Source organism: Mesorhizobium denitrificans, from assembly GCF_003403035.1.
In the GTDB taxonomy this organism is placed as follows: domain Bacteria; phylum Pseudomonadota; class Alphaproteobacteria; order Rhizobiales; family Rhizobiaceae; genus Mesorhizobium_G; species Mesorhizobium_G denitrificans.
Window position 1 is genome coordinate 1 of sequence record NZ_QURN01000016.1, and the last position, 55,229, is coordinate 55,229.

General features: G+C 56.7%; 60 protein-coding genes and 1 pseudogene (1 of these 61 running past the window's edge). 34 read left to right on the forward strand and 27 right to left on the reverse strand.

Annotation, left to right across the window (positions count from 1 at the left end):
- Positions 1-93 (forward strand): EF-Tu C-terminal domain-related protein (locus tag DY251_RS17805; protein WP_147307443.1); only part of this gene is annotated, 93 nt, incomplete at its 5' end.
- 212 nt (positions 94-305) lie between these two features.
- Entirely contained in the window at positions 306-1,091 is a 786-nt protein-coding gene (locus DY251_RS17810) for a COG3904 family protein (protein ID WP_137113835.1), read from the forward strand.
- Here the strand turns inward: DY251_RS17810 and DY251_RS17815 are convergent, their stop codons facing one another.
- Complete coding sequence (locus DY251_RS17815) at positions 1,092-1,766, reverse strand: flagellar biosynthetic protein FliO (protein ID WP_116625269.1); 675 nt, start codon at positions 1,764-1,766, stop codon at positions 1,092-1,094.
- 220 nt (positions 1,767-1,986) lie between these two features.
- On the opposite strand from DY251_RS17815, the gene cckA reads away from it, so the two are divergent.
- The 3 genes from cckA to DY251_RS17830 are packed head-to-tail and all read left to right on the forward strand — an operon-like array spanning position 1,987 to position 5,525.
- A complete protein-coding gene (gene cckA, locus DY251_RS17820) occupies positions 1,987-4,575 on the forward strand; it encodes a cell cycle histidine kinase CckA (protein WP_116625270.1) in 2,589 nt (862 codons plus the stop codon).
- Positions 4,562-5,287 (forward strand): HAD family hydrolase, encoded by a 726-nt coding sequence (locus tag DY251_RS17825; protein WP_116625271.1) that lies wholly within the window; start codon positions 4,562-4,564, stop codon positions 5,285-5,287. The genes cckA and DY251_RS17825 overlap by 14 nt, the downstream gene beginning before the upstream one ends.
- A 31-nt stretch (positions 5,288-5,318) precedes the next feature.
- Positions 5,319-5,525, forward strand: a complete 207-nt coding sequence (locus DY251_RS17830; RefSeq protein WP_137113836.1) for a hypothetical protein — start codon at positions 5,319-5,321, stop codon at positions 5,523-5,525.
- 51 nt (positions 5,526-5,576) lie between these two features.
- Here DY251_RS17830 and DY251_RS17835 read toward each other — a convergent pair whose 3' ends face one another.
- Positions 5,577-7,109 carry an acyl-CoA carboxylase subunit beta gene (locus DY251_RS17835; protein WP_116625273.1) on the reverse strand — a complete coding sequence of 511 codons (1,533 nt, stop codon included), beginning with the start codon at positions 7,107-7,109 and terminating at the stop codon, positions 5,577-5,579.
- A 106-nt stretch (positions 7,110-7,215) separates the two neighbouring features.
- Positions 7,216-7,656: a lactoylglutathione lyase gene (gene gloA / locus DY251_RS17840; RefSeq protein ID WP_116625274.1), complete on the reverse strand. Its 441-nt coding sequence runs from the start codon at positions 7,654-7,656 to the stop codon at positions 7,216-7,218.
- Between the two features lie 203 nt (positions 7,657-7,859).
- Here gloA and DY251_RS17845 point away from each other — a divergent pair, with 203 nt between their 5' ends.
- Genes DY251_RS17845 through DY251_RS17855 form a run of 3 tightly spaced genes read left to right on the forward strand, consistent with a single transcriptional unit; the run spans position 7,860 to position 9,735 of the window.
- Positions 7,860-8,456, forward strand: coding sequence for a cold-shock protein (locus tag DY251_RS17845; protein ID WP_116625275.1), 597 nt, complete (start codon positions 7,860-7,862; stop codon positions 8,454-8,456).
- 18 nt (positions 8,457-8,474) lie between these two features.
- Complete coding sequence (locus DY251_RS17850) at positions 8,475-8,960, forward strand: DUF192 domain-containing protein (RefSeq protein ID WP_116625276.1); 486 nt, start codon at positions 8,475-8,477, stop codon at positions 8,958-8,960.
- Positions 8,961-8,964: 4 nt separating this feature from the next.
- A complete protein-coding gene (locus DY251_RS17855) occupies positions 8,965-9,735 on the forward strand; it encodes an alpha/beta fold hydrolase (RefSeq protein WP_116625277.1) in 771 nt (256 codons plus the stop codon).
- Positions 9,736-9,739: 4 nt separating this feature from the next.
- On the opposite strand, the gene DY251_RS17860 is transcribed toward DY251_RS17855, so the two are convergent.
- The gene (locus tag DY251_RS17860; protein ID WP_116625359.1) at positions 9,740-10,519 is read right to left on the reverse strand and encodes an enoyl-CoA hydratase-related protein; all 780 of its coding nucleotides are present in this window, start codon (positions 10,517-10,519) and stop codon (positions 9,740-9,742) included.
- Between the two features lie 140 nt (positions 10,520-10,659).
- On the opposite strand from DY251_RS17860, the gene cysE reads away from it, so the two are divergent.
- Positions 10,660-11,505, forward strand: a complete 846-nt coding sequence (cysE, locus tag DY251_RS17865) for a serine O-acetyltransferase (RefSeq protein ID WP_116625360.1) — start codon at positions 10,660-10,662, stop codon at positions 11,503-11,505.
- 116 nt (positions 11,506-11,621) lie between these two features.
- Positions 11,622-11,825, forward strand: a complete 204-nt coding sequence (locus DY251_RS17870; protein WP_116625278.1) for a DUF3126 family protein — start codon at positions 11,622-11,624, stop codon at positions 11,823-11,825.
- A gap of 2 nt (positions 11,826-11,827) precedes the next feature.
- On the opposite strand, the gene DY251_RS17875 is transcribed toward DY251_RS17870, so the two are convergent.
- Positions 11,828-12,574 carry a hypothetical protein gene (locus tag DY251_RS17875; RefSeq protein ID WP_137113837.1) on the reverse strand — a complete coding sequence of 249 codons (747 nt, stop codon included), beginning with the start codon at positions 12,572-12,574 and terminating at the stop codon, positions 11,828-11,830.
- 109 nt (positions 12,575-12,683) lie between these two features.
- Here DY251_RS17875 and DY251_RS17880 point away from each other — a divergent pair, with 109 nt between their 5' ends.
- Positions 12,684-12,977 (forward strand): hypothetical protein, encoded by a 294-nt coding sequence (locus DY251_RS17880; RefSeq protein ID WP_137113838.1) that lies wholly within the window; start codon positions 12,684-12,686, stop codon positions 12,975-12,977.
- 13 nt (positions 12,978-12,990) lie between these two features.
- On the forward strand, positions 12,991-13,512 hold the full coding sequence (locus DY251_RS17885) for a gamma carbonic anhydrase family protein (RefSeq protein ID WP_116625281.1): 522 nt from the start codon (positions 12,991-12,993) through the stop codon (positions 13,510-13,512).
- 107 nt (positions 13,513-13,619) lie between these two features.
- Here the strand turns inward: DY251_RS17885 and DY251_RS17890 are convergent, their stop codons facing one another.
- The 3 genes from DY251_RS17890 to DY251_RS17900 form a co-directional block, all read right to left on the reverse strand.
- Positions 13,620-14,222, reverse strand: a complete 603-nt coding sequence (locus DY251_RS17890; RefSeq protein ID WP_116625282.1) for a transglutaminase-like cysteine peptidase — start codon at positions 14,220-14,222, stop codon at positions 13,620-13,622.
- A 227-nt stretch (positions 14,223-14,449) separates the two neighbouring features.
- Positions 14,450-15,073 carry a PilZ domain-containing protein gene (locus DY251_RS17895; protein ID WP_116625283.1) on the reverse strand — a complete coding sequence of 208 codons (624 nt, stop codon included), beginning with the start codon at positions 15,071-15,073 and terminating at the stop codon, positions 14,450-14,452.
- A gap of 123 nt (positions 15,074-15,196) precedes the next feature.
- On the reverse strand, positions 15,197-15,847 hold the full coding sequence (locus DY251_RS17900) for a PAS domain-containing protein (RefSeq protein WP_116625284.1): 651 nt from the start codon (positions 15,845-15,847) through the stop codon (positions 15,197-15,199).
- A gap of 348 nt (positions 15,848-16,195) precedes the next feature.
- On the opposite strand from DY251_RS17900, the gene DY251_RS17905 reads away from it, so the two are divergent.
- The 3 genes from DY251_RS17905 to gatB all read left to right on the forward strand — a co-directional run bounded on the left by DY251_RS17905 (position 16,196) and on the right by gatB (position 19,005).
- Positions 16,196-16,912 carry a rhomboid family intramembrane serine protease gene (locus DY251_RS17905; RefSeq protein ID WP_116625285.1) on the forward strand — a complete coding sequence of 239 codons (717 nt, stop codon included), beginning with the start codon at positions 16,196-16,198 and terminating at the stop codon, positions 16,910-16,912.
- Positions 16,913-16,987: 75 nt separating this feature from the next.
- A complete protein-coding gene (locus tag DY251_RS17910; protein WP_116625286.1) occupies positions 16,988-17,419 on the forward strand; it encodes a CBS domain-containing protein in 432 nt (143 codons plus the stop codon).
- Positions 17,420-17,505: 86 nt separating this feature from the next.
- Complete coding sequence (gene gatB, locus DY251_RS17915) at positions 17,506-19,005, forward strand: Asp-tRNA(Asn)/Glu-tRNA(Gln) amidotransferase subunit GatB (protein ID WP_116625287.1); 1,500 nt, start codon at positions 17,506-17,508, stop codon at positions 19,003-19,005.
- A gap of 46 nt (positions 19,006-19,051) precedes the next feature.
- Here gatB and DY251_RS17920 read toward each other — a convergent pair whose 3' ends face one another.
- Positions 19,052-19,495, reverse strand: coding sequence for a CAP domain-containing protein (locus DY251_RS17920; protein WP_158553276.1), 444 nt, complete (start codon positions 19,493-19,495; stop codon positions 19,052-19,054).
- Positions 19,496-19,665: 170 nt separating this feature from the next.
- Between DY251_RS17920 and DY251_RS17925 the strand changes: the two genes are divergently transcribed.
- Both DY251_RS17925 and DY251_RS17930 read left to right on the forward strand, forming a co-directional pair.
- A complete protein-coding gene (locus DY251_RS17925; protein WP_116625289.1) occupies positions 19,666-20,064 on the forward strand; it encodes an NADH:ubiquinone oxidoreductase subunit NDUFA12 in 399 nt (132 codons plus the stop codon).
- Between the two features lie 457 nt (positions 20,065-20,521).
- Positions 20,522-20,866: pseudogene (locus DY251_RS17930) on the forward strand (DUF2155 domain-containing protein); the annotation flags it as partial.
- Here DY251_RS17930 and DY251_RS17935 read toward each other — a convergent pair.
- Complete coding sequence (locus tag DY251_RS17935) at positions 20,863-22,191, reverse strand: DNA polymerase IV (RefSeq protein ID WP_116625361.1); 1,329 nt, start codon at positions 22,189-22,191, stop codon at positions 20,863-20,865. The pseudogene DY251_RS17930 and the gene DY251_RS17935 overlap by 4 nt on opposite strands.
- Positions 22,192-22,277: 86 nt before the next feature.
- On the reverse strand, positions 22,278-22,577 hold the full coding sequence (locus DY251_RS17940; protein ID WP_116625290.1) for a DUF3572 domain-containing protein: 300 nt from the start codon (positions 22,575-22,577) through the stop codon (positions 22,278-22,280).
- 165 nt (positions 22,578-22,742) lie between these two features.
- Here DY251_RS17940 and DY251_RS17945 point away from each other — a divergent pair, with 165 nt between their 5' ends.
- Entirely contained in the window at positions 22,743-23,114 is a 372-nt protein-coding gene (locus DY251_RS17945) for a response regulator (RefSeq protein WP_116625363.1), read from the forward strand.
- A 24-nt stretch (positions 23,115-23,138) separates the two neighbouring features.
- Positions 23,139-24,506 (forward strand): PleD family two-component system response regulator, encoded by a 1,368-nt coding sequence (locus DY251_RS17950; RefSeq protein ID WP_116625291.1) that lies wholly within the window; start codon positions 23,139-23,141, stop codon positions 24,504-24,506.
- A gap of 234 nt (positions 24,507-24,740) precedes the next feature.
- On the opposite strand, the gene DY251_RS17955 is transcribed toward DY251_RS17950, so the two are convergent.
- From DY251_RS17955 to purC, 10 genes are all read right to left on the reverse strand, one after another.
- The gene (locus DY251_RS17955) at positions 24,741-26,729 is read right to left on the reverse strand and encodes an O-linked N-acetylglucosamine transferase, SPINDLY family protein (RefSeq protein ID WP_116625292.1); all 1,989 of its coding nucleotides are present in this window, start codon (positions 26,727-26,729) and stop codon (positions 24,741-24,743) included.
- A 13-nt stretch (positions 26,730-26,742) separates the two neighbouring features.
- The gene (locus tag DY251_RS17960; RefSeq protein ID WP_116625293.1) at positions 26,743-28,725 is read right to left on the reverse strand and encodes an O-linked N-acetylglucosamine transferase, SPINDLY family protein; all 1,983 of its coding nucleotides are present in this window, start codon (positions 28,723-28,725) and stop codon (positions 26,743-26,745) included.
- Positions 28,726-28,742: 17 nt separating this feature from the next.
- Entirely contained in the window at positions 28,743-30,731 is a 1,989-nt protein-coding gene (locus DY251_RS17965) for an O-linked N-acetylglucosamine transferase, SPINDLY family protein (protein WP_116625294.1), read from the reverse strand.
- A gap of 81 nt (positions 30,732-30,812) precedes the next feature.
- Positions 30,813-32,648, reverse strand: coding sequence for an O-linked N-acetylglucosamine transferase, SPINDLY family protein (locus DY251_RS17970; RefSeq protein WP_158553278.1), 1,836 nt, complete (start codon positions 32,646-32,648; stop codon positions 30,813-30,815).
- A gap of 164 nt (positions 32,649-32,812) precedes the next feature.
- Positions 32,813-34,693 carry an O-linked N-acetylglucosamine transferase, SPINDLY family protein gene (locus DY251_RS17975; RefSeq protein WP_158553279.1) on the reverse strand — a complete coding sequence of 627 codons (1,881 nt, stop codon included), beginning with the start codon at positions 34,691-34,693 and terminating at the stop codon, positions 32,813-32,815.
- 217 nt (positions 34,694-34,910) lie between these two features.
- Positions 34,911-35,078, reverse strand: coding sequence for a 50S ribosomal protein L33 (gene rpmG / locus DY251_RS17980; RefSeq protein ID WP_116625297.1), 168 nt, complete (start codon positions 35,076-35,078; stop codon positions 34,911-34,913).
- Positions 35,079-35,206: 128 nt separating this feature from the next.
- Positions 35,207-35,620, reverse strand: coding sequence for a hypothetical protein (locus DY251_RS17985; protein ID WP_116625298.1), 414 nt, complete (start codon positions 35,618-35,620; stop codon positions 35,207-35,209).
- A complete protein-coding gene (gene purQ / locus DY251_RS17990; RefSeq protein ID WP_116625364.1) occupies positions 35,621-36,289 on the reverse strand; it encodes a phosphoribosylformylglycinamidine synthase subunit PurQ in 669 nt (222 codons plus the stop codon). It abuts the gene before it with no gap.
- Positions 36,289-36,531, reverse strand: a complete 243-nt coding sequence (gene purS, locus DY251_RS17995; RefSeq protein ID WP_116625365.1) for a phosphoribosylformylglycinamidine synthase subunit PurS — start codon at positions 36,529-36,531, stop codon at positions 36,289-36,291. Before purS ends, purQ begins: the two co-directional genes overlap by 1 nt.
- A gap of 41 nt (positions 36,532-36,572) precedes the next feature.
- Entirely contained in the window at positions 36,573-37,367 is a 795-nt protein-coding gene (gene purC, locus DY251_RS18000; RefSeq protein WP_116625299.1) for a phosphoribosylaminoimidazolesuccinocarboxamide synthase, read from the reverse strand.
- A 260-nt stretch (positions 37,368-37,627) separates the two neighbouring features.
- On the opposite strand from purC, the gene DY251_RS18005 reads away from it, so the two are divergent.
- Positions 37,628-37,945 carry a DUF1476 domain-containing protein gene (locus DY251_RS18005; protein WP_116625300.1) on the forward strand — a complete coding sequence of 106 codons (318 nt, stop codon included), beginning with the start codon at positions 37,628-37,630 and terminating at the stop codon, positions 37,943-37,945.
- A gap of 110 nt (positions 37,946-38,055) precedes the next feature.
- Complete coding sequence (locus DY251_RS18010) at positions 38,056-38,829, forward strand: HpcH/HpaI aldolase family protein (protein ID WP_116625301.1); 774 nt, start codon at positions 38,056-38,058, stop codon at positions 38,827-38,829.
- A gap of 206 nt (positions 38,830-39,035) precedes the next feature.
- Here the strand turns inward: DY251_RS18010 and DY251_RS18015 are convergent, their stop codons facing one another.
- The gene (locus tag DY251_RS18015) at positions 39,036-39,584 is read right to left on the reverse strand and encodes an RBBP9/YdeN family alpha/beta hydrolase (protein ID WP_116625302.1); all 549 of its coding nucleotides are present in this window, start codon (positions 39,582-39,584) and stop codon (positions 39,036-39,038) included.
- 142 nt (positions 39,585-39,726) lie between these two features.
- Here DY251_RS18015 and DY251_RS18020 point away from each other — a divergent pair, with 142 nt between their 5' ends.
- Complete coding sequence (locus DY251_RS18020; RefSeq protein WP_425373318.1) at positions 39,727-40,632, forward strand: VOC family protein; 906 nt, start codon at positions 39,727-39,729, stop codon at positions 40,630-40,632.
- Between the two features lie 21 nt (positions 40,633-40,653).
- On the opposite strand, the gene rirA is transcribed toward DY251_RS18020, so the two are convergent.
- Positions 40,654-41,115 carry an iron-responsive transcriptional regulator RirA gene (gene rirA, locus DY251_RS18025; RefSeq protein ID WP_116625303.1) on the reverse strand — a complete coding sequence of 154 codons (462 nt, stop codon included), beginning with the start codon at positions 41,113-41,115 and terminating at the stop codon, positions 40,654-40,656.
- A 210-nt stretch (positions 41,116-41,325) separates the two neighbouring features.
- On the opposite strand from rirA, the gene DY251_RS18030 reads away from it, so the two are divergent.
- Entirely contained in the window at positions 41,326-41,883 is a 558-nt protein-coding gene (locus DY251_RS18030; RefSeq protein WP_116625304.1) for a GNAT family N-acetyltransferase, read from the forward strand.
- Between the two features lie 31 nt (positions 41,884-41,914).
- On the forward strand, positions 41,915-42,403 hold the full coding sequence (locus DY251_RS18035) for a MaoC family dehydratase (protein ID WP_116625305.1): 489 nt from the start codon (positions 41,915-41,917) through the stop codon (positions 42,401-42,403).
- A gap of 9 nt (positions 42,404-42,412) precedes the next feature.
- Here the strand turns inward: DY251_RS18035 and tyrS are convergent, their stop codons facing one another.
- Positions 42,413-43,666 (reverse strand): tyrosine--tRNA ligase, encoded by a 1,254-nt coding sequence (gene tyrS / locus DY251_RS18040; protein WP_116625306.1) that lies wholly within the window; start codon positions 43,664-43,666, stop codon positions 42,413-42,415.
- A 105-nt stretch (positions 43,667-43,771) separates the two neighbouring features.
- Between tyrS and DY251_RS18045 the strand changes: the two genes are divergently transcribed.
- Positions 43,772-44,887, forward strand: a complete 1,116-nt coding sequence (locus tag DY251_RS18045) for an anhydro-N-acetylmuramic acid kinase (protein WP_116625307.1) — start codon at positions 43,772-43,774, stop codon at positions 44,885-44,887.
- Here the strand turns inward: DY251_RS18045 and DY251_RS18050 are convergent.
- Both DY251_RS18050 and DY251_RS18055 read right to left on the reverse strand, forming a co-directional pair.
- Entirely contained in the window at positions 44,884-45,525 is a 642-nt protein-coding gene (locus tag DY251_RS18050; protein ID WP_116625308.1) for an FMN-binding negative transcriptional regulator, read from the reverse strand. The two genes, DY251_RS18045 and DY251_RS18050, sit on opposite strands and share 4 nt — an antisense overlap.
- Positions 45,526-45,608: 83 nt before the next feature.
- Complete coding sequence (locus tag DY251_RS18055; protein WP_116625367.1) at positions 45,609-46,283, reverse strand: alpha/beta hydrolase; 675 nt, start codon at positions 46,281-46,283, stop codon at positions 45,609-45,611.
- Between the two features lie 224 nt (positions 46,284-46,507).
- Here DY251_RS18055 and DY251_RS18060 point away from each other — a divergent pair, with 224 nt between their 5' ends.
- The 9 genes from DY251_RS18060 (at position 46,508) to dusA (ending at position 54,832) form a co-directional block, all read left to right on the forward strand.
- Entirely contained in the window at positions 46,508-47,671 is a 1,164-nt protein-coding gene (locus tag DY251_RS18060) for a cysteine desulfurase family protein (protein WP_116625309.1), read from the forward strand.
- Positions 47,672-47,781: 110 nt separating this feature from the next.
- Positions 47,782-49,293 carry a Fe-S cluster assembly protein SufB gene (sufB, locus tag DY251_RS18065; RefSeq protein ID WP_116625310.1) on the forward strand — a complete coding sequence of 504 codons (1,512 nt, stop codon included), beginning with the start codon at positions 47,782-47,784 and terminating at the stop codon, positions 49,291-49,293.
- Between the two features lie 27 nt (positions 49,294-49,320).
- Complete coding sequence (gene sufC / locus DY251_RS18070; protein ID WP_116625311.1) at positions 49,321-50,076, forward strand: Fe-S cluster assembly ATPase SufC; 756 nt, start codon at positions 49,321-49,323, stop codon at positions 50,074-50,076.
- Positions 50,077-50,085: 9 nt separating this feature from the next.
- Positions 50,086-51,351 carry a Fe-S cluster assembly protein SufD gene (gene sufD, locus DY251_RS18075; protein ID WP_116625368.1) on the forward strand — a complete coding sequence of 422 codons (1,266 nt, stop codon included), beginning with the start codon at positions 50,086-50,088 and terminating at the stop codon, positions 51,349-51,351.
- Between the two features lie 4 nt (positions 51,352-51,355).
- On the forward strand, positions 51,356-52,597 hold the full coding sequence (locus DY251_RS18080; protein WP_116625312.1) for a cysteine desulfurase: 1,242 nt from the start codon (positions 51,356-51,358) through the stop codon (positions 52,595-52,597).
- A 29-nt stretch (positions 52,598-52,626) separates the two neighbouring features.
- Complete coding sequence (locus DY251_RS18085; protein WP_170971406.1) at positions 52,627-53,001, forward strand: SUF system Fe-S cluster assembly protein; 375 nt, start codon at positions 52,627-52,629, stop codon at positions 52,999-53,001.
- Positions 53,002-53,088: 87 nt separating this feature from the next.
- Complete coding sequence (sufA, locus tag DY251_RS18090; RefSeq protein ID WP_116625313.1) at positions 53,089-53,469, forward strand: Fe-S cluster assembly scaffold SufA; 381 nt, start codon at positions 53,089-53,091, stop codon at positions 53,467-53,469.
- A complete protein-coding gene (locus DY251_RS18095; protein ID WP_116625314.1) occupies positions 53,469-53,789 on the forward strand; it encodes a TfoX/Sxy family protein in 321 nt (106 codons plus the stop codon). Before sufA ends, DY251_RS18095 begins: the two co-directional genes overlap by 1 nt.
- Before the next feature lie 86 nt (positions 53,790-53,875).
- Entirely contained in the window at positions 53,876-54,832 is a 957-nt protein-coding gene (gene dusA / locus DY251_RS18100; protein ID WP_116625370.1) for a tRNA dihydrouridine(20/20a) synthase DusA, read from the forward strand.
- Here the strand turns inward: dusA and purB are convergent, their stop codons facing one another.
- Positions 54,833-55,229: the 3' end of an adenylosuccinate lyase gene (gene purB / locus DY251_RS18105; protein WP_116625315.1), read on the reverse strand. 911 nt of this gene lie beyond the right edge of the window; only the last 397 of its 1,308 coding nucleotides appear in the window; its start codon lies beyond the right edge, outside the window — the gene reads right to left on this strand; the stop codon is at positions 54,833-54,835.

The following is a 55,229-nucleotide window of genomic DNA, read 5'->3' on the forward strand; positions in this document are numbered from 1 at the left end:
GTGCCGGTCGCCATGGAAGAGAAGCTGCGCTTCGCTATCCGCGAAGGCGGTCGCACCGTCGGCGCTGGCGTCGTCGCAAGCATCATCGAGTAACCTTCTTTCAAAGAAGCACCGAAAAGGCGGCTGAAAAGCCGCCTTTTTTGTTTGACCGCCGCATACTTTTCCCTCTTTGCTCATAAGCGGGGTTAGTGTGGCGACAGTGTTATAGGGGCGTTTTCTTGTTCTCGTGTTTGCGCGCATTGCCATGCGCTTCCATTGTCGGACTGGTGCTCGGTTCCTCGCCTGCATTCGCGCAATTCGATGAAATGAGATTTGTTGTCGTTCGGTCGGTGGAAGCAGGCTGTGAGCCACTCTGCACTGAATGGATCTCCGCCGAGGGCGAAATCACAAGCACCTCGGATGACAAGTTCCGCGAAACGCTCAAAGGGCTGGGCAAGCGCAGGCTCCCCGTCGTGATCAACTCGCCCGGTGGCGATATAAATGCGGCGATGGCTATCGGTCGTGCGATCCGCAAGCGCGGGATCGATGTGCTGGTAGGCACGACCGAATTTATCGGCTGCCAACCTTCCGAAAAGAATTGTCAGACAAATCGCGGTCGCGGCGCCAAATATTTTGGTCGCCCGCTTATCAATGCTTTTTGCAATTCTGCCTGTCCGCTTGTTCTGGCCGGCGGCGCACATCGTTATGCTGCGCCGAGCGCTTTCATCGGCGTCCATCAGGTGACGACGACGATTACATCCACGGACATCGTCTACAAAACCAAATACAAGATGGTCGGCGGCAAGAAGAAAATCCTCTCCAAGAAAATCGTCTCGCGCAAAAAGGGAAAAACCCAGATTGTGACGCAGATGAATCAGGCCATTGAGAAAAATCTGAGATCCTATCTGCAGGAAATGGGCGTAAGCGGGATAATAGTCGACAGGATGAAAGCGACTGACGCCAGCGATATCTCATGGGTTGACATCGGCACGCGCAAATTCACCAAGCTCGTCGAAAACCTCGATAATTCAGACATGGTGCTAAGCAGCGCTGCGTGCCAGTCGGTTCCTGCCGCGAGTCACTGCCGCCTCATAACTACGGATGACCTCTGATCACCGTTTATGGCTTGAAAGCTCGCCCAGCAGTTTCGCCATTTCTTCGTCGAGCGAAGATTTGCCTTTGCTTGGTTGCGGCTGAGGTTGAACATCCTCATTGTCGAGCGCTGTTTCCAGCTCTTTGAGCAGATCGCTATCAAGTTCATCGGCGTTGCGAGCGGGCGGCGGTGCCGGTACTGGACGCTGCTGAATTTGCACGGTTTGCCTTGGCGCTGCTGGTCGCGCGGGCGGCAAAGGCTCGCGGTGCGGCACCGGCGGGTGCGCTACAGGCGCATGTACCGGCTCTGTGCGAACATTCTGCGTGCGTGGCGGTGCGACGGGTGCCTCTGCGCTGTGTGCAGCTTCGCCCACCATCGTTGGTCGCTTCGCTGTGCCGTGAACTCGTATGTCGCGCTCAACAACAATGTCGCTATGACCACCAATCAGCAGCAGATGCTCCACATCATCGCGACGTACCAGCACCAGCCGGCGGTGTGTGTCGACTGCGGTCGCATCCATAATTGCGAGGCGTGCTTTGCGGTTGCGTCCACCGGCCACATAGGTGCCGGAGCGAAAACGTTTGATGAGTAAATAAATTAGATAAAGCGCAATCAGAACGGCGCAGGCGACAATCACCCAAAACGCCACGGGAGCATTTTCGGCGCCGACGATTCTGTCGATCCACACAGACATTTGCAAACCCCAACACAAAAGAACCCGCACGCCGCATTTCGGACACTAGAGCAAACATGCCGGGCCTCGCAAGTTCGGATAGAAGAAGCGGGAGAAGGAAAAGCCGGGAAAGAGGTGCGGCAATTGCAAAGCCGTGATTTATTCACTGGCTTTTTTCATATAGGCATGGGCCTGCAAAATAATATGTGATTCAACTTATTCGCACGACCAATTGAGCCGCATGCCGAGCGAAACACGCACTGATGCCAATCCAGCACCCTTGGTAGACCGCAGCGGTCGACCGAGCGCGATCACGCGCCTCATCATTTTGATGATCGTGCTGACCGGCGCTGCAGTCTTCTTTTCGCTCTTCCGCAGGCAGCTCGGCGACCCGTTCCTGCTTGGTTTGCTTGGCGTTTTGGCGATGATCGGCGTTGGCTTTCTCTTCGCCGCAGCCATCGGATTCGTGCATTTTCTGCCGCGCACAGCCAGCGATGATCTGTCCAAAGCGTTTCTGGATTCGCTTGAGCAGGGCGTGGTCGTCACCGACCAGAAGGGCCGAATCGTTTACGTCAACAGCGCCTATGCAGAAATGACCGGCGCTTCGACCGCAGCCGATGCCAAGACCATCGAAAGCTTGCTCATAGACATACCGGAGGCGTCTGCCACCGTCGTAAGATTGGCAAACGGCATCAGCGATGGCAAACCGGGAGAGGGCGAGGTGCGGCTGTCGCAAGCGGTTCGTCCGGGCAGTGACCCCGGCGCGCATTGGTACCGCATAAAGGCGCGAAATCTGAAAGTCCCCGGCCATCGTGCGCCGCAAGCGGTGTGGGAGCTGGCCGATATTTCTCGTGAGCGTGAGGAGCAGGAACGCTTCTTCCTCGACCTTCAAAAAGCAATTGATCATCTGGACCAGGCGCCTGCCGGGTTCTTCTCGACTGATCAGGCTGGCCGCATTTCCTATATGAACGCCACTCTGGCGGGCTGGCTCGGCATCGACCTTGCCGGTTTTTCGCCGGGGTCGATCCGCCTACAGGATATTGTCGCTGGCGATGGCATGGCTCTGGTCCGGTCCGTCAAGGCAGAACCCGGTTCAACGCGTAATGCCGTGTTTGATCTTGATCTGCTTACCTCTACCGGCAAGGGCTTGCCCGTGCGCTTCATGCATCGCGTTTCGGCGAGCAAGGGCGGCGTTGGCGGCCCATCGCGCACCATTGTGCTTAACCGCACGCAGGGCGAAGATGCCTCAGCCGAGTTGCGCGCCGCCGAAGTTCGATTCACGCGCTTCTTCAATTCAACACCAATGGCAATCGCCGGCGTTGACAAGGAAGGCCGAATCCTTCGCACCAACGCGCCATTCCTCTCTCTGTTCTCGTCGCTGGTGGACAGCGACGCGCTGGAGCGCCGCGTTCGACTTGAAAATATCGTACACGTGCGCGACCGTCCGGCGCTTGCCGATGCACTCGCAAAGGCGCGCGAACGGCAGGCCAAAATCGCGCCAATCGACACGGTTTTCCCGAACGACGAAGAGCGTCACGTTCGCGTTTATGTAAACGCGATTGCCGACGAAGGCTCAGGTGACGGCGCGGAAGAAGCGGCCATTGTCTACGCCGTCGATACGACGGAGCAAAAAGCGCTCGAAAATCAGATGGCGCAGACGCAAAAGATGCAGGCCGTCGGTCGCTTTGCTGGCGGCATAGCGCACGACTTCAACAACGTTCTGACCGTCATCATGATGGCGTCGGACCAGTTGTTGATGAACCACAAGCCGTCGGACCCTTCATTCCCCGACATCATGCAGATCAAGCAAAACGCCAATCGCGCCGCCTCGCTTGTCCGACAATTGCTGGCCTACTCGCGCAAGCAGACCTTGCGCGCTGAAGTGTTGAACCTGACAGATGTGCTGGCAGATCTTCGGATGTTGCTGACGCGTCTCGTGGGCAACGAGGTCAAGCTGTCCATCGATCATGGCCGCGACCTATGGCAGATCAACGCCGACATCGGGCAGCTTGAGCAGGTGATCGTGAACCTTGCCGCAAACGCGCGTGACGCGATGCCGGATGGCGGCGAAATCTTGATCCGCACGCGCAACGTGCCCGCCGAAGAAACCCCGGCATTCGGCTATCGTGAATTGCCATCCATCGATTATGCACTGATCGAATTTGAGGACACCGGTTCTGGCATTCCGCAAGATGTCAAAGAGAAGATTTTCGAGCCGTTCTTCACAACGAAAGACGTGGGCAAGGGTACCGGCCTCGGCCTGTCCACAGTTTACGGCATCATCAAACAATCCGGTGGTTCGATCTTCTGCGACTCCGAGGTTGGCAAGGGAACGGTGTTCCGCATTTTCCTGCCTCGCTATGTGCCGAAGGTCGAGCCCGTTGCGGAGCAGTCAGGCGCCACCGAAGGCCAGGCGTCGATCCAGCGTTTGCCGGAAGCCGCGCGGGATCTGTCAGGTTCCGAAACAGTCCTTTTGGTCGAGGATGAAGACGGCGTCCGCATGAGCGGCGTCCGCTTGCTTACCTCGCGTGGCTACACCGTCCATGAGGCGTCTTCCGGTGTGGAGGCGCTGGACATATTCAGGGAGCTGGGCAACTCGGTCGATATAATCGTGTCGGACGTGGTTATGCCCGAAATGGACGGCCCGACGCTGCTCGGTGAAGTTCGCAAGATTCGGCCTGATGTGAAATTCGTGTTCGTGTCCGGCTATGCGGAAGACGCATTCGCAAAGAACTTGCCCGAAGACGCGCAATTCGGCTTCCTGCCCAAGCCCTTTACACTGAAGCAGCTTGCGACTGTCGTTCGCGAAACGCTGGATGGCGTTCGGTAAATTGGCGCGTCGCATCACAACGGTCGGCTTTGATGCGGACGACACGCTCTGGGAAAACTTTACCTTTTATCGCTCGACAGAAGACCGTCTTGCGGAATTACTGGCCGACTATGTCGAGCCGGGAGATTTGCGCCGCCGCCTGCTCGAAGCGGAGCGCCGAAATCTCGGACATTATGGCTTCGGCATCAAAGGCTTCACCTTGTCGATGATCGAAACCGCCGTCGATGTCAGTGAGGGTAGGGTGCAAGCCAGTGTCATCGCGGACATTGTCGCGATGGGCCGCGACATGCTCTCCCATCCAATCGAACCCTTGCCTTATGCACGTGAAGCGGTCGAAGCGCTCGCCGGCCGCTATAGACTGGTGCTCATCACGAAAGGCGATCTCTTCCATCAGGAGCGCAAGCTCGCTCAATCGGGTTTGGGCGAACTGTTCGATGGCGTCGAAATCGTCAGCGACAAGAACCGGCAAACCTACGAGCGGATATTCCGGTTGCATGGCGATGGCGCGGAGCGCGCGCTGATGGTGGGCAATTCCTTGAAGTCCGATGTCGTGCCGGCAATCGAAGCTGGTGGGTTTGGCGTGCTGGTTCCTCACGAAATCAGTTGGGAACTGGAGCACGCTGACGAGCCAAGCGACAACCCGCACTATCATCGTATTGCGGATCTGGGCGAGCTTGCTGAAATCGTAGACTTATTGGCTGAAGAGCATTAGAATATATAAAATTATATTCATGGATTCGGCAATGTCGGTCAACGACGAGCAGCTTAAAACGCGGTTGACATCGAAAGCTCAGATCGCGCAGGCGGTTCTGAAGCTCGCGGAAAGTGGCACTCCGTTTGACGAATGGCTAACCGCGCTCACCAACAGCTTTTATGTCGACCTCGATGCGTTTTCCGAGATCATGGGCCTGCCTACAATCGACTTCGAGCACCTGGTTCCGGAACTATAGACGCCCAGAACCTCAGGCGTTCAGGGCGCTGACGACCAGCGCCCGCAAATATCACAACGGGATATTGTCGTGCTTCTTCCAGGGATTTGTCAGATCCTTGTTGCGGAGCATCCGGAGCGCGCGCGCAATCCGCCTGCGGGTCGAGTGCGGCATGATCACCTCGTCAATAAAGCCGCGCTCGGCTGCCACGAATGGCGACAGGAAACGATCTTCATAGGCCTTGGTGTGGGCGGCAATCTTTTCCGCATCACCAATGTCTTTGCGGTAGATGATCTCGACGGCGCCCTTCGCGCCCATAACCGCGATTTGTGCGCTCGGCCATGCATAGTTCACGTCACCGCGCAGGTGCTTGGACGCCATGACGTCATAAGCGCCGCCATAAGCTTTGCGGGTAATAACCGTGACTTTCGGCACTGTTGCCTCGGCATAGGCGAACAACAGCTTGGCGCCGTGCTTGATCAGCCCGCCATATTCCTGCGCCGTGCCGGGCAGGAAGCCGGGGACGTCAACGAAGGTGACAATCGGAATGTTGAAGCAGTCGCAGAAACGCACGAAACGTGCCGCTTTGCGCGACGCATCCGAATCCAGCACGCCTGCCAGCACCATCGGCTGATTGGCAACGAAGCCAACCGTGCGCCCCTCAACGCGGCCAAAGCCCGTAACAATATTTCGCGCAAACGATTCCTGAATCTCGAAGAAGTCGCCTTCATCGATAGTCTTCAGGATAAGTTCTTTAATATCGTAGGGCTTGTTCGCATTGTCGGGCACCAGTCGATCCAGCGAAAGGTCATGCTCGGAAACAGTCTGGAAACACTCGATTTCGGGAATTTCGGCAGTGTTTGAGGACGGCAGCAGGTCGATCAGCCTGCGCATTTGCAGCAGCGTCTCGACGTCGTTGTCATAGGCGCCGTCCGCGATGGAAGACTTCGTCGTGTGCACCTTTGCGCCGCCAAGCTCCTCGGAGGTCACGGTTTCGTTGGTCACGGTTTTCACGACATCCGGGCCGGTCACGAACATGTAGGACGTGTCGCGCACCATAAAGATAAAGTCAGTCATGGCAGGCGAATAGACATCGCCGCCCGCGCACGGTCCCATAATCACGGAAATCTGCGGAATCACGCCGGACGCCAGAACGTTGCGCTGGAAAATCTCGGCATACCCACCGAGCGCTGCCACGCCTTCCTGAATGCGCGCGCCGCCCGCATCATAAATGCCGATGATCGGCGCGCGGTTGCGCAGCGCCATTTCCTGTATCTTTACGACCTTTTCGGCGTGCGCTTCGGAAAGCGAACCCCCAAAAACGGTGAAATCCTTCGCGAACACGAAAACCGTGCGCCCGTTGACGGTTCCCCAGCCGGTCACAACGCCGTCGCCCGGCACCTTCGACTTTTCCATGCCGAAATCGGTTGAGCGGTGTTCGACATACATGTCGAATTCTTCGAATGAGTTTTCGTCGAGGAATATGTCGATGCGTTCGCGCGCCGTCAGCTTGCCACGCTTGTGCTGTGCGTCGATTCTTGCTGCTCCGCCGCCAGCGCGTGCCTCGTCGCGACGGCGTTCGAGTTCCTTCAGCACGTCCCTCATCTAATAGTCTCCCGGCTGGCTGCGCTGGCTAATAGATCGCGCCTGTCATATTTCGCAGCAGCCCTATTCGTTGCGCTGCTGCTTGGCAATAATACCTTTATCGCAATCACCAGCTTCCGGTGTTGGGCATGGATGCCCAAGGCTCGGCGGCACTCAGCGCTTGCCCCTTTTGCAGCAGTTCAATCGAGATGCCGTCAGGGCTGCGGACGAACGCCATGTGACCGTCACGCGGCGACCGATTGATGGTGACGCCGGAATCCATCAGGCGCTGGCAGGTGTCATAAATATTGTCTACCTCATAGGCTAGGTGGCCGAAATTGCGCCCGCCTTGATAATCTTCGGTATCCCAATTGTAGGTTAGCTCCAAAAGAGGGGCTTTTGCGTCGCGCCCGCTCTGTTCATCGTCGGGTGCCGCCAGAAAAATGAGCGTAAAACGCCCTTTTTCGCTTTCTGTTCGCCGAACCTCCGTCATACCGAGATTGCCGCAATAAAAGTCGAGCGATTGGTCAATATCGCGCACGCGAACCATTGTATGCAGATAGCGCATTTGTGTTCCTTCAATTGTGTGCGGGACTTTAGGTGAGCGGAACTGTTGCTGCAACGTCACGCTCGGTCGCCACGTTAACCATAGCGTGTGGGTTCGGCGTGCAAACAACTGGAAACATGCCCTGCGCCACTTGCGCAAGGCGGGCTACGCTGCGTTTAATTGACGTTAAGAATCAGTCACGCGTTTCGGAAAGGTGCTGCGAGATGGGGGACAAAACCTCGCCGCCGGGGCAAGGTGAGTCTGCGCAAGACGGCTTGTGGCAGGACAGCGAAGACCAGAGTGTAGACCTTCAGGAAGTTTCTGGCGTCATCAAATGGTTTGACGTTGCGAAGGGTTATGGCTTCATCATGCCGGACGAGCGCGCCTTGGGCGATGTCTTGTTGCATGTCACCTGTTTGCGCCGGGATGGCTTCCAGACTGCGCTGGAAGGCGCGCGCATTGTTTGCCTCGTAAAGCGCGGCGAGCGTGGCCTGCAGGCATTTCGCGTTATATCGATGGACAACAGCACTGCCGCACATCCGGCGGAGCAAGCTGAGCCGCGCCTGCACGTTTCGGTAACGCCGGAAAGCGGCTTGGAGCGTGCATTGGTCAAGTGGTTCAACCGCACCAAGGGCTTCGGTTTCCTGACGCGCGGCGAAGGAACGGAAGACATTTTCGTGCACATGGAAACGCTGCGCCGCTATGGCGTGGCCGAGCTGCGGCCTGGTCAGGTCGTGCTTGTCCGCTTTGGGCGCGGCGATAAAGGCCTTATGGCAGCCGAAATTCATCCTGATATAGGAACCTTGCCGGTCTCGCACTGATCGGCAGGGAGATTGAGAATGCCTTTCAGGAAAATTCGGTCGTATTCAAGCGCGCTTGTCTTTTCTCTGTTGCTTCTGCCGTTCGCTGCTGCATGGGCGCAGGAGGCAATGGTTTTGCCAGTCGATCCCGCGCCGCTCGTCATCGAAACCGGTGCCACAGAGGCCAAGTTCGCTATTGAGGTAGCGGATGAAGGCGCCGAACGATCCCGCGGCCTGATGTTTCGCAAGGAAATGGCGGCAGATCACGGCATGCTGTTCGTATTTCAGCAACAGCAGCCGCTCGCTTTCTGGATGAAGAACACGATCCTGCCGCTTGATCTCGTCTTTATCGATGAACGCGGCAAGGTTCGTGCCGTGTTGCCCGGCACGCCGTTTTCCGAAGCTCCAATTTCGCCCAGCGAGCCCGTAAAATATGTGCTCGAATTGAATCAAGGCACGGCAAAGCGTCTGGGCATCGACCCCGGCGATCAGGTCGCGCATCCTCTTATCGGTATGGTTCAATAAGTAAATGCAGCATTTTCAGCATGATGGCTTCGATTTTGCCTATGTAGACCGCAAGCCGGAGCGCGGCGCTGCCGAGCCCGTCCTGCTGATTCACGGCTTTGCTTCCAACCATTTCACCAACTGGATTTCTCCTGGCTGGATGAAAACGCTTGCCGAGGCGGGTTACAGACCGATCGCCTTTGACAATCGCGGTCACGGCGAAACATCGAAGAGCTATGATCCTGCGGTCTACACGCCTGAGAAAATGGCGAGCGATGCCGTAGCGCTGCTGGATCATCTGGGAATCGAAACAGCGCATGTCATGGGTTATTCGATGGGTTCGCGCATTTCCGCCTTCATGGCGCTTGCAGAACCTCAACGAGTGGCAACGTTGGTTTTTGGCGGTCTTGGCATTGGAATGGTAGATGGCGTCGGCGATTGGGATCCGATCGCCACCGCCTTGTTGGCGGAAGACCCGTCGCAGACGAAGCACGGACGTGCCCGGTCTTTCCGTGCCTTTGCGGACCAAACCAAGAGTGACCGCCGCGCGCTCGCGGCATGTATCACCACCTCGCGCGCGTTGCTGACTGAAGATCAGGTGGCACGTATCACTCAGCCGACATTGATCGCCGTTGGCACGAAAGATGATATTGCGGGATCAGGTGAAGAACTGGCCGCAATCATGCCGAATGCCGTGGCTTTCGACATTGAGGGCAGGGATCATATGCTGGCCGTCGGCGATAAGACGTTCAAGACGCGCGTGCTGGATTTTCTGGCCGAACATCCGCTGATTTAGAGCGCTATCTCCCTGCAAAACGCGGCGCGCGCTTCTCCTTGAACGCCGCGCGACCCTCGGCATAGTCCGCACTTAAAAATGTCTCGTCGCCGGCGTCCTGCGCGCGGCTGCGCAATTCCTTGTCGCCTCGCAACGCTGCCCGAATGGCCAGCCGCGAAGCTTTGATCGAAAGCGGCGCGTTCTCCGCAATGCGTTGCGCCATTTCCCGAACGCGCCCGTCGAAATTCTCGGCCTCTACGATTTCGAGCAGAAATCCATGCGTAAGCGCTTCGTTCGCGTCGATCGTCGCGCCGGACATAGTCAGATAGCGCGCCGCTTGCGGTCCGCAACTGTCGACGATGTCGTGCATCGCTTCCGTCGGATACGCCAACCCAAGGCGCGCCGCAGGCACCGCGAAGCGTGCACCGGGCGTTGCGATGCGCAAATCGGCAGCGGCGGCCAGCCCAAAACCTCCGCCGAAACAAATTCCGCGTATCGCAGCTATAATCGGCACGGGGGAATTGCGAATGGCCGCAAATGCGCGCGCATTGGCATTCTCATAGTTTCGGGCGCTTCGCGCATCGCCCCGCTCGGTGTCAAACTCACTTATGTCTGCACCTGCCGAGAAGTCAGGCTTTGCGCCACTCAGCACGATTACACGCGCATTTGCGCTCAATTGCTCAATCAATTCGGGAATTTTCTGCCACATAGCCAGCGTGATGGCGTTCTTGCGGGTAGGGCGGTCGATGCGAATTTCACCGATCACACCTTCAACGCCCGCTATCAAGCCTTCACCATTCTGCATTCGCGCGCTCCCGGCATGTTGCATTCGCTTAAACCTGGATTCAGAAGAATTGTGTTCTATATCCAGCGTAATCGCCATATTGTGCGCGACTACCCCGCGCAATATAAGTTGCAGCGCAATCAGACGAGCGGAAAATGGAAATGTCTAAAGCAGCGGCGAGAGCGAACAAGCTCCAACCCGTCGATCCGATTTGGCAGGCAATCCGCGAAGAAGCGGTGGTGGCCGTTGATAACGATCCGCTGTTGGCCGCGTTCCTGTATTCGACCGTTCTCAATCAGGACAGTCTGGAGCAGGCCGTCATTCATCGCGTTGCGCAGCGTCTCGACCATTCGGACCTGAGCGCCGATCTTATCGCGCAGGCATATAACGAGATGGTGCGCGCCTGGCCGGAGTGGAGCGACATCGTTCGTGTGGACATTCAGGCCTATTACGACCGTGACCCCGCCTGCGACCGTTTCATAATGCCGGTCCTTTATTTTAAGGGCTTTCATGCAATCCAGACGCATCGGCTGGCGCATTGGCTATGGAATGAAGGTCGCAAGGACTTTGCGCTTTATCTGCAGAGCCGTTCGTCATCGGTTTTCCAGACCGACATCAATCCGGCTGCACGTGTCGGCAAAGGTATTTTCGTGGACCACGCGACCGGCCTTGTGGTGGGCGAAACTGCGGTTATCGAAGACAATGTTTCGATCCTGCATGGCGTCACGCTTGGCGGCACGGGCAAGGCGGGCGGCGACCGCCACCCCAAGATTCGCAACGGCGTGCTGATCGGCGCTGGCGCGAAAATTTTGGGCAATATCGAAGTTGGCTATTGTTCCAAAATCGCCGCAGGCTCCGTCGTGCTGGCGTCCGTTCCGCACAACAAGACCGTGGCCGGTGTCCCCGCGCGCATTGTGGGCGAATCCGGTTGCGAGCAGCCATCGCGGCAGATGGACCAGACGCTGCCCGCGCAGGTGCTCGACCATCTCATAACGTACGAAATCTAAGCCTCATCGCGACATCCGCGTCCGGTTGATGCGAGGCACACCGACTTGTGCCTTTACTCGACCGGAATCGCGTGCCAGAAGCAGCGTCCAATACGAATCCGACCCGGAGGTTATCCTTGAAACCGGAAGAAATCAGGAAGCTGGAAGCCTACTTCAAGCGTGTGTTCCAGAACCCGCACCTGCAGGTTAAAGCGCGCCCCCGCAAGGACGACTCGGCCGAAGTTTACATGGGCGATGAGTTTCTTGGCCTTGTCTACAAGGATGAGGAAGAGGGCGACTACAACTTCTCGATGGCGATTCTCGACATCGACCTCAACTAGGGTCAGGACCCGTTAATTGAGGCTGGTGCGCCCGTTTTCAACATGAAGCGGGCGCGCTCCAACACCGCACTTTCCATTGCCTGCCAGTTGGCAAGAAGTGTTTTCGGAAAGCGGTACGACAGGCTCAGCCCGTCCGTTAGAAGAACGTCTCTCTGACATTGCGCAAGCGACTGCCGCGATTCATCGTCAGTCAGGCAGCGTGCCACAAAAGGCGTTTGGCCAGTCCGTCCGGCAACGGCCAGTTCTTCATCCATATAGCCCGATTTCGCCGTGAATTTGTAAAGCGTCGTGTCGCCGGGGCCAGGCAGGCCGGGTTGCTCGATCAGTTGGCGATAAATCGGCTCGAAGCGCCCGCTCATGTCACGAGACATCATCCGCGGCTCAAAGGTGAGAAAGATCAGACTCCCATCCTTGCCGGTGTGGTTGAACAGATCGCTCTTTTCCTTGGAATATCCCTCAAGATCGGGCCAGCTCAGATAAACATCGAGCCGCTCCGCTGTGCCGCTGTGTCGATCCTTCTCGAATCGGATCGCATTGGCCGGCACCGCAACCACGTCATTTCCGATAACGATTTCATGCACGGTCTGGTCGTCGGAGTGGCCGCCGAGCGCTATCGTGTGGCCCAGCCATTTTCCTGCCCCGCTGATTGCAGCAGACAAAGCGACCACACCCACGCAGAGAATAGCTGAGGCGCGCAGCACGCCCATGGAGCTACGCCGTGTTTCCCCGGCTAAAACCGCTGACGCCATTTGCCACTCCGTGCATTCTTCGTGTGCCATGACGATACAGTCAAAACTGGCACGGCAATTGCCACAACACCCATAACAGTTGCGCCTTCATGGTAAATGGATCGTAAAGATGCAGTCCCTAACGAACATCTCTTTTGCATCGCAGGCGATCATCGCTGTCGGAAAGGTGAGGCGCGTTCTCTCAATGCGCACTGTGCTGTTGCGTTCGTTCGCCGCACAATCCGACGCTCAACTTCGTAAGTTATCCGGACCCTGCACGCTGGCTATTGAGGCCATGAAGGCGTGGAGCGAGCGCAATGTTTCAACCGGTTTTCTGATCGCGTGCATTTCCACTGCATTGGTGTGGACATGCTCTCTCGCGATTGCGATGCTCCATCTGGTTGCCTTGGCGGTGCGACCGTAAGATTGGAGGAAGCATGACTGCATATAATCTGGGCGCGCGGTCGCCGAGCTTTGGCGATTCTGTTTGGATTGCGCCTGACGCAACCGTCATCGGCACGGTTACGCTCGGTATAAATGTCGGCGTCTGGTTCGGCGCAGTGCTGCGTGGTGATAACGAGCTTATCGAAATTGGCGACGACACCAATCTTCAGGAACATGCCATAGTCCACACTGATCCGGGTTTTCCGGTCACTGTGGGCCAGGGCTGCACCATCGGCCATCGCGCTTTGCTGCATGGTTGCACCATCGGCAACAATACGCTGATTGGAATGGGCGCGATTGTTCTCAACGGCGCGCGCATCGGCAATAACTGTCTCGTCGGCGCGGGCGCGCTGGTCACTGAAGGCAAAAGCTTCCCCGATGGCTCCCTCATCATAGGGTCACCTGCGAAAGCGGTTCGCGAGCTTGATGAAAAGGCGATCGAAGGTTTGCGAGCTTCCGCAAGAAACTACGCGGCCAACGCAAAGCGCTTCCGAGACGAGTTGAGGCGTATTTAGCCCCCTCAAATGAGTGGAGCCGGCCCTGGGACATGGGCCGGCTCCTTGAGCCCGGTCGTTTGGGGGACGGGGAGGGTGGGGATTCGACCGGGTTTCTCGCTCCTGCTCTAGCGGACGCTGGCCACGGCATCCGCGCGGCCGTCCGTTATGGACAGCCATTGGCCGGGATTCTTTTCAGATTGACGCTTCAGATACGTGTAGACCGTCTCGTCCCAGCGGCGCACGCCGGATTCGAGATTGTCGAGGACATAGTCGCCCGCGGTGGTTCGCACGGTTAGCACGGCATGTCCTTCGCCATTCGGTTGGCGCACCACTGTGATCAGCGTATTGGACGGCGAAACGCCCGCCGCGATCAGCAGTTTGCGCTTTTCAAGCACATAGTCTTCGCAATCGCCTACACCATTTGGGAATGACCAAACCTCGTCCTTGCCCCAAACTTCCATGTCGGTCTTTGGCGTAATGGCGGCGTTCACTGCGGAATTGACAGCATCGATCTTCAGCAGCAAAGACCGGTTCATCTTGGCTGGGCCTGCGGGAATTCCACGCGGCGTGCATTCAGCGGGAAGCTTTTTGCAGAATTCATAGTGGCCGATTGGCTGCGTGGTGCGGCCACCAGTCGTCATCGAGAGTTGCATCGCAAAAGCGTGCGACGGCATCCCCGCGACAGCATTCGTCAGGATGGCAATCGCCATCCAACAACTTGTCCGCATTGCTTCGTCTCCCCAATGCGAGAGACGATTGCACGATTAAATTTATCCACAGCAAAATATATCGAAGCAATTTTAAATGTATCTGGAGCGGTGAAAGAACAGAAAAAATAAAGAGAAACAAAAGAAATTATAATTGGATTCAAATGATGGGGAATATTTAACCATAAGATTGCAGGTCGATCTGCTTGGCTCGAGCCAAACCGAATATCTACAATGATAAGGGGTGTTTAAGCTGCGGGTTGTTCCGCATCGGCAAACTGCGAGTCGAGCGTATCCTGCTCCTGCACGGCGGAGAACTCGATTGCGATGCCTTCTTCGAAATGGCGCACGACCGTTCCACGCATTGTGCCGAGCACAACTTGCGAGCCTAGTGCCGGACGAACGTCGATTTCGATACCCGCACCGGAAAGCGACAGATCGATGATCCGGCACTCATAGGTGCGACCGTCTTCCATGTGCAGAGCACTGAAAGGATTGCGGGGCGCAACGCGCTCATGCCGGCGGTCCTCCGGCAAGCCCAGATCCTGGCGGTTCGCCAGCCATGTAAGTTGAGCGGAAAGCTTTTCGCGTTTTCGCTCACTTGCAATTACGGTCATTGCAAAACCGTCTTCAAAGGTGCGCGTAACCACGCCCTCGATACGACCAACATGATCCAGATAAGCGATAACTTTTTCGCCTGGCTCACCTATGCGGCTAGCAAGCAACGCGATATTGCCAGGGGACATATCGTAGACATAGCAATTATGTTCCGAGCGATCTTCCAGCATGAACCGGCCATGCAACTTCACACGTACACGCTCGAAGGCGCGTCGCTCATATGGGGCATATGTTCCCAACGATGTGGACGACATTACAACCTGCCAACACGCCGCATAACCCGCCCGGTCTCAATCGCGCACGCAGCTTCACAGTACGGTTAAATACGTTAATAACGCGTAATTGTAACCAATACAGCTTGGTTTAATGCTTGGCAGTTATTCGGTGCGCCCGCCGTCCAGGACGAGCAAATGGCGAACACGTTTTGCTATTGCGCTAGGCGCTTTTTCTTCGATTTTAACCTCATGCTCCAACGCGGCATCTGAAGATCTGTCATCAAGTACGATTTGATGTTCCGACTTCAGTGCCAGCGGTTCCCGCGAGGGATCAAAAACCTGCACGGAAGTCACATTTGCGTCGATAATCGGGTCAGCGCCCAACCAGTAGGCCCGTTCGCAGGCCGTTATCAGCCCCAAACCGCGCGCACTCTCATTGCTGCTGTCGAGCGGTAGAATAACCAGTTCAAACGCCAGCGAGCGGTTTGAAGCGCTGATGCCGTCATACGAAACAACAACGACCGTGTTTTCCGTGAAGATCGTATCGAGGATACGCTTGAGCAGCCGCTGGTCGCGTGTGCGCCACAGTGACGCGAATGAAAATCCCTTCAGTTCGCGGCCGTAAGCTGCGCAAAGGCGCGTTCCTGCCAGACGAAATACGGCTTCACCTCTGGTGTCCCTCTCCAGAATGAACGTATCGGCCAGCAAGCTCTTTATTTCCGCAGGTTCGACCTCCGTGCGCTTTGGCGCGGGTCTGCCCTCGCGTAAGCGGTTCCAATAGTGAAACAGCTCTACTGATGCGTCTTGTTTCATTTCGTCACACTCCGCCGCGTATTTGCTACGCTTGTCCCAGAATCAGCGGTACGTGCCCCTTTCTACCTTCCCGGAGCATGTTGCGTGCCAGCAGCAAACTTTCTTGTTCACCGAAGGGGATTATTAGGGTTAACAGATGGTTTATATTGCGTACCCGGACGCCAATCGGCATCATGGCGGCAACTGATTTTTGTATGCAGCTTTCCAGTCACTTTCTGGGAATTCTTCTCGGAAGCCGTTCAAGCAAAGTCTTGAGCGGCTTTATTTTTTTCATGCGGCCTTGATCGTTCCCTGTGCCGTCAGCAATGTGACACCGATTGCCATTTGGATTCGGCGGAAAGATTAAACATGAGCGAACAGCGCGTGCGACCGGCCCCGGCAGTTCGAGAGCCGATCCTTAATCTGCCTACGATCATCATCGTTTTGATAGCGATCTGCGTCGCGGTCCAACTCGTCCAGTCTTACGTGCTGACTCCTGAGCAGGATAATGCGTTCCTCATCGCTACGGCATTCATCCCGATGCGCTATTCAGGGCAGTATATGATTGACATCTATGCGTTCACGACACCGATCACCTACGCCTTTCTCCATGGCGGTTTCGCGCATCTGGCGGTCAATATGGTGTGGTTGGCGGCTGTTGGAACCCCTCTGGCAAACCGCATCGGCTGGGTTCGCTTCCTGCTTTTCTGGCTCGTCTGCGGCGCTGCTGCTGCGGGTTTGCATTACCTCGTTCATTCAACCGAATATGTGCCGCTTGTCGGCGCATCGGGCGCTATTGCGGGCATGATGGCCGCAACGGCGCGCTATATGTTCAGGGTCAACCGCTTTTCCAGTGCGCCGGCCTATGCCGGGCCCTTACTGCCGCTTTTCATATCTTTGCGCTCTCCGCCGGTTTTGGTCTTCATTGTCATCTGGATGGGCGGCAATCTGCTGGTGGGATTGCTCGGCGCACCCGGCGTGTCCGGCAGCATTGCATGGGAAGCGCATATCGGCGGCTTTTTAGCCGGATTTCTGCTGCTGGGTCTTTTTGATCGACCTGTTGAGAGGCAATTGCCAAGCACTTGAAAAACCATCATTCACGGCGCACCATGTGTAATGCCGGGCGATCGTCCCGCCCGAGTACCGGATAGGGAGGAAGGGATGACGGTCAAATCGATTCTGGAGGAAAAAGGCCACCAGGTTTTGACGCTTGGGCCGAACGACAAACTGTCTGAAGCCGTGCGCGTTCTTGCCGAACATCGCGTTGGTGCGCTGGTCATAACCAATGGCGATCGCAAAATCGTAGGCATACTTTCCGAGCGTGATATCGTGCGCTCCATTGCGAAATCGGGGGCGGCCGCCCTTAATCAAACGGTTCGCGAAGTGATGACCCCGAAGGTCAATATCTGCAATGAAAACCATACGATAAACGACGTTATGGAGATCATGACACGCGGTCGATTCCGGCATCTTCCCGTCGAGAAAAACGGCATGCTGGATGGCATTGTTTCAATCGGAGACGTTGTGAAACGCCGTATCGAAGACGTGGAGCGCGAAGCCGAGCAGATTCGGAACTACATCGCGACCGCATAACGTGACGGCAAAGGTTGCAACGGAGCGGCGATTGTTCTAGCGAAATCTGGGATTTTTCCCGACAGATATTCGCGAACTGGACTGACATGAGCATCGTCGATACCCGCACGCCCGATCCGAAGCGATTCATCTCCGGCGCCACTGGCGATTGGGAGGTTGTCATTGGCATGGAGGTTCATGCTCAAATCACATCCAATTCCAAGCTGTTTTCGGGGGCCTCTACCGAGTTCGGTGCTGCGCCGAACAACAATGTGAGCCTTGTCGATGCGGCTATGCCGGGCATGTTGCCGGTCATCAATGAGGAATGCGTTCGTCAGGCTATCCGCACGGGTTTGGGCCTGCGCGCTCAGATCAATCTGAAATCCGTTTTCGACCGGAAGAACTATTTTTATCCCGATTTGCCGCAGGGCTATCAGATTTCGCAGTTCAAGCAGCCAATCGTCGGCGAGGGCACCGTAACCGTGTCTGTAGGACCCGATTCCAAGGGCAACTTTGAGGATATCGAGGTTGGCGTGGAGCGTCTGCATCTCGAACAGGACGCGGGCAAGTCGATGCACGACCAGCATCCGACCATGTCCTACGTTGACCTCAACCGTTCCGGCGTGGCGTTGATGGAAATCGTATCCAAGCCGGATATGCGCTCGTCCGACGAAGCAAAAGCCTATCTCACGAAGCTGCGCACCATCGTGCGCTATCTCGGCACCTGCGACGGCAATATGGACGAGGGCTCCATGCGCGCAGACGTCAACGTCTCCGTGCGCAAGCCGGGCGGTGCATTCGGAACGCGCTGCGAAATCAAGAATGTCAATTCTATTCGTTTTGTCGGTCAGGCTATCGAATATGAGGCCCGTCGCCAGATTGGCATTCTGGAAGATGGCGGCTCCATCGATCAGGAAACCCGGCTTTTTGACCCAAACAAGGGCGAAACGCGGTCGATGCGCTCAAAGGAAGAAGCACACGACTACCGTTATTTCCCCGACCCCGACCTTCTGCCGCTTGAATTTGATCAGGCTTACGTCGATGCGCTGGGCAAGGATCTGCCGGAGCTTCCAGACGACAAGAAGTCTCGCCTCGTCAGTGATCTTGGTCTGTCTGCTTATGACGCCTCGGTGCTTGTTTCCGAAAAGGCGATTGCCGACTATTTCGAGAAGGTTGCCGTTAGCCGTGATGGTAAGCTGGCCGCAAACTGGGTTATAAATGATCTGATGGGTGGCTTGAACAAGGCAGGCAAACCCATTGAGGAATCACCGATTTCCCCTGATCAGCTCGGCGCGATTGTCGATCTGATCAAGGAGGGAACAATATCCGGCAAGATCGCGAAAGACCTCTTCGAGATCGTGTGGAATGAAGGTGGCGATCCGAAAGAGTTGGTCGAATCGCGCGGCATGAAGCAGGTCACTGATACCGGCGCGATTGAGAAGGCCGTTGATGAGGTCATCGCTGCCAATCCTGACAAGGTCGAGCAGGCGCGCGCCAAGCCAACGCTTGCTGGCTGGTTCGTCGGTCAGGTCATGAAGGCGACCGGCGGAAAAGCCAATCCGCAGGCGGTCAACGATCTGGTCAAGGCCAGGCTCGGGCTGGAGTAGACCCTTTAGCGTTGGGGATTATTACCCCTCATCCGCCTGGCGGTGTTTATCGCGCGAGCACGAGCGCCCAATAGCGGCGCTTTCCATCCGCTGCGGGCGCTGAGGCCAGCCCATATCGTGTGTATGTCGCGTTGAGGATGTTGCGCCGGTGTGGTGGCGAATTCATCCAGCGGCGAAACAATTCGTCCGTACCAAGTGCGCCGTAAGCGATGTTCTCCGCTGCGCCGCCACCAGTCTCAACACCCGCCATCCGTTTGCCAAATGACCCGCCCGCTCTGGTCGTGTGGTTCATAGCGCCGGATTTCGCCATGCTCGCAGCCTGATACGCTGCCGCCTTGGTCAGTTCGGCATCGCTGCTAAGTGGCGACAATCCGTTTTGCGCACGGATCTCGGGCAGGGAGGTTGGGCCGCTATAGCTTTCACCCGCCGGACCGCCCGCGCATCCCGCCAGTGCCGCTGTCAGCGCAAGACCCGCTAGAGCATTAGCCAAAGATGCTGGAAATATTTGATTCTGAGCCATTTGCCGCCCTTGGCTGGAAAACATGGCAATTTGCTGGTCAACTGCGGCGAGATGGGAGTGCTGAATCTGCGCTAAGCGCTTGCAAGAACGTGCGCGCAAAGTCATAAGGCGGAGAGGCTTATAATAGGCCGGGGAAAGCGATGAAAACCTTCTTCACCCAGTTCTTCACATGGTGGAACGGACAGACCTTGAACACACGTTTCCACACTTGGCGCTTCGGCACCAAGGTGGGTGAGGATTCTCAAGGCAATGTCTACTACGAAGGCGGCAAGGATTCCGAAGGTCGTACGCGTCGTTGGGTGATCTATAACGGCGTTTCCGAAGCATCGCGCATTCCTCCCGGTTGGCATGGCTGGATTCATCACCGCGTTGATATTCCGCCCGTCGATGAAACCTACACGCCACGCGAGTGGCAAAAGCCGCATTTGCCGAACCTGACCGGAACGCCGGAGGCATATCGCCCGAAAGGCTCGATTCTGGGCACCGGCCATCGTCCACAAGTCACAGGCGATTACGACGCCTGGACGCCCGGCGGATGAAGCATTCGGCTGTCATGCGTTTTCCGCCACAATTGAAAGCTAGTCCGTTGCGCGATTGTTTGCTTCGGGCGAGCTTATTCGCATGATCGTGAAACTACGAAAGAGCGCCCTCGTGGGTGCGGCTTCCGCCATCGCCATTGCAATTTTGGCGAGTGGCTTTGCGCGCGCTCAGGATGGTGTGGACCAGCTTCCGCCCATCGATGCGTTTCCGCCTATCGACGCGCAGGACTTGCCGCCTGTTCCGACGGAGGAATTGCCGCCGCCCTCGCCACCGCAGGAATTGCCCCTGCCGGGACAGGAGCCTATGCCCGCACAGGCCGAGCCGGATTGGCTTAACCCCGATGTGCAGGGTGAACCTTTGCCGCCGCCGGAGCAGCCAGCGGAGGCCCTTCCTCAGCCGCGATCTAAACCCAATAAGGCGGTCGAAGAGATCGTTGCTGAACAGGAAAAGAAGGTTGAGCGCGTGACCAATCCCGTGGCCGAGTTTGCCGGTCTGGACAAAATCACGGGCCGAATCACAAGCTTTGATGTCTACATCAATGAAACCGTGCAGTTCGGCGCGCTACAGGTTACGCCAAAGGTCTGCTATTCGCGGCCCGATGCGGAAGAGCCAAAGACCGACTCATTCGTTGAGGTCGATGAGATCACGCTGGACAGAAAAATCCGGCGGATTTTCACTGGCTGGATGTTTGCGGAAAGCCCCGGCATCAGCGCGGTTGAGCACGCCGTTTATGACGTGTGGCTCAAAGCCTGCAAGCAGAAGTCGAATGTTCCGCCGCCGGAGCAGGCCAAGTCGAACTAGAAATCGTCTTCGCGATCTGACGGCTGCTGCGGCTCGAAACGGCTGGATTGCCCAAACGTATAGCCAGTCTCAACAGCCTTCTTCCCGAACTTTTCGCGCAGAATGTCGATTGCTTCTTCCGCTTTCGCGCGCCGAGTGGCTTTCGTGTCGATCAGGTCCGGCGGATCGGCTTTTTCCGGCGTCGTCAGATCGTGTACGCCCACACCCAGCAACCTGAACCGCGTTCCATCCAGTTCTTTTTCCAGAAGCGGCATTGCCGTTTCAAAAATGCGGTCGGCCAGTCGGGTGGGGGCCGCAAGCTGCCTGTTGCGCGTCTTGATTTTGAAATCGCGTGTCTTAAGTTTCAGCACGACCGTGCGCCCGGCAATTTCGGCCTTTTTCAGCCGCGCTGAAACTTTTTCCGAAAGCGCACGCAATATGGGCGCGAGTTGGTCGCGCGTTGAAAGATCAGAATTGAACGTCGTTTCCGCCGAAACATTCTTTGCCGCGTGATCCGGGTGAACAGTTCGCTCATCCACTCCGCGCGCAAGGTGATAGAGCCTGTTGCCCATTGAGCTATAGCGGCGCAGCAGATCGTTCAGTTCCATGCGCTGGATCTGCCCGATTGTTTTGATTCCATCCTGCTCCAGCGTGGCCGCAAACACGCGCCCAACCCCCCAGATCAGCGAAACCGGTTGGTCCTTGAGAAACTCTACGGCCTCAGCTTCGCCGATCACCGAAAATCCGCGCGGCTTGCGAAAATCCGACGCGACCTTCGCCAGGAACTTGCAGTAGGAAAGCCCCGCCGAAACGCTGACACCAATCTCTCGTTCAACAGCCAGCGCGAATCTCGCAAGCACAAGCGCGGGCGGTTCTCCGTGCAAGCGCTCCGTGCCCGACAAATCGAGAAACGCCTCATCGATGGAAATCGGCTCCACCAGCGGCGTCAAAGCCTGCATCATGGATCGAATCTCTCGCCCAACGCGAACATATTTCTCCATGTCCGGCTTCAGCACCACTGCGTCCGGGCAGGCTTCCAGCGCCTTGAACATCGGCATGGCTGAGCGCACGCCACGAATGCGCGCGATATAGCAAGCCGTCGAAACGACGCCGCGCTTTCCGCCGCCGATTATCAGCGGCTTGTCTTTCAATTCCGGATGGTCTCGCTTTTCAACCGAGGCATAAAACGCATCGCAATCAATGTGTGCCAAATGCAGCTGAAATAGTTCCGGGTGCCTCGTCGCGCGCGGACTTCCGCAATGATAACAACGGCCTGTCTCCCGCTTTTGAAGCGTCAGGCAATCTCGGCAGAAGCCGCGTTCCGAATCGGCAGTGGTGGTAGGCATCTTCGCCGCGCTCGCATCGTGAGAAATCATAGAGCAGGGCGCCATGGCCAACAAGACGCCGCCTTAGCCCTCCTGCCAGATCGCTGTCAGGTGGAGCGCTCATAGTCATCATTGCCGAGCGGCAGGGACCGCAACGCCTTCACGACTTCGGTCGGTGGCACGGATGCATTTACGGAAAATGCGATCAACGTTGGTTCATGCGCGGCAATGAATTGCAGCACTCCGGCCAGAAATCCCGGCTGCGCGGCCGCATGCCTTATGTCGGAAGCTTCAATTCCGGTGATGGCCAGAAATCGGTTCAGCAAAACGGGGTCGCTTGCAATAAAGCCCAGCGCATTAATAGCGATTTGCTCGGCGGTTTCTGTGCTTCGGGGCGAAAAAGACATGAATCATCCAGATTCGAAAAAAGAATTCAGCCCTATATTGGCAGATTTCAATGGGCAATTACCTATTCGTCAATGTTCTCAAGCTAGCGTCCGACCGGGTTGTGCCAAGGGGCCGGACAATTATGATTGGATGGATTCCCGCAACTGGCAATGGGCGAAACGGCAATGCCTAAGAAAGTTATGATCGTCGAGGATAACGAGCTGAACATGAAGCTCTTCCGCGACCTGATCGAAGCGAGCGGCTATGAAACGGTGCGCACCCGCAATGGGTTGGATGCGCTCGATCTCGCGCGCCGGCACAGTCCCGATCTTATCTTGATGGACATTCAGCTTCCGGAGGTTTCGGGGTTGGACGTAATCCGCTGGCTGAAGGAAGATGAGAATCTTCTGCATATTCCAATCATCGCGGTCACGGCCTTTGCCATGAAGGGCGATGAGGAACGGATAAGGCAGGGCGGCTGCGAAGCCTATATTTCCAAGCCAATATCGGTTCCGCGGTTCATTGAAACGATCAAATCCTATTTGGGTGATGCCTGATGTTGTGTCCGCGAGAGTGACCATATGAGCGCACGCGTTCTTGTTGTTGATGATGTTCCGGCCAATGTGAAACTGCTCGAAGCTCGGCTGACGGCTGAATATTTCGAGGTTTTGACGGCTGCCGATGGTTTTGAGGCATTGGAAATCTGTGACCGGGACGCAATCGACATTGTCCTGCTCGATGTAATGATGCCCGGCATGGATGGCCTTGAGGTCTGCCGTCGTCTCAAGAGTGATCCTGGCACGTCCCACATCCCAATCGTGATGGTGACGGCCTTGGATCGAGCGTCGGACCGAGTTGCCGGGTTGGAAGCCGGCGCTGATGATTTTCTGACCAAGCCGGTTAAGGATTTGCAGTTGCTTTCGCGCGTCCGCAGTCTGGTGCGCCTCAAGTCGCTGACCGATGAACTGCGATTGCGCGCTGCGACCACGCGAAGCATCGGCATTCAGGAGATGCTTGGCCGTAGGCTGCCCGAAATCGAGGAGTTGCCGCACGTACTGCTGATCGATGAAAATCCCGCATCCGCAGAGCGTACCGCGACGATGCTGAACAAGGTCTGCGAAATGGATACCGCGAGCGGCGCCAATGAGGGCGTTTTTCTCGCCATGGATCGCACGCCAGATTGCGTTCTGATTTCCACGCGAGCGAGCGAGTTTGACCCGCTCCGACTTTGTTCGCAGTTGCAGTCGTTCGACCGCACGCGTTACGTGCCTATCATCCTGATCGCCGATGAGGGGGAAGAAGCTCGCGTTATGCGCGCCTTCGAGCTCGGCGTGAATGATTACGTAACGCGTCCGATCGACAGGCAGGAGCTAACCGCGCGCATCCGCACCCAGGTCCGGCGCAAGCTTTACAACGATCATCTTCGCATGAGCGTGGCGGAAACGATCGAGATGGCCGTCATTGACGGCCTCACCGGTTTGCACAATCGCAGGTATCTGGACAGCCACATTGAAACGCTTTTTCAGCGTGCAGTCACGCGGCGTCGGCCCTTGTCCATCATGATAACGGACCTTGACCGCTTCAAGGGTATCAACGACACCCACGGGCATGACGGCGGCGATCAGGTGCTCAAGGAGTTTGCCCGGCGCATTCGCGCAAATGTTCGCGGCATCGATCTTGTCTGCAGGTTTGGCGGCGAGGAATTCGTCGTCATTATGCCGGACACCGAGTCGGCGCTCGCGCAACGAGTCGCCGAGCGTGTCCGGCACGACATCGAGAAAGAGCCGTTTCAGGTTGCGGGCAATGCGGTGCCGGTAACGGTCAGCATCGGGGTCGCCTCTGTTGACTACGGCGCGGACAGCGTATCGGCGCTCATGCGTCGTGCTGATGCAGCTCTCTACCAGGCCAAAAACAGCGGCCGAAATCGCGTCGTCGCGCCCGCCGCCTGAGCGGGTAACTTTGTTCATTTACGTTAATGAGCGATCACGCTGGCGTGTGGTTAAGAAATCGTTGATTTCTAATGCGGATTAAACAAGGATAATTTCCGCAAGGACAATATAATTTAATATCCTTGCACCCCATGGCTCAGGTCCGCCGCATCTCCTGACGAGTGGGGTTTGCCGGTCGGCGCTGGCGAAAGTGGCCTCCTCGTTCCGCTGTCAGCACCGGCCGGCACCCTCTGATCAGTCAAGCTGAAGAACGGGTGCCCGTAAATGTTCGGGCAAATTGTGGTTGCGGGCAATTTGACGATAGAGCCGCTCAATATCGCGCGTGAACTGCTGCGTATTGAACAAAGGCGAATCTGCACGTGCCTGATCCAGCAGTGCTTTCAAAGTCGAATGACGCTTGGCATCCGTCGCCAGTTCGAATGCCAGTTTGAAATAGTCCTCATAATTATCCGTGATGAGTTCCGGGAAGCCATGCGTGGTAAGCAGGCTTGCCGCTACCCGGCTGGCGAATGTTTCGCCCTTGCGCGTGATCAGCGGAACACCCGCCCACAGTGCATCACTGCCGGTTGTATGAGATGTATATGGAAACGTATCCAGTGCGAGATCGGCAAGGCGCATGCGCGCCAGATGCTTGGCGTGTGGCGTTGCTGGCGAGAAAATAACCCTGTCGCGACTAGTGCCTCGCTTTTCGAGTTCCTTGACGATGTTGTCGCGCACCAGATCAATGCGCTGATCCAGCAGCCAAAGTACGCTTCCTGGAACGCAGTTTATCAGTCGCGCCCAAACATCGAATGTTTCCGGATTAAATTTGAATGGCTGGTTGAAACTGCAGAACACGAAGCCTTCGTCAGGCAAACCAGCTTCCGCTCTGCTTGGCGGTGCCGGTAACGCGAATCTGCGGTCATTTGGCTGATAGCAATGGGGCATCAGCGCGAGACGCTCGCTGAAATGAGGCGCACATTCCGGCGGCGTGATCGTCGGATCCGAGATCACATAGTCCGCAAGCCGCGGATGCCCAAGCGTACCCGGATAGCCGAGCCAGCTAATAATTACGGGCGCTGGCCTTCTGCCGGTTATCCCGAGCCGCGCCCCATCGGTAAATCCCTTTAGCTCGACTACAATATCAATCTGCCGCTCAAATATTACCTGCGCGGCCTGTTCATCGGTTGCTTCGGAAATGTCTATGACGGGGACGTCGAGCGCCCGCAAGCGCTTCGAGTATTCGTCATCTTTTACGTGACCGTAGGAAAAGATGAAAACCTCAAGCGCGCTTGAATCGTGCTGTTCCAAAACGCCGAGCAGCAAAAACAGCGTGGCGTGGTTGTGAAAATCCGACGAAAGATAGCCGATTTTCAGCCGCGCCCCGTCGGTGCCAATCTGGCGATAGCCGCACATTGGCGGAAGCTGCAATGTGCGAATTGCGTAAGCGCCGTGCCGCAAAGCTGCCTGCTTCTCCAACACCGGCGTCATTCCCGGCATCCCGATCGAGCGAAAAGGCGGCAGCGACGGTCTGAATTCCGGAGAATCAATCGTTTGAAGATATTTCTCATCGACCTCAGCGAGATCGTCCCAACTCAGTGTCCTGCGCTTGTCGAACTGAAGTTGTCCCCAAAACTCCGCTGTTTTGCTGACCTCCATCGCCTCTTTAAACCGGCCAAGTTCAATCAATGATTCGGCGAGCAAGCCGCGCAGCTTGTTTAGCGATGGGTCAAGCGACAGCGCCCTTTCCAGCGCCGTTACAGCTTCCGCGAAGCGTCGCCGCTCGAACAGGGACATTCCCAAATTGGCAAAGCCAACACTAAATTGCGGCTGTAACTCCGTCGATTTGCGAAACAGGTTGATGGCTTCTTCGTGTCGATCCAGGTTCAGATAGATATTCGCGAGATTGTTGCAGGTCGCAATTGAATTCGGATCCAGCCGGAGTGAGTTGCCATACGCGACTGCGGCACCTTCAAATTTGAGCGCCTTGGAAAGAACGAGACCCAGCGAAAAATGAAAGTCGGCGTTATCTTCAATAGAAAGCGCATTTCGGATCGACTGTTCGGCGTCGCCAAGCTTGTTTTGAAAGTAGTGGCTCATGCCCAGCAAGTCATGGGCTCTTGCATTCCGTGGATCCAATTGAATCGCTGTCTGCAAAAGCTGTTCTGCGCGAGGCCAATCGCCTGCGTTGCAGGCGGCGACAGCCGATGCAAATGCTTGCGCGCGATCAGTATAAATATTCATTCTTGGCCGCCGCTTAAACCGTGACGACCTGCGCCCGCAAATCTTCGGGTAGATTATGGTTCGCTATAATCGAGCGGTACAAGCTTTCGAGGTCTCTCGTGAACTGAATGGTATCGAAAAGCGGCGAGGTCGCGCGGCAGGCTTCGAGGCGTTGCCTGATAGCTAGCCGACGTTCCGTGTTGGTCGCAAGTTCGAGCGCCACCTTGTAATATTCTTCCGCGCTTTCAGTGATCAGCTCTGGAAAACCGTGAGTTGTCAGCAAGCTAGCCGCAACTCGGCTGACAAAGGTTGAACCTTTTCGGGTTACGAGCGGGATGCCCGCCCAAAGAGCGTCGCTGCCGGTGGTATGCGAGTTATACGGGAAGGTATCAAGCACGAGATCGGCCAGGCGAAGGCGCGAAATATGATATGTTTGCGGTGAAATCGTCGCGAATATAACGCGCTCCTCCGGGATGCCCCGGTCAGCAAGTTCGCGCAAGAGATTGCCGCGCACATCGCGGGAGGCTGGTTCCAGCAGCCACAACACGCTGCCGGCAACCTCATTCAGCAGCCGCGCCCATATGTCGAACGTCTCAGGATTCAGCTTCAAGGTCTGGTTGAGGCTGCAGAAAACAAAACCGTTTTCTGGCAGGCCGACATCACTGCGTATGAGATTTGAGGGCAGGGGGCGCATACGGTCATTGGGCTGATAGCTATGAGGCATGAGCGCAAGGCGTTCGCTGAAAAACGGAGCGTGCTCCGGCGGGCTCACAACATTGTCGCCGATAATATAATCCGCGAGTTGCTTGTGGCCAATCGTGCCGGGGTAGCCGAGCCAGTTTACGATGACAGGCGCAGGGCGAAGCGCCGCAATGCCCAGCCGCGACTTTTGCGTATAACCCTTTAAATCGACAAGTATATCGATATCCCGGTCCAGTATTATCTCGGCTGCCTCCCGATTTGTAACTTCGGAGAGGTCAATAATCGGCATGCCGGTATCTTCAATCCGTTGCACAAAACGATCTCGCTCTGCGGGACCATATGAGAAAATCTCAAACTGAAATTCGGTGCGGTTATGTGATTCCAGAACGCCTGCCATCAAATGCATTGTGGCGTGATTGAAGAAATCGGCCGAAAGATATCCAATGCGCGGTGGCCGGTGGGCGAGAATCGGGCGAGGGCAATCCATGAGAGGATGCTCTTTCAGTTCCGGCACTTCGGACATTGAAAATGCGTGCCCTGCCGGAGCCTCCATCTCGGGTCGTAGTTCAGGAATATAGAGCAGCCGAAACGGCGGAGCCGGATCTGCCACACCAGCTTCAAAGGCGCGGAGATACATCGATTCCGTGAAGCTGAGATTTTCCCAAATGGCCTGGGATCGCATTTCGAACTGCAGGATGCCCCACCAGAAATAGATCTTCGTTGCCTCGTCGATGCGCCCCTGCTTGGCAAGCAGAAACGCCAGGGGCTTTTGCGCGTCATAGAAATCTTGCTGCAGCGAGATCGCCTTTCTCAAGGCGTTTTCGGCGTCATCCAGCCGTCCGGCTTTTTCGAGGGCCAACCCCATGTTTTTATACCCGAGCGCATAGCCCGGGTTGCAGTCAACTGCTTGTTTGTATTGGAAAATCGCGTCATCGAGCCTGCCATGATCGAGCAGGATATTTGCGAGATTATTCCTTATTGCAGCCATTCGAGGGTTGAGTTCGAGCGCCGATTCATAGGCGGCCATCGCGCCATGAGAATCGCCATTCGCTCGCAGAATTTTGCCAAGGTCCGCAAGCAGCGCTTCGTCCACACTGATTGCGATTGCCTCGCGAATCAAACGTTCGGCCTCAGCGAATTTTTTCTCCTCATACCGGCGCAACGCCAGTTCGTGATACGCCTGCGAATTACCCGTCAATTTGCCGATCACCGACTGCATGATTTCGAGCGCGCCGGTCCCGTCACCGGCTTTACAAGCGTCATATGCGCTCAAATGTGACGGCGTCATTGCCGTTCCAAACGCGATATCATTCACGATAAAATCCTTGTGCGTTACGCTTGAATCGCGACAAAGCTCTGCTCGCGTGTGGGGCTCGTATGGTCCTCCACAATCCGTCTGAAGAGCTTTTCGAGGTCGCGCGCAAAGCCCGCTGTGTCAAACAGCGGCGAAGTCGTTCGCGCGCTTTCAATGCGCTTTTTTATGTCTGCGCGTCGCTTCTTATCGCTCGCAAGTTCCATCGCGAGCGCGAAGTATTCATCATAGGTGTTTGTCACCAATTCAGGCAGCCCGTGTGTCGTCAAAATGCTGGCTGCAACCCGGCTGGTGAAGGTCTTTCCCTTCTGCGTTATCAGCGGAACCCCCGCCCACAACGCATCGCTTGCGGTCGTGTGGGAGGTGCAGGGAAACGTATCCAGGGCGATATCGGCGAGGCGCAAGCGCGCAATATGCTCGGTCTGCGATAGAGGGAGAGCGAATATAACTCGCTCCGGTTGAACGCCTCGCGCCTCAAGTTCGCGCAGAACATTTGCATTGCTGTCTTCGTAATGGCGCAGCCACAGCACACTGTCGCTGCATTCGGTGAGCAGCCGCGCCCAGACATCGAAGGTCGCGGGGTTGAATTTTGGATGCTGGTTGAAGCTGCAAAACACGAGTCCGCTTTCGGGAAGGCCCGCGTCAGTGCGCGTGGAGGCTTCCGGCAAAGCTCGCGCGGAATCGTTGGGCTGGTAGCAATTCGGCATTAGTGCGATGCGCTCGCTGAAGAACTCCGCGTCCTCTGGCGGCGTAACGATAGCGTCGCCGATAATGTAGTCGGCCAGCCTTTCATGTCCCAACGTGCCGGGATGTCCGAGCCAGCTCACTATGATCGGTGCGGGCCGCAGCGCCGTTATGCCCAGCCGCGCACTGCCCGTGTGGCCCTTCATTTCAACAAGGATGTCGATCTTGTGACTGGCAATCAGTTCGGCAGCCTTTCGATCCGACATGCCGGAAATATCGACAAAGGGAAAGCCCGTCGCGCGCAGCCGTTGCGAACATTCGTCGTCATGCTGCTCGCCATAGGAAATGAGCACAATTTCGTGCGCTTCCAGGTCGTGCGCCTCGAGTACGCCCGTAAGCAGATACGCCGTAGCGTGATTATGAAAATCCGACGAAAGATACCCGATGCGCAGCGGTTCCGCGGTGGAAGGTGCGCGCGTGGCCATTGCGATGGTTGGCTCTTTGAGGGCGCTGATATTTGATACAGCATAATTGTGCGCGGCGGTGCGCTCCAGCTGTGGTGTCAGATCGGGCATATTCAGCAAGCACCAAGGCGAAACCGGTATTGCCGCGCCCACTTTCAACTCGCTGATGAATGCTGCATCGACTTCTGCAAGGTCCAGCCACGAAACGCTTATGCGCTTGGCGAACTGCAACCATCCCCAAGCGCCAATAGCTCTGTATTGCTCGAAGCATTCTTCAAAGCGACCACATTGAGCCAGCAGATCGGCCAGCTTTCGGCGTGCTTCCGCGTGGGCCGGATCTAGCGCGAGAGTGGCGCGCAACACGGCTTCCGCCTCGGGAAGTTGATGCAGCCTGAAAAGACATACGCCGAGATTGAACTGCATTTGCGCAACATTCGGCTGAAGGCGCGCGGCCTGTCGAAAATATTGCAGCGCTTCTTGATGCTGATTGAACGTGCTGAGAATCATTGCCAGGTTGCTGCATATCTCCGGCGACGAGAAATCCAGATGCAGCGAGGTTTTGTAAGCCTCAGCGGCGCGCTCAAGATTGCCGCTGCAGAGATAGATCAAACCCAGATTGGCATAGAATGCCGCATTCTCGCTCAAAGAAATGGCCTTCAGCAGCGCGCGTTCTGCGAGAATGAATTGGTTGAGCCGTAGATGGCATATGCCGATAAGGTTCTGCGCTGGCGCAAAGTCGGGACGCTCGCTGACGATGCCGATAAGCGTCGCGAGAGCATCCTCTACTTCATCGCGCCCGAACGCCTTCAGCGCTCGCTCGAACAAGTAATCAGGGTTACTGGAACCGTTGACCAAATCCATTTGCGTTGATCTCGAAAAGTTGAATCATGTATCAGTCGCGATTATTAGATAATAAATTGCTAAATTAGCAATATTAAATTTTCACATTTGCATTTGTATCGAAACGTATGCGCCGCGCCGATCGTCCGGCGTGTTATGATCGTCCACGATCGCGCGATAAAGTTGCTCAAGGTCTTGCGTGAATCGTGTGGTATCGAACAGCGGCGAGCTTGAACGGACCCGATCCATATCGACTTTGAGCTTCGCCAGCCGCTCACGGTTGGTGACGATTTCAAGCGCAAGCTCGATATATTCGTTTTCGTTGTGCGTTATGAGTTCTGGAAACCCATGCGCCGTCAGCAGGCTGCCGGCGACCCTGCTTGCAAAAATATCCCCGCTCAACGTGAGCAACGGAACGCCTGCCCAAAGAGCGTCGCTGGCCGTCGTGTGCGAATTATATGGATAGGTATCCAGGGCCAGATCGCACAACCGCAGCCGTGCGGTGTGATCGGCGCGCGAGGCGAACGGCGCGAAATGAATGCGTTCGGCACTTATGTCGCGAGCCGCAAACTCGCGAGCAATGTTCTCTCGAATGCGCTCCAATTTCGGCTCAAGCAGCCAAAGCACACTGTCTGGCGCCGAGCGAAGCAAGCGGCTCCAAAGGTCGAATGTTTCCGGGTTGAACTTCAAAATCTGATTGAAACTGCAGAAAACCAGACCTTTCTCTGGCAGGCCGACATCTGCGCGTGTCGGCGCCGGGGGCAGGGGGCGCGACCTGTCATTCGGCTGATAGCACGTTGGCATCAGCGCTATGCGCTCGCTATAGTGTTCCGCGTGCGATATCGGCGCGACGATTTGGTCAGCAATTATATAGTCGGCCAGGCGTGGATGCCCCAACGTGCCAGGATAGCCGAGCCAGCTCACAATGATCGGAGCGGGTCGCAGCGCAGTGATGCCCAGGCGCGCGCCGGTCGTGTAGCCCTTAAGATCCACCAGAACATCGACCTTATGTTCAAAGATCGTTTGCGCGGCCACCTGATCGGACATCTTCGATACATCGACAAACGCCAAGCCTGATTGAACCAATCGGTCCGTCATCTCATCGTGCCTGGAAGCGTACGAAAAGAGGGTGACCTCAAAGGCAGAGCGATCGTGCGCCTCAAGAACACCTGCAATAAGATGCGTGGTTGCGTGCTCATAGAAGTCCGCCGACAGATAGCCGATGCGCAGCTTACCAGCGCGCGACAGCGGCTTGCGGGGAGTGCAAAGTGGCGGCTGCTTCAATTCTGAAAATTCGTGCCCGGCGAAATCGAACCCGGCGCGCCTTTCGATGTCTGGCGTTATGCCCGGCATTTGAATCAGGCACCAAGGGGCGGCCGGCGCAACACCGCTAGGGACCGGCTGCGTAAGGCATGCGTGATCAATTTCCGGCAGGTCGGTCCAATCGATGATTTTGCGCTTTTCAAATTGAAGCTTGCCCCACGCACCGATCGACCGCATCAGCGGGAATGCTTCGTCATAGCGTTCGAATTTGATCAGCACCTCCGCCAACATGTCTTTGGCTTCGATGAAAGAATTGTCGAGCGTGAGTGCGTGTTTGAGCGCTGCCTCCGCTTCATCGTAGCGATGCATCCGCGTCAGGATCGAGCCAAGGTTTTTGTAAGCGAGCGCGTAGTCGGGTTGGTGGGAAATCGCCTGTCGATACAGCGCGATCGCCTCTTCATACCTGTTCAGCTTGAAATATATGTTTGCGAGATTGTTGCAGATTCGAAACGAACTCGGATCAAGCGCAAGCGACTCGCGATATGCCTCCGCAGCGCCATCGGCATTGCCGGCCTGTTGCAGCGCCAAGCCGAGATTGGCGTAAAATTCAGCGTTCTTCTTGAACGAAAGCGCTTTCTTGATGCAGCGCTCCGCATCAACATGTTTGTTCTGCATTAAATAGCAAACACCGGCGAGGTGGTGCGCTTCCGCAAATCGCGGTGTTTGAATTAGCATTGATTGCAGAATCTTGACGGATTGGCCATAGTCCTTGTTCGCAAAAGCGCCGAGGGCCCGCTCCCAAAGCTTCGCTGGATCGTGATTGCGGTTGACGAACGAATTCATGCGTGCAGACCCGGCGCAGCAACCGTTGCGGCTCGCGCAGCGGGTGGCAGATTGTAGTCTGTCAATATTGCGTGATAGAGCGCTTCAAGATCGCGGGCGAAGCGGTTGGCGTCGAACAGCGGCGAAGACCGTCGTGCGGACGCAATAGACGCCCTCAATGCGTTCCGGCGCTCGTGATTTGTCGCCAGTTCCATCGCGAGTTGGACATAGGCTTCGTCGGTTTCAACGACCAGTTCGTGAAACCCATGCGTTTTCAATAGGCTGGCTGCCACTCTGCTTGCAAATGTCCGTCCTTTCAGGGTGACCAGCGGCACGCCTGCCCAAAGCGTATCGCTGGCGGTTGTGTGCGAGGTGTACGGAAAAGTATCTAGCGCCAGATCGGCCAATTGCATTCGCGTCGTATGCTCGCTCTGCGGGGCAAACGGCGAATAGAATATTCTGTCAGGGGCAATACCGCGCACCCGAAGCTCCCGGTTCAGGTTCTCGCGCTTTATTGCCGGGTCTTGGTCGAGAAACCAGAAAACGCTGTTCGGAACAGCTTTCAAAACGCGGCACCAGAGATCCATCATTCGCGGATTGAATTTGACCGCATTGTTGAAATTGCATAGCACCAGCGCATCGTCCGGCAAGCCGATATCCACTCGCTTGATCTCGCCGGGTAACTCGCGCTTGTGGTCGTTGGGTTGGTAGCAATGGGGCATGAGCGCCAGCCGTTCGCTATAGAACGGAGCGTCTTGCAGTGGCGTAACGGTCGGGTCGCCGATGATGTAATCGGCTAATCGCGGATGCCCTAGTGAGCCCGGATATCCCAGCCAGTTCACGATAATGGGCGCTGGCCGCAGCGCGGTTATTCCGAGCCTCACCGCCTGGGTGTGGCCTTTAAGGTCAACCAGAATATCGATGCCTTGCCGATGAATCTCATTCGCTGCTTCGCGGTCGGTCATGCGCGAAATATCAGTGAATGGGATTTTGGTGGCGCGAAGTCTCTCGGTAAATGCATCCTCGTGGCGCGGCGAATAAGAGAAGATCCGCACATCCACGTTGGAAGGATCGTGACATTCCAGCACCCCCGCCAGCAGATGCATTGTTGCGTGGTTGTAGAATTCCGATGAGAGGTAGCCTATGCGCAGACGGCACCCTCCCAACTCGATGCGGGTTGCCGTGCACAGCGGCGGCGCGTTCAATTCGTTCAGCGTCGAGCCGACACAATCGAATGCCGCTCGCCGTTCAAGATCGGGCGTGATTCCATTGACCAGCAGCGCACTCCATGACGCAAGATGCGTCGGCTTTTTTTCGAAAAGCTCGCGCAGATACATGCTTTCGGCGTGGGCAAGTTTGTCCCACATGACGTTATTGCGCATCGCGGCTTGCGCATCGCCCCATGCTCCAATCGACTGGTAAAGTTCGATTGCTTCTGCCGCGCGACCCGTTTCGGCCAGCGAAAACGCCAGATTTGAGCGGGCCAGAACATAATTCGGATCGGCCAGAATCGCCTTCTGATAAAGCTGAATCGCCTCTTCGTGCTGCTTCAAACGGCCGAGAATATTCGCGAGGTTGCCCAACGCTTTTGGGGAATTGGGATTCAGCCGAAGCGAAGATCGGTATGCATCGATTGCACCTTGCACGTCTTCCGCCGCCTGCAGAACCAGCGCAAGGTTCAAGTAGAAATCCGCATCTTCCTTGAGCGACAACGCGGTGCGAATTGAGCGCGCTGCCTGATCCAGCGCCATTTGCCCGTAGTAGCAAACGCCTAGCGCATGGTGTCCCTCCGGCAACCTAGGCACCAGTTCCACGACGCGTTTGAGTAAGCTCTCCGCATGCGTATAATTGCGCGATCCGAAGGCATGGATTGCCTCCTGATACATACGTTCAATCATACTCTGGCTGCTAGAATCGAGCATCGCCTACCATTTTGACGCGTTCGATTCCTGAATATCTCAGAACAAAGAATAAACAAACACTAATTTAGAAAAATATATTTATACGACGCAATAATCGCAGACACAAAAATGCCCGCGCGGCTTTGCCGAACGGGCATTTTGAAAGAAAAGCCAGATAGCTGATCGGCGCCAGTGTTCAGCGCCAGACAGAATCTTACTTGATCTTCGTTTCCTTGAACTCAACGTGCTTGCGTACGACCGGGTCGTACTTCTTGAACGAGAACTTCTCAGTCTTGGTGCGGCTGTTCTTGCTCGTCACGTAGAAGAAGCCGGTGTCGGCAGTGGAGAGCAGCTTGATCTTGATATTCGCGGCTTTGGCCATGATCTCATTCCATACGTAAAAGCTTCGATGTCCGCGTCAGCGTGAAAAGGCTCGGCCAAATGCGGAGAGTTGGCGCGACACATACCGTTGCGCGCCGGAAAGTCAAGAGTTTCCCGCAAAATCCCGCACTATGCCTTTGCCCCGCAGGAGGCGTCACCACCCGACCAGCGGGCAATGTCGGTATTGATCCGGCTGGCGATCGGCTCGTTCATAAGCGGCCCAAACACTTCGACCCTGCTAGATGCGCCTTGGGCTTGAACGACAAGCGCGGGCAAGCCGCCATAATTCTTGGCCGGAACCAGCAAGAAACGAGGCTGGCCGCTCATGGAGTTCAGCTCATTCGCGAAACGATATGACTTGAACGCGGGGTCCTTGCTCGCAAACCAGCATTTATGAGCCGCAGTCGCCACCTGTTCCATCGAGCGAAGCGAAGCGCTTTTGCCGCCGCCGCCAGGCGTGCTGGATTTCGGCGCTGGCTGGCATCCTGCGATAATCATAAGCGCCGCCGCCGCGACGAAAACGCCCTTGGCTGCAATCCGCATTCAAGCAGCCTTTCCGAGCACGCTTTCAAAAAGGGCGCGGCCGTCAATGCCGCCATGCGCGGTTTCGATCAGATTTTCAGGATGCGGCATCAAGCCCAGAACATTGCCGCTCTTGCTGATGATTCCCGCAATATCGTTCACGGAGCCGTTGGGGTTTGTCCCTTCGGCGTAGCGGAACACGACCTGACCTTCGCCCTCGATCTGCTTCAGCGTTTCCGCATCAGCGAAATAGTTGCCATCGTGGTGCGCCACGGGGCAGCGAATGATCTGGCCCGGCTTATAGTTGCGCGTAAAGGCAGTGTTCGCGTTCGCAACTTCCAGCTTCACTTCGCGGCAAACAAATTTAAGGGTTTCGTTCCGCATAAGCGCGCCCGGCAGCAGACCAGCCTCCAGCAAAATCTGGAAGCCATTGCACACACCCATCACCATGACACCCTTGGCTGCCATTTCGGCCACCGCACGCATCACCGGCATCCGTGCGGCGATCGCGCCGCAACGCAGATAGTCCCCGTAGGAAAACCCACCCGGAATCACGATCAGGTCGACATCCGGTATTGTCGTGTCGGTTTCCCAAACCGTAACAGGCGGTGTGCCTGAAATCTTGGTCAGCGCCGCAATCATATCGCGGTCACGGTTCAGTCCGGGCAGTAACACGACCGCAGCGCGCATCATGCAATCTCCACCGCGTAGTTTTCGATCACCGTGTTGGCCAGCAGCTTGTCGCACATCGCCTTGATTTCGGCCTCGACCTTGCTCTTGTCACCGCCTTGCAGTTCAACGTCGAAAACCTTGCCCTGGCGCACGGAGTCCACGCCATCGAAGCCCAGCGCGCCTAGCGCGTGTTCGATTGCCTTGCCTTGCGGGTCCAGAACGCCGTTTTTGAGTGTCACGGTGATGCGAGCTTTAATCACGCTGTTTTCCTGTAGATAGGTGGGCGGCAAGCCGCCCGCTTTTAGTGCTTGGTGCCCTTCGGCTCTTCGTTGTTTGCGACCAGAACAGGACCGGCTGGGCGCGGCGAATCATTCTCGTTCATAATGCCGAGACGGCGCGCCACTTCCTGATAGGCTTCCACGAGGCCGCCCATATCGCGGCGGAAGCGGTCTTTGTCGAGCTTGTCCTGTGTGTTTACGTCCCACAGGCGGCAGCTATCGGGCGAAATTTCGTCCGCCACCACGATGCGCATCAAATCGCCTTCAAACAGCCGTCCGCATTCCATCTTGAAGTCAACGAGCTGGATGCCGACGCCTAGGAACAGGCCGGAAAGGAAGTCATTGACGCGAATGGCGAGCGCCATGATGTCGTCGATTTCCTGCGGGCTGGCCCAGCCGAAGGCGGTAATGTGCTCTTCCGAAACCATCGGGTCGTCCAGCGCATCGGCTTTATAATAAAACTCGATGATGGAGCGCGGCAGCACGGTGCCTTCCTCGATGCCGAGGCGCTTTGCGAGCGAACCGGCGGCTACGTTGCGCACCACCACTTCCAGAGGGATGATCTCGACTTCTTTAATAAGCTGCTCACGCATGTTGAGCCTGCGAATGAAGTGGGTCGGGATCCCCATGCGGTTCAGATGATTGAAGATATGCTCGGATATGCGGTTATTCAGCACGCCCTTGCCATCGACAATCTCGTGTTTCTTTTTGTTGAACGCGGTCGCATCGTCCTTGAAGAACTGGATGAGCGTTCCCGGTTCTGGGCCTTCATAGAGGATCTTGGCCTTGCCCTCGTAAATGCGGCGGCGTGATTTCATCGCTAAGAATCTCTGGTTAGAAGGGAATTTGCCAATACGGCTCCCTAAAAAGCGTAGCGGTTCAACTTAAACCTTTGTCAGCCTCTAGCCTATCCGGCGGCGCGTCTCAATTGTCAAATGCGCCAATCAACCGGAATGAGCCTTTATCTTTTTGCATCACAACCTCGTCGCGGGCGCTTGACCGCGGAGCTTCGTTTTGTTTTCTGCGTTTCAAGCCTACATCTAGGAAATCGTTAAAAGACATCCAGAGGGATCGAAGCATGAGCATGAAGGACCGCGAAGAGGGATTTGAACGCAAGTTTGCGTTCGACGAGGAGCTTCGTTTCAAGGCCAATGCGCGCCGCAACAAGGCTCTGGGCATATGGGCGGCTGAAAAGCTCGGTAAAACCGGGGCCGACGCCGAAGCTTATGCCAAGGAAGTGGTGATGGCCGACATTGAGGAAGCCGGCGATCATGATGTTTTGCGCAAGGTGAAGGGCGATTTTGATGCGGCTGGCATCGACCAGTCGGAGCACCAGATTCGCCGCACGATGGATGAGTTGATGGCGAAGGCCATCGAAGACGTCAAGAACGGCTGAGACAAGGCTTTCTTCTGGACTATTTGTAACCGCCCGCCTGTCGGGCGGTTTTTCTTTGCCTTTTTCACATTGGGCGGGAATCATCGCCTCAATCAGGAGAGGAAGCCGCAATGAGCCTCGCAGAACGCCTTGCCGCAGATGAAATCACGATCACCGCTTGGTCGGGCGTACCCGACTCACTGACGGTTGAATTATTGGCGGCGCAGCCGTTTGATGCCGTCACGCTCGACATGCAGCATGGCGGGCACCATGAAGACAGCGTTCTGCGCTCCATCGCGTCCGTGCAAAAGTCGGGCAAGCCGGTTCTGGTGCGAATCCCGGTCGGGCGTTTCGATATGGCCAGCCGCGCGCTGGATTTTGGGGCCGATGCCGTCATCGCGCCTATGATCAACTCGGTGGAAGATGCGCAAAAATTCGCGGCCTCAATGAAATACCCGCCCGTCGGCGAGCGCTCGTGGGGGCCGACCTTCGGCATGCCGCGTTATGGCAAAATCAGCCAGCAGGATTGGCTCACGCAGAGCAACGACCGTGTTCTGGCGTTCGCAATGGTGGAAACACGCCCCGCATTCGAGGCTCTGGACGGAATCCTCGCGGTTCCGGGCATTGATGGCATTTTCGTTGGCCCGTCTGATTTTTCGATCGCCTGGAGCAATGGTGCCGTGGTCGATTCGACCCTTGAGGAGATGATGGGCACCGTCGCGGCCATCGCGGAGCGCACGCGTGAGGCAGGAAAGTTCGCTGCCATCTATGTCATTGACCCGAAAATTGCGGGCAGGGTGGTCGGCATGGGCTTCCGCCTGCTCGCCACCGGCTCCGAAGGTCAGGTTTTCAGCTATGGCACTGCCTCGCTGCTCGGCGCGATCAATCAGTCCATCAAGGGCTGATTCACGCGAGAAACACCCTTATCCGCCTGCCGACACCTTCTCCCTCAAGGGGAGAAGGAGGAATACGGCGATGCCTCGAACTTTCTGCGACGTTTGGGATTCAAACCTGCTTTGCAACTGCCCCTTCTCCCCTTGAGGGAGAAGGTGCCGGCTGGCGGATGAGGGGTAATAAGGGGAAGTAAAAGGCGCAGACGGGGCGCGCGCTTCTAAAGCCGCGAAAGAAACTGCGCGAACACCATCGAACCTTCTGGCCAGGGGCCGAAACCGGATTCGCTGTTCAGATGTCCGGCTTGGCCCGCATCGATGAAAAGCGAGCCCCATGCGGCTGCGATATCCTCTGCCACCTCATACGAGCAGAACGGATCGTTCCTGCTGCCGACAACGATTGACGGAAACGGCAGGGGGTCGCGAGGATACGGCCCAAAAGTCATCAAATGCTTGGGCCGAATTTCGGGGTTGGCGACATCTGGCGGGGCTACCAAAAACGCGCCCGCAACTTTCTTCTGAAATTGCGGTACTGCGTTGATAACGGTCGGCACGCCGAGTGAATGCGCCACCAGCACGACGGGCTTTTCGGCCTCATTCACGGCTTTGGCAACCTCGTCGACCCAATGCTCGCGCACGGGCTTCGACCATTCCGCCTGTTCGATCCGGCGCGCGGTGGAAAGTTTTTCTTCCCACCGGCTTTGCCAGTGGTCCGGCCCGGAGTTCGTATAGCCGGGTACGATCAGAATTTCAGCGTCTTTAACTTTCATGTCTCGGATGTAGCGCTCGAGCCAGCGCCCTGCAAGGCGCTATTGTTCTATAAATGCGAACGCCGTGTTCGGAAGAATGTATCTTGTGTGAACGATTGCCATTGCGCATCTAGAGCAAGGGAATCCAATTTGAGGCTGCACCATGCAAATTTCTCGGCGATCCCTGATTGGGACGGGCACATTGATGATGTCCGGCATATCGCCAGCACGCAGCCAGATGGAGAAAACCCTGATGGAGAAAACAATGAGTGACCTGCCTTTTGCCGCAAACGCACCTGTAAGTGTTTCGCGTGTTGGTTTGCGTGCTCGCGATGCTGCCAAGCTTGCCGACTTTTATCAGAAAGTTGTCGGCCTTCGCCAATTGTCGCGCGATGGAAGCGCCATCACGCTCGGCGCGGGCGAACGTCCTTTGCTAGTGTTGGAAGGCGACACCGCGCTCAAGCAGGAAGACCCGCGCAGCGCCGGGCTTTTCCACACCGCTTTCTTGCTGCCGTCGCGCGGCGACCTTGGCCGCTGGATCAATCACGCCATCGCCAAGCAAATTCCGGTTGACGGCGCGTCCGACCACCTCGTGAGCGAAGCGCTTTACCTCACCGATCCTGAGGGCAACGGCATCGAAATCTACACCGACCGTCCTGCCAAAGACTGGAAATGGAATGGCTCGCAGGTGGAAATGGCGACCCATCGCATGGATATTGAAGGCGTCCGCAACTCCATCCCCGCCGGCGCGCCGGAGTGGGACGGCTTTCCGGACAATTCAATTGTCGGCCACGTCCATCTGCGCGTAGGCGACCCGCAGACGGCGGAAGATTGGTGGCGCGGCGAAATGGGCTTCGACACGGTCGCGCATTATGGACGCGATGCGGTTTTCCTCTCCACCGGCGGCTACCACCATCACATTGGTGCGAACTCTTGGCAGAGCAGGGGAGCCGGCCCGCGGCAGCCCGACACAACCGGCCTGGGTTGGGTTGAGCTTAGCGCCAAGAATGCAGCCGCCGCCAAGCAGGCCAGCGATCCTTGGGGTAATGCTATTCGGGTTGTTGGCTAATAGCCACGAGAGTTGTCGCGGTCAGCTTGCGAGAGCGCGGGGCGGCAACTCATCAATGTGCAGCCGCGAGCGCATATTCGTGCGGTCGCGGGCCAGATCCGCAATCGAATGCTTCATCAGAACATCCATGAAGGCATTCAACGCCTCCCGAAGCGCGGCATTCAGGTTGCAATTATCGATCAGCGGGCATTCCGTTGCGTCATTTTCGAAGCATTCCGCCATGGCGAAGCTCTCTTCAGTCACGCGCACAACATCGAACAGCGAAATCTGCTCTGCCGGTTTGCCGAGACGCACACCGCCATTGCGCCCGCGCACAGTCTCTACCAGCTTGGCCTCCACCAGCGGCTGGAGAATCTTGAACAAAAACAGCTCAGAAACCGAATAGGCCGAAGCAATCTCCGGAATACGGCTGAGCTGGCCGTCATTGGCCGCGCAATACATCAATATGCGGATCGCGTAGTTGGTCTGGCGGGTCAGTCGCATAAAAACTCCTCGGTGCGTCAAGCACCCATCCCACCTAATTATACCTTCGTGCGGGTGTACACAAGGAAAGTGGCGTTTTCTTCTCCGGTTTTGCATGGCTTGGTTTCCCCAGCGGCATAGCGGAGAAGCTTGATATTTATGCTGCAATGCACAATATTACGCGCGTCGGGAGTCGTGAAAACTTGGGGAGGACCCAAGAGGGTATTCGTGATGCAAACGAATAGCGGCAACCAGGAAACCCATTTCTTTGTTGTGCGTCAGCTGCGTCCTTCGGAAAAGGACCTTTTTCGCGATCATTTGCTTCGGCTGGATCGCGAAAGCCGCACGGACCGTTTCAACGGCGGCACAAAGGATGATTTCCTCATTGCCTATGCTGATCGCTCATTCAGTGATGGCACGAGCGTCATTGGCGTCGTTAACGACGGTCGCGTCATCGGCGCGGCCGAACTGCATGAAAAGCCGGAGCCGGATGGCGAACCCACCGCCGAAATCGCTTTCAGTGTTGAAAATGAATGGCAGCACCGTGGATTAGGCGGTCTGCTGTTCGAGCGACTGATCCAGACCGCGATTGGGCTTGGCTATCGTCGGCTGCGCGTCACCACGCACTCGCAGAACGCGGCGATGAAGGCTCTCGCGCGTCGCTTTGGAGCGAAACTCACCTTCGAATTTGGCGAAACGGTTGGTCTGATCGAGCTGGAAGATGCAGTGCATATGGCTTTGCCAATCCATGCTCGTACAGATTTCTGGCATCAGCGCGACCAACATTGACCCCCGTCTGGATGCCTCTATCATTCGTTGGATGAACGAGCAGCCTCCACCAACCTTTGAAGAACTCAAGGCAATGGTCGGTCAGGATTTGTCGGTTTCCGACTGGGTTTTGATCGATCAGCAGCGGATAAACCGCTTTGCTGAAGCTACGGGCGACACACAATGGGTGCATTTGGATGCGGAGCGCGCGCGTCGCGAAAGCCCGTTTCGCAAGCCTGTAGCGCACGGACATCTGACGCTCGCTCTAGTCGCCGCGCTCGGCCAAACCATCGGCGCGATTCCCGAAAATACCCAAGCCGCAATCAATCACGGCATTGAGCATGTGCGCTTTTTGTCACCCGTTCTTGTCGGCTCGCGCGTGCGGCTGCACAGCAAATTGCTCGCCGTGGATGATGTCGGGCCGGGCCAATACCTCATCCGCGTGCTGAACACGATGGAGGTAGAGGGTCAGCAGACGCCCGCGCTCACCTGCGAATGCCTGACGATGTTCTATGAACGTCGCGCGCGCCGAACCAGCTAATCCACGCTTTTATGAAGCGCGGATAAGTATATGTTTTTTCTTGCCAAACGACAGTTTGATCACGCCATCGTCCGTGACAAAAGAATTCGTCACGGTCATCTTGTCGTCTGACACCGGTTGATCGTTGAGCCGCAGCGCGCCACCCTGCAAGGCTCTGCGCGCTTCACCATTTGACGCCGCCAGGCCTGCCTGCACAAACAGCGCGAGCACGCCAACGCCCTGCGCAAGTTCCGCAGCGGGCACAGTCACGGTGGGCAGGCTGTCTGCCAGCGCGCCTTCCTCAAACGTCTTGCGCGCCGTCTCGGCAGCGTCTTCGGCGGCCTCGCGGCCATGCACGATCGCTGTTGCTTCCGTCGCCAGCACCTTCTTGGCTTCGTTGATTTCATTGCCGCCAAGTGCGGCCAGCTTCGCGATTTCATCCAGCGGCAGGCGCGTGAAAATCTTCAGGAACCGTCCAACATCGGCGTCCTCGGTGTTGCGCCAGTACTGCCAGTAATCATACGGCGAGAAGACATCGCCGTTCAGCCAAACCGCGCCCTTGGCCGATTTGCCCATCTTCGCGCCGGATGAGGTCGTCAACAGTGGCGTGGTCAGCGCAAAAAGCTGCGGCGTACCCATGCGGTGGCCAAGATCGATCCCGTTGACGATATTGCCCCATTGATCCGACCCGCCCATCTGCAAACGGCAGTCGTAGCGGCGCGAAAGCTCAACGAAATCATAGCCCTGCAGAACCATATAGTTGAACTCAAGGAATGACAGTGACTGCTCGCGGTCAAGACGCAGCTTCACGCTGTCAAAGGTCAGCATGCGGTTGACGGAAAAATGCCGGCCCACATCGCGCAAAAACTCGACATAGTTCAGCTTCATCAACCAATCGGCATTGTTGACCATGATGGCATCGCCGGAACCCTCGCCGAAACGCAGGATTCGCCCGAAAATCTTCTTGATGCCCTCAATATTCTCGTTGATCGTCGCCGCCGTCAGCAGTTTGCGCTGGTCGTCGCGAAATGACGGATCGCCGATCATCGACGTACCGCCACCCATCAGTGCAATCGGCCGGTGTCCCGTCTCCTGAAACCAATAAAGCATCGTCGCGGAAATCAGATTGCCGATATGCAGGCTCGTCGCCGTCGCGTCGTAGCCAACGTAAGCCGTCACGCGCTCTTTCGAGAGCAGATCATCGAACGCGTTTTCATCCGAGATTTGGTGGATGAAGCCGCGCTCCTTCATGACGTTCAGGAAATCGGATTTGAAGCCTGCCATTTTCAGTCTCTGTGTGGATTTGGCCCGTTGGGCGTAGGTCGGTGCGGCTTTAACAGCTTTGCGCGAAGAATCACGTAAAAAGTGACTTTCACGTGGAAGGTAGGCATGTCCTTGACTGTGGCAATGGGTTTGATGAGCGGCACGTCGATGGATGGCATCGACATTGCCATTCTTCGAACGGACGGCGTTGACCGCGTTGAATTCGGCCCTGCCGCATTCTTTCCCTATGACGCAGAGTTTCGCTGGAAACTCGCGCAGTCACTGGAAACCGCCAAGCAAATTCAGCATCGCGAGGAACGTCCCGGAAATCTGGAGGCGCTGGAGCGCGAGATTACCGAGCGCCACGCCGACGCAATTAAATCGCTGCTTTCAAAAACGAGTGAGCACCCCGAACTAATTGGTTTTCATGGACAAACCGTGCTCCATCGCCCCCAGAACACTTTGACCGTTCAGCTTGGCGATGGCGAATTGCTCGCCCATCTGACAGGTATCCCGGTCGTATACGACATGCGCGCAAATGACATGGCCCACGGTGGGCAGGGCGCGCCCCTGGTCCCCGCCTATCATGCCGCGCTTGCTCGCTCGAAAGCCGCCGAATGGCGCGACCTGTATCCCGTGGTTTTCGTCAATATCGGCGGCATATCGAACATCACTTACGTTCCCACGGCGGGCGACCCTATCGCCTTCGATACGGGACCCGGCAACGCGCTTATTGATCAATGGGTGGCTCGCGAAGGCGGTGTTCCCTTCGATGATGGCGGGCGAATCGCCAGCGAGGGCGGCATTATCGAAACCGCAGTCGAGCGCTATCTGCAAAACCCGTTCTTCGCAAGGAGCGGTCCAAAATCGCTTGATCGACTGGATTTCACGCTGGATCAGCTCGGCGCTCTCGACCTGTCGGATGGCGCGCGCACACTTGCCGCTGTCTCCGCGCGATCCATTTTGAAGGCCGTCGATCATCTGCCCGAAAAGCCAAAGCTCTGGATCATATGCGGCGGTGGTCGAAAAAACCCGAATATTGTTGCCGATTTGCGGGTCGGCGCGGCCTTGCAAAATGCTGAGGTAATCGTTGCCGAGGACGCAGGCTGGAACGGTGATTTCACCGAAGCCGAGGCGTGGGCTTATCTCGCCGTCCGCGCCGCAAAAGGGCTGCCGCTCACATATCCATCCACAACCGGCTGTCGCGCACCCGTCAGCGGGGGCGAGTTTGCTCGACCCTAGTCGAGCTTGCCGTACTGGCGCACCAAGCCAGCCATCACTTGCCCGGAGGCGGCTTTCTCAAGACCCTCAGCCACTCCTGAACGATCCGCAACCGGACGATTCTGACTAACCTTCCATTTTCCGGAAAGCTCGGAAACTTCGATCTCCAGCCCCACAATGCCCTTCATCTGCGATTCGATATATCCCGCGGGAGCATCGTGTACCTGCCAGGGCGCTTCGCGAGTGGCCTCATGCGTGGCGGTCAACTCCGTAATCTGGTTCAGCAGCCAACTGGAATCTTCAAAAACCTGCGCGATCCCGCGCGCTTGCACGGTGACATAATTCCACGTCGGCACGACTTTGCCAGTCTCGCGCTTGGTTTCGTACCAGGACGGTGTGATGTAGCTTTCAGAACCCTGAAACACCACGAGAACCGTCGAATCTGGATTGTCGCGCAATATTTTCCAATGCGGGTTTGCGCGCGCCAAGTGAGCCCGCAGGCGGATCGCTCCATCGTCACCAACCGAAATTAAAAATGGAAGCGGATCGGCGACAGGTCCTGACGGCGTAGCCGAAATCATCAAGCCGAGCGGATGCGCGCGGACAAGCGCCTGCAAAACGTCGCTGTTCGTTTCGATAAAATGCGGCGGCTGATACATATGCGTGGCTCCAAAGCGCACGCTATATCCTCGACATGCTGGCCCAAAATCTTGAGCCAGCATGAACTATTGAATGGCCAAATTTAGCGCAGTCGCTTCGGCCTTGGATCAGCCAGTTCGCCCGCCAGACGTCGGTCGAGATAGTCGGCGCAATCGTCGATCAGCTCTTCAGCATGGCTCGCGAAGAAGTGGTTCGCACCGGGCAGCGTTTTCTGCGTGATAGTAATGCCCTTTTGCGTGTGCAGTTTGTCCACCAGCACCTGCACATCCTTTGGCGGCGCAACCTTGTCGGCGTCGCCGTGGATTATCAGACCGGACGAAGGGCAGGGCGCGAGGAACGAGAAATCATAGGTGTTCGGCTGCGGGGCCACCGAAATGAAGCCTTCGATTTCCGGACGGCGCATCAATAGCTGCATGCCGATCCACGCGCCGAACGAATAGCCCGCCACCCAGCAGCTTTTTGAATCCGGATGCAGCGATTGCACCCAGTCCAGCGCCGCGGCAGCATCGGAAAGTTCACCAACGCCGTGATCGAACGCGCCTTGGCTTCGGCCGATTCCACGGAAATTGAAACGCAGTGTGGTGAAATTGCGCTTCTGGAACATGTAAAACAGATCGTAGACGATCTTGTTGTTCATCGTTCCGCCAAATTGCGGGTGTGGATGCAGCACGATAGCAATCGGCGCATTCTTTTCCTTGGAAGGCTGATAGCGACCTTCGAGACGCCCTTCGGGACCGTTAAAAATAACCTCTGGCATAAAATACTCCGAAAGACTCCACTTTTTGCGCTTGCTGCGCCAAAACCGGCTCGGGCAACCTTGACGCATTGCGCGGGCCGTCATAGAGCTAGTTTAGAATTGTTCAAAATTGGACGACGACAATCCCGCCCATGTAGAAGCGGCTTAGATAGGACGGCTCGATAGTCAATTTCAAGAAAATTGCGCAGCGAAGCCCTTATCAAAGAAATTGGAATGTAAACGCAATGAACGGCCGGCGTGCCTATCTCGACCATAATGCGAGCGCTCCGCTGCTTGATGCAGCGCGTGCAGCTATGGTCGCGGCGATGGACCTGACCGGCAATCCGTCCTCGGTGCACGGCGAGGGGCGCAAAGTTCGCCAGTCTATCGAATCCGCGCGTCGCGATGTTGCCGCGCTGGTCAACACCAAGCCGGAGCATATCGTTTTCACCTCGGGTGCGACAGAAGCCGCCATGACGGTGTTGACGCCTGATTGGCAGATGGGCCGGTCGCCGGTGCGCATGAGCCATCTTTATGTCTGCGCCACAGATCACCCCTGCATATTGAATGGCGGGCGCTTCACTGCCGCTCAAGTCGGCCGCATCGGCGTTGATGGGCAGGGCATTGTTGACCTTGCAGCACTTCAGAATGCGCTGGCTGAGCACAACCGCGACGAGGGTCTGCCGCTGGTCGCCATTCATGCCGTAAACAATGAAACGGGCGTGGTTCAGCCGGTCAACGAGATTGCTGCCGTGGTTCGTCAAGCTGGCGGTGTTTTGGTTCTCGATGCGGCGCAGGCTGGTGGTCGCATCGTGCTGGATCTGGCGTCCGGCATTGCGGATTACATTCTGCTTTCGGCTCACAAAATGGGTGGCCCGAAGGGCATAGGCGCAATTGCTGCTGCATCAGACCTCATGATGCCGAAGCCGCTCGTCACTGGCGGCGGGCAGGAAAAGGGTCATCGCGCAGGCACCGAAAACCCCGTGGCAATTGCCGGCTTTGGCGCGGCTGCGGTCGCGGCAGCGCGGGCGCTTTCCGAGATTGGCCGCATCGGCGAAATGCGGGATGAGATCGAAGCGCGTATTCTGGAAATCTGCCCTGACGCGGTCATTTACAGCGCGGGTGTTCAGCGCGTTTCCAACACCACATTCTTTTCCGTTCCGGGCGTGAAGGCCGAAACCGCGCAGATCGCGTTTGATCTGGCTGGCGTATCGGTGTCCGCGGGGTCGGCATGTTCGTCCGGCAAGGTTGGCTCCAGTCACGTGTTGAAGGCGATGGGCTACGGTGACGAAAACGGTGCACTGCGCGTTTCTATTGGCGCAGCCACAACAAAAGAAGACATTGAGGACTTTACACGCGCTCTGTCTGGGCTAATTGCACGACGCAATTCTGCGACACGCGCGGCGTGAACGATTACCGGCTGAATTTTGCAGCCGGCGACACTACATATGGCGCAGCGGAGTGCGCCAAGGTTTGAAAACAGCCGGGAGTTTGGTCCCGGCATGGATGGAGAACGCTGATGCCTGCTGTGCAGGAGACGATTGATACTGTCCGCAAAATAGATGTGGACCAATATAAGTACGGTTTCGAAACAGAAATCGAAACCGATAAGGCTCCCAAGGGTCTTGATGAAGATATTATTCGCTTCATCTCGGCAAAGAAGAACGAGCCGGATTGGATGCTGCAATGGCGTCTTGAGGCTTTCCGTCGCTGGCTTACTCTTGAAGAGCCAAGCTGGGCGCGCGTCGAATACCCTAAGATCGACTTTCAGGACCTTCACTATTACGCCGCGCCGAAAAATCAGACCGGCCCACGTTCGCTGGATGAGGTCGATCCGGAACTGCTGAAAGTCTACGAAAAGCTTGGCATTCCGCTGCGCGAGCAGGAAATCCTTGCGGGCGTGCAAAAGCCGAATGGCGAAGCGGAAGCGAGCGACAATGTATACGCATCCGGCCGTGTAGCGGTCGATGCCGTGTTCGATTCCGTCTCTGTCGTCACGACCTTCAAGGAAGAGCTTGCCAAGGCTGGCGTTATCTTCTGCTCCATCTCGGAGGCGATCCGCGAGCACCCCGAACTCGTGAAGAAATATCTCGGTTCTGTTGTTCCGACGACGGATAATTTCTACGCCACGCTGAACTCTGCGGTGTTCACGGATGGGTCTTTCGTGTTTGTCCCGAAGGGCGTTCGCTGCCCGATGGAACTGTCCACCTATTTCCGCATCAACGAAAAGAACACCGGCCAGTTTGAGCGCACGCTCATCATCGCGGAAGAGGGCGCTTACGTGTCCTATCTGGAAGGTTGCACCGCGCCGCAGCGCGATGAAAACCAGCTTCACGCAGCCGTGGTCGAGTTGATCGCGCTCGACGACGCCGAGATCAAATACTCTACCGTGCAGAACTGGTATCCCGGCGATGCGCAGGGCAAGGGCGGCATCTACAATTTCGTCACCAAGCGTGGCGATTGCCGTGGCCACCGGTCCAAGATTTCTTGGACGCAGGTGGAAACTGGCTCCGCGATCACGTGGAAATATCCGAGCTGCATCTTGCGCGGCGACGATTCACGCGGCGAGTTCTACTCAATCGCGGTGTCCAACGGCTATCAGCAGATCGATAGCGGCACGAAGATGATCCATCTGGGCAAGAACACGTCCAGCCGCATCATCTCCAAGGGCATCGCGGCTGGCTTCTCGCAGAACACCTATCGTGGGCAGGTTACGGCTCACCGCAAGGCGACCAACGCGCGCAACTTCACGAACTGCGACTCGCTGCTGATTGGCGACCAGTGTGGCGCGCACACGGTGCCTTACATCGAAGCCAAGAACGCGACGGCCAAGTTCGAACACGAAGCCACCACCTCGAAAATCTCCGAGGATCAGAAGTTTTACGTCATGCAGCGCGGCATCCCCGAAGAAGAGGCGATTGCTTTGATCGTCAACGGCTTCGTCAAGGAAGTCATTCAGGAACTGCCGATGGAGTTCGCCGTCGAGGCGCAAAAACTCATCGGCATTTCGCTCGAAGGCTCCGTCGGCTGACCGCAATTCGTTTCAGGAAGAAGAATTATGCTTGAGATCATAAACCTGCACGCAAAGATCGCCGGTACGGATACGGAGATCATCCGCGGCCTGAACCTCACCGTGAATGCGGGCGAAGTTGCTGCCATCATGGGGCCGAACGGTTCCGGCAAATCGACGCTTTCCTACATCATCGCCGGTCGTGACGATTACGAAGTCACGGAGGGTGACATTCTCTACAACGGTGAATCCATTCTTGAGATGGACCCTGCCGAGCGCGCTACCGCCGGCATCTTCCTCGCGTTCCAGTACCCGATGGAAATACCCGGCGTTGCCACGATGGAATTCCTTAAAGTGGCGATGAATGAGCAGCGCAAGGCGCGTGGCGAAGAGCCGCTCAAGGTGCCGGAATTCCTGAAGCGCGTGAAGGAGGCCGCTGCGTCGCTCTCAATGGATATGAACATGCTCAAGCGCCCGCTGAATGTTGGCTTTTCGGGCGGAGAGAAGAAGCGCGCCGAGATCCTGCAGATGAAGCTGCTTCAACCGAAGCTCTGCGTGCTGGACGAAACCGATTCCGGCCTCGACATTGATGCGCTGAAGATCGTCGCTGACGGCGTCAACGCGCTGCGTTCGCCAGATCGCGCGGTGCTGGTCATCACGCACTATCAGCGCCTGCTGGATTACATTGTGCCGGACAAGGTACACGTCCTCTACAGGGGGCAGGTCATCAAGTCGGGCGACAAGAGCCTCGCGCTGGACCTGGAAAAGAACGGCTATGCCGGAGTTATCGGCGAAGCGGCTTGAGGAATGGCCATGAATATGCACGCACAGATGCACACAGCAGCCGAAAAGGCGCTGCTTGACGCATATGATCAGCGCATGGCGGACCTGCCGGGCGATAGCGCGGTTGCGGTGAAGCGCGACAATGCGATTGAAATGCTCAAGGCCGGGTTGCCAACCAAGCGCATTGAGGCCTGGCATTACACCGATCTGCGCCGTCTACTCACCTCGGTTCCAGATTTCGAACCTGCAGGAAACGCGAAGGCGCTCGATCCGCTGATCGAAGGATCCGCCGTTCTAGCGATCCTGAACGGTCAGACCACGGGCCATCTGAATAATGTTGAAGGCGTAACCGTCGAGCGTGTTTTTGAAAAGCTGCAGAACGGCAGCCTCGCGCCTGCACTTGAGCCCGATGGCAACGACGATGCTATCGGCGCGCTGAACACCGCTTTCGTGTCGGATGGCTGGCATGTCACGGTTGCGGATGGCACGGAGCTGACAACACCTCTCGAACTGCAAGACACGCAGGATGGTGGGCAGGTACACCTGGGTCTGCCGGTACACATTGGCAATAGCGTGAAGGCGACCATTGTCGAGCGTCACGCCGGTAAGCGGCCGGGTTTGACCAGTTGCGTTACGAACCTGGTTGTCGGCGACGATTCCGAAGTTCTGTGGCTGATCGTGCAGGAGCAGCCGGAAGCGGCAACGCACCTCGCGCAGTTCAATGCGTGGATCGGCAAGAACGCGCGGCTCACCGTGTTCGTCATGAATTCGGGCGGCAAGCTCGTTCGTCAAGAAATCCGCGTCATCACCAAGGGCGAAGGCTCCGATTTCCAGCTTCGCGGCATCAATCTGCTCGCGGGCGAAACGCATACGGACGTCACCATGGTGCTTGACCATGCCGTTCCGAACACCACGTCGCGCGAACTCATCCGCAACATCGTCACGGGCAGGGCGCATGGCGTGTTTCAGGGGCGCATCAATGTGCACCAGATTGCGCAGAAGACCGACGCCAAGATGGCTTGCAACACGCTGCTGTTGTCGGACGATGGCGAGTTCTCGACAAAGCCTGAGCTCGAAATCTTCGCTGACGATGTTGCCTGCGGCCACGGCGCAACCGTCACCGAAATCGACAAGAACCATCTGTTTTACCTGATGGCGCGCGGCATCGATGAGAAAACGGCGCGCGGTCTGCTGGTGAAAGCGTTCCTCGCCGAAGTCATTGAGGAATTGGAAGTTGAGTCGGTCGTCGAGGCGCTTGAATCCCGCCTTGATGCCTGGTTCGCAACACACGGCTAGTTCAATGGATCACAAAGTCGAAGTCCAGCCTTATGATGTCGAGGCCATCCGCCGCGACTTCCCGATCCTGTCTCGTGAGGTTTATGGTAAGCCATTGATCTATCTGGACAACGGTGCGTCTGCGCAGAAACCGCAGGTGGTGCTGGATACGATCCAGCACGCCTATTCTCAGGAATATGCCAACGTCCATCGCGGCCTGCACTTCCTCTCCAACGCGGCCACTGATGCTTACGAAAAAGCGCGCGAAACCGTCCGTCGCTTCCTGAACGCGCCATCGGCGGATAATATCATCTTCACCTCGAACTCCACCGCTGCCATCAACACCGTGGCTTATGGTTTCGGCATGCCGAACATTGGCGATGGCGACGAGATCGTCCTGTCCATTTTGGAGCATCACTCCAATATCGTGCCGTGGCATTTCATCCGCGAGCGTCAGGGCGCAAAGCTGGTTTGGGTGCCGGTCGATGATCTCGGCGCATTCCATATCGAAGATTTTGAGCGCTCGCTCACGCCGCGCACCAAGCTGGTCGCCATCACCCAGATGTCGAATGCGCTGGGAACCATCACGCCGATCAAGGAAATCTGTCGCATCGCACATGCGCGCGGCATCCCGGTTCTGGTGGATGGAAGCCAGAGCGCAGTCCATCTGCCGATCGATGTGCAGGATCTCGATTGCGACTTCTACGTGTTCACCGGCCACAAGGTTTACGGTCCGTCAGGCATCGGTGTTCTCTACGGCAAGGCCGAAATGCTGGATCGCATGCGCCCCTTCATGGGTGGTGGCGAGATGATCGAGCAGGTGACGACGGAAAACGTGACCTACAACGCCCCGCCACATCGCTTTGAGGCCGGCACACCGCCCATCGTTCAGGCCATCGGCTTGGGTGCGGCGCTTGACTACATGGATTCGGTCGGGCGCGAGCGCATCGCTGCGCATGAGGCCAAGTTGAAAGACTACGCGCATGAACGGCTGCGCGCTATTAACTCGCTTCGCATCATCGGCGATGCACCAGACAAGGGCGCTATCATCTCCTTCGAGCTGCAGGGCATCCATGCCCATGATGTCTCGATGGTGATCGACCGTCAGGGTGTGGCGGTGCGCGCCGGCACGCATTGTGCGCAGCCGCTGTTGCAACGCTTCGGTGTCACTTCTACATGCAGAGCGAGCTTCGGCATGTATAATACCATGGCCGAAGTAGACGCATTGGCGGAAGCGCTTGAAAAAGCGCGCAAATTTTTCGGGTGAATGTTGTGGAACAGTCCAGCAATCCTGAAATCGAAAAGCCTGAGGCTCATGAGGAAGCGCACGGCACGCTTTCGGCAACCGCGATTCCTCAAGATGAACTGGCGCGCCTGACCGACGATATCATCTCGGCGCTCAAAACGGTCTATGATCCTGAAATTCCGGCAGACATCTACGAATTGGGCCTGATCTATAAGATCGATATCGAAGACGACCGAGCGGTCAAGATCGACATGACGCTCACGGCCCCAGGCTGTCCGGTTGCCGGCGAAATGCCGGGCTGGGTGGAAAACGCCGTTGGGGCGGTCGAAGGCGTGTCTGGCGTTGAAGTGAAGATGGTGTTTGATCCGCCGTGGACACCGGATCGCATGTCCGAAGAGGCGCAGGTGGCGGTCGGCTGGTACTGACGGCTTGCGTCCGGCTGAAATCTTCACCATATTAGCGCAATGTAATCATTCCGCAGGCTTTTGAACCTGGTGTGAGTGGAGAATGAAATGGGACGTTTCAGCGTCATCAGCATGACCGACCGCGCGGCAGAGCGCGTCCGCGAAATTGTGGCTACCCGTGGCGGCGCAAAAGGCATTCGCCTTGGCATCAAAAAGGGCGGCTGCGCGGGCATGGAATATACGGTCGATCTCGTTACAGAACCGAAACCCGGCGATGATCACATAGAACATGCAGACGCAAATGTCTGGGTCGCGCCTGAGGCTGCTCTGTTTCTTCTCGGCACGCAGATGGATTTCGAGGTCACGCAGTTGCGCACTGGCTTCACGTTCAACAACCCGAACCAAAGTTCAGCTTGCGGTTGCGGCGAGTCGGTTGAGCTAAAGCCTGCCGACCTCAAGGCATTGGCTGAAGCGCGCGCTGGTGCCTGATGGACGACGACGATCTGCGCGACATGTTTGCGGGCCTCGGCCCGATCACGATCAAGCGTATGTTCGGCGGAAAAGGCGTATACTACAACGGGTTGATTACTGCGCTGGTGGTGCAGGGAGAACTGTTGCTGAAAGCCGATGCGGTCAGCGCGCCACAGTTCGAGGCTGCCGGTTCAACGCAATGGACGTATGAGAGCCGGAAAGGCAAAACCGCCGCAATGCCGTATTGGTCGGTTCCCGACGCGGCAATTGACGATCCAGACGAATTGACGATTTGGGCACGCAAGGCTTACGAAGCGTCTATTCGCACCGCCAAATAGTGGCGACTTCACGAGCAACAGGCAATCTGGTGGCACTTTATACCAACGCGCTCCGATCGGGCACCAAGGTCTTCTCTGTCGCGCCGATGATGGACTGGACTGACCGCTGCTGCCGCTTCTTTCACCGGAAGCTGACGCGCAAGGCGTTGCTTTACACTGAAATGGTCGTTGCCGACGCGGTGATTCACGGTGACCGTAAGCGCTTGCTCGGTTTCGATTCCGTCGAACACCCCGTCGCGTTGCAGCTTGGCGGCTCTGACCCTGCGAAGTTGATGCAGGCGGCGCGCATCGCTGCTGAGTTTGGCTATGACGAGATCAATCTGAACGTCGGCTGTCCGTCTGATCGCGTTCAGTCAGGCACGTTTGGCGCGTGCCTCATGCGCACACCCGATCTGGTTTCAGATTGCGTTGCTGCCATGAAGCAGACTGTCGCCATTCCCGTCACCGTAAAATGTCGCATCGGCGTTGACGAGCAGGATGTGGAGCAGGCGCTTGATGCGGTTGCCGATGGCGTATTTGCCGCCGGGGCGGATGCGCTTTGGGTGCACGCGCGCAAGGCGTGGCTTCAGGGATTGAGCCCGAAGGAAAACCGTGAAATTCCACCGCTGGATTATGGCCGGGTTTATCGCCTGAAAGCGCGCTACGCAGACAAATTCATCGGCATCAATGGCGGCATCACGACGCTCGATGAGTCAATGAACCACCTCAATCATGTCGATGGCGTCATGCTCGGGCGCGCGGCCTATCACACGCCGCTAGTGCTTGCCGGTATAGACGCCGCCCTTGACGGTGCGCCGGTCCGAGACATCGATTTCGATCAGCTTTGCTATGAAATGGCTCGCTACGCAGACCAGCACATCGCAGATGGCGGCAAGCTTTCGCATGTCACGCGCCACATGGTTGGTTTGTTCCACGGTATGGCTGGCGCACGGCGCTTTCGACAAATTCTCTCGACCGACGCCAACAAGCCGGGCGCAACATCAGATGTTTTGCGCGCGGCCTTCGCGTCCGTCGCATCTCAAAATGAAGATGCGGCCGCCTGATCAGGCTTCTTTGAAAACGCGCTTAAAGATCGTGTCCACATGCTTGGTGTGGTAGCCCAGATCGAACTTTTCGCGAATGTCTTCCTCGGAAAGTGCCGCGCGCACGTCCTTGTCGCCGAGTAGTTCTTCAAGAAAATCCGCGCCGTGTTCCCACACCTTCATGGCGTTGCGCTGTACCAGCCGGTAGGCGTCCTCGCGCGAAACCCCGGCCTGCGTAAGCGCCAAAAGCACGCGCTGTGAATGCACCAGCCCGCGGAACTTGTTGAGGTTCTTCTCCATGTTGTCCGGGTAGACGACCAGCTTTTCGATAACGCTCGTCAGCCGCGCCAGCGCGAAATCCAGCGTCACGGTCGCGTCCGGTCCAATCATGCGTTCAACCGAGGAGTGTGAAATATCG

What these genes read in the sequence shown, in the direction of transcription:
- DY251_RS17955 (WP_116625292.1), bottom strand. Translation starts at nt 26,729, where the DNA reads ATGAATATTTATACTGATCGCGCGCAAGCATTTGCATCGGCTGTCGCC.
- DY251_RS17850 (WP_116625276.1), top strand. Translation starts at nt 8,475, where the DNA reads ATGCCTTTCAGGAAAATTCGGTCGTATTCAAGCGCGCTTGTCTTTTCT.
- gloA (WP_116625274.1), bottom strand. Translation starts at nt 7,656, where the DNA reads ATGCGCTATCTGCATACAATGGTTCGCGTGCGCGATATTGACCAATCG.
- dusA (WP_116625370.1), top strand. Translation starts at nt 53,876, where the DNA reads ATGATGGACTGGACTGACCGCTGCTGCCGCTTCTTTCACCGGAAGCTG.
- DY251_RS17875 (WP_137113837.1), bottom strand. Translation starts at nt 12,574, where the DNA reads ATGGCGTCAGCGGTTTTAGCCGGGGAAACACGGCGTAGCTCCATGGGC.
- DY251_RS18030 (WP_116625304.1), top strand. Translation starts at nt 41,326, where the DNA reads ATGCAAACGAATAGCGGCAACCAGGAAACCCATTTCTTTGTTGTGCGT.
- DY251_RS18095 (WP_116625314.1), top strand. Translation starts at nt 53,469, where the DNA reads ATGGACGACGACGATCTGCGCGACATGTTTGCGGGCCTCGGCCCGATC.
- DY251_RS18035 (WP_116625305.1), top strand. Translation starts at nt 41,915, where the DNA reads ATGAACGAGCAGCCTCCACCAACCTTTGAAGAACTCAAGGCAATGGTC.
- tyrS (WP_116625306.1), bottom strand. Translation starts at nt 43,666, where the DNA reads ATGGCAGGCTTCAAATCCGATTTCCTGAACGTCATGAAGGAGCGCGGC.
- DY251_RS18080 (WP_116625312.1), top strand. Translation starts at nt 51,356, where the DNA reads ATGGATCACAAAGTCGAAGTCCAGCCTTATGATGTCGAGGCCATCCGC.
- DY251_RS17910 (WP_116625286.1), top strand. Translation starts at nt 16,988, where the DNA reads ATGACGGTCAAATCGATTCTGGAGGAAAAAGGCCACCAGGTTTTGACG.
- DY251_RS18045 (WP_116625307.1), top strand. Translation starts at nt 43,772, where the DNA reads ATGTCCTTGACTGTGGCAATGGGTTTGATGAGCGGCACGTCGATGGAT.
- cysE (WP_116625360.1), top strand. Translation starts at nt 10,660, where the DNA reads ATGTCTAAAGCAGCGGCGAGAGCGAACAAGCTCCAACCCGTCGATCCG.
- DY251_RS17880 (WP_137113838.1), top strand. Translation starts at nt 12,684, where the DNA reads ATGCAGTCCCTAACGAACATCTCTTTTGCATCGCAGGCGATCATCGCT.
- DY251_RS17985 (WP_116625298.1), bottom strand. Translation starts at nt 35,620, where the DNA reads ATGCGGATTGCAGCCAAGGGCGTTTTCGTCGCGGCGGCGGCGCTTATG.
- DY251_RS17855 (WP_116625277.1), top strand. Translation starts at nt 8,965, where the DNA reads ATGCAGCATTTTCAGCATGATGGCTTCGATTTTGCCTATGTAGACCGC.
- DY251_RS17970 (WP_158553278.1), bottom strand. Translation starts at nt 32,648, where the DNA reads ATGCAGAACAAACATGTTGATGCGGAGCGCTGCATCAAGAAAGCGCTT.
- DY251_RS17895 (WP_116625283.1), bottom strand. Translation starts at nt 15,073, where the DNA reads ATGTCGTCCACATCGTTGGGAACATATGCCCCATATGAGCGACGCGCC.
- DY251_RS17890 (WP_116625282.1), bottom strand. Translation starts at nt 14,222, where the DNA reads ATGCGGACAAGTTGTTGGATGGCGATTGCCATCCTGACGAATGCTGTC.
- DY251_RS17975 (WP_158553279.1), bottom strand. Translation starts at nt 34,693, where the DNA reads ATGATTGAACGTATGTATCAGGAGGCAATCCATGCCTTCGGATCGCGC.
- gatB (WP_116625287.1), top strand. Translation starts at nt 17,506, where the DNA reads ATGAGCATCGTCGATACCCGCACGCCCGATCCGAAGCGATTCATCTCC.
- DY251_RS17810 (WP_137113835.1), top strand. Translation starts at nt 306, where the DNA reads ATGAGATTTGTTGTCGTTCGGTCGGTGGAAGCAGGCTGTGAGCCACTC.
- DY251_RS17950 (WP_116625291.1), top strand. Translation starts at nt 23,139, where the DNA reads ATGAGCGCACGCGTTCTTGTTGTTGATGATGTTCCGGCCAATGTGAAA.
- DY251_RS17830 (WP_137113836.1), top strand. Translation starts at nt 5,319, where the DNA reads ATGTCGGTCAACGACGAGCAGCTTAAAACGCGGTTGACATCGAAAGCT.
- rpmG (WP_116625297.1), bottom strand. Translation starts at nt 35,078, where the DNA reads ATGGCCAAAGCCGCGAATATCAAGATCAAGCTGCTCTCCACTGCCGAC.
- DY251_RS17815 (WP_116625269.1), bottom strand. Translation starts at nt 1,766, where the DNA reads ATGTCTGTGTGGATCGACAGAATCGTCGGCGCCGAAAATGCTCCCGTG.
- sufA (WP_116625313.1), top strand. Translation starts at nt 53,089, where the DNA reads ATGGGACGTTTCAGCGTCATCAGCATGACCGACCGCGCGGCAGAGCGC.
- purQ (WP_116625364.1), bottom strand. Translation starts at nt 36,289, where the DNA reads ATGCGCGCTGCGGTCGTGTTACTGCCCGGACTGAACCGTGACCGCGAT.
- DY251_RS17845 (WP_116625275.1), top strand. Translation starts at nt 7,860, where the DNA reads ATGGGGGACAAAACCTCGCCGCCGGGGCAAGGTGAGTCTGCGCAAGAC.
- cckA (WP_116625270.1), top strand. Translation starts at nt 1,987, where the DNA reads ATGCCGAGCGAAACACGCACTGATGCCAATCCAGCACCCTTGGTAGAC.
- DY251_RS17900 (WP_116625284.1), bottom strand. Translation starts at nt 15,847, where the DNA reads ATGAAACAAGACGCATCAGTAGAGCTGTTTCACTATTGGAACCGCTTA.
- rirA (WP_116625303.1), bottom strand. Translation starts at nt 41,115, where the DNA reads ATGCGACTGACCCGCCAGACCAACTACGCGATCCGCATATTGATGTAT.
- purC (WP_116625299.1), bottom strand. Translation starts at nt 37,367, where the DNA reads ATGAAATCACGCCGCCGCATTTACGAGGGCAAGGCCAAGATCCTCTAT.
- DY251_RS17835 (WP_116625273.1), bottom strand. Translation starts at nt 7,109, where the DNA reads ATGAGGGACGTGCTGAAGGAACTCGAACGCCGTCGCGACGAGGCACGC.
- DY251_RS17825 (WP_116625271.1), top strand. Translation starts at nt 4,562, where the DNA reads ATGGCGTTCGGTAAATTGGCGCGTCGCATCACAACGGTCGGCTTTGAT.
- DY251_RS17905 (WP_116625285.1), top strand. Translation starts at nt 16,196, where the DNA reads ATGAGCGAACAGCGCGTGCGACCGGCCCCGGCAGTTCGAGAGCCGATC.
- sufD (WP_116625368.1), top strand. Translation starts at nt 50,086, where the DNA reads ATGAATATGCACGCACAGATGCACACAGCAGCCGAAAAGGCGCTGCTT.
- sufB (WP_116625310.1), top strand. Translation starts at nt 47,782, where the DNA reads ATGCCTGCTGTGCAGGAGACGATTGATACTGTCCGCAAAATAGATGTG.
- DY251_RS17860 (WP_116625359.1), bottom strand. Translation starts at nt 10,519, where the DNA reads ATGCAGAATGGTGAAGGCTTGATAGCGGGCGTTGAAGGTGTGATCGGT.
- DY251_RS18005 (WP_116625300.1), top strand. Translation starts at nt 37,628, where the DNA reads ATGAGCATGAAGGACCGCGAAGAGGGATTTGAACGCAAGTTTGCGTTC.
- DY251_RS18010 (WP_116625301.1), top strand. Translation starts at nt 38,056, where the DNA reads ATGAGCCTCGCAGAACGCCTTGCCGCAGATGAAATCACGATCACCGCT.
- DY251_RS18020 (WP_425373318.1), top strand. Translation starts at nt 39,727, where the DNA reads ATGCAAATTTCTCGGCGATCCCTGATTGGGACGGGCACATTGATGATG.
- DY251_RS17885 (WP_116625281.1), top strand. Translation starts at nt 12,991, where the DNA reads ATGACTGCATATAATCTGGGCGCGCGGTCGCCGAGCTTTGGCGATTCT.
- DY251_RS18060 (WP_116625309.1), top strand. Translation starts at nt 46,508, where the DNA reads ATGAACGGCCGGCGTGCCTATCTCGACCATAATGCGAGCGCTCCGCTG.
- DY251_RS17935 (WP_116625361.1), bottom strand. Translation starts at nt 22,191, where the DNA reads ATGCCTACCACCACTGCCGATTCGGAACGCGGCTTCTGCCGAGATTGC.
- sufC (WP_116625311.1), top strand. Translation starts at nt 49,321, where the DNA reads ATGCTTGAGATCATAAACCTGCACGCAAAGATCGCCGGTACGGATACG.
- DY251_RS18050 (WP_116625308.1), bottom strand. Translation starts at nt 45,525, where the DNA reads ATGTATCAGCCGCCGCATTTTATCGAAACGAACAGCGACGTTTTGCAG.
- DY251_RS17925 (WP_116625289.1), top strand. Translation starts at nt 19,666, where the DNA reads ATGAAAACCTTCTTCACCCAGTTCTTCACATGGTGGAACGGACAGACC.
- DY251_RS17965 (WP_116625294.1), bottom strand. Translation starts at nt 30,731, where the DNA reads ATGGATTTGGTCAACGGTTCCAGTAACCCTGATTACTTGTTCGAGCGA.
- DY251_RS17940 (WP_116625290.1), bottom strand. Translation starts at nt 22,577, where the DNA reads ATGTCTTTTTCGCCCCGAAGCACAGAAACCGCCGAGCAAATCGCTATT.
- DY251_RS18015 (WP_116625302.1), bottom strand. Translation starts at nt 39,584, where the DNA reads ATGAAAGTTAAAGACGCTGAAATTCTGATCGTACCCGGCTATACGAAC.
- DY251_RS18055 (WP_116625367.1), bottom strand. Translation starts at nt 46,283, where the DNA reads ATGCCAGAGGTTATTTTTAACGGTCCCGAAGGGCGTCTCGAAGGTCGC.
- DY251_RS17945 (WP_116625363.1), top strand. Translation starts at nt 22,743, where the DNA reads ATGCCTAAGAAAGTTATGATCGTCGAGGATAACGAGCTGAACATGAAG.